Origin of the sequence: Bacillus sp. R86525, assembly GCF_042466195.1 — a bacterium.
In the GTDB taxonomy this organism is placed as follows: domain Bacteria; phylum Bacillota; class Bacilli; order Bacillales; family Bacillaceae_G; genus Bacillus_A; species Bacillus_A nitratireducens.
On record NZ_JAXHPX010000007.1, the window covers coordinates 112,672 to 170,342 of the forward strand.

Genomic DNA, 57,671 nt, shown 5'->3' on the forward strand with positions numbered 1-57,671 from the left:
GAATTCTTTGTTGCCGAAAATGTAAAGGGTATGATGACTTTAGGAAAAGGTGAAGTCTTAAAACAGATAGTTGAGGATTTTTCTTCAGCTGGATATGATGTTACACCATACTTAGTAAATTCAAGAGACTTTGGTGTCCCACAATTGCGAGAACGTGTATTTTTAGTTGGTGTTCATAAGGAAAAAGTTATTAATAAGACAAAGTTTAGGTATCCTACTCCGCGAGCAAGTCATGGGGAAAATTTAATTCCATATGTAACACTTGAGGATGCAATTGGTGATTTGAGAACTAACCCAGGACCATATTTTACAGGTTCCTATTCAACTATATATTTATCACGTAATAGAAAGAAAACATGGCAGGATCAAAGCTTTACAATACAAGCATCAGGAAGACAGGCTCCTTTACATCCTGGTGGAGAACCTATGCGAAAGTTAGGTAAGGATGCTTGGGAATTAGTTGGCGGAGAAGAACAAAATCGAAGGTTATCTGTTAAAGAAATAGCGAGGATTCAGACATTTCCAGACTGGTTCAAGTTTAGTGATGGAGGAAGCTCAAAGGTATCGGAGAATAATCGTTTAGATAAAATTTATAAACAGATTGGAAATGCAGTTCCCGTACTACTTGCTAAAGCGATAGCACAGCCTATTGCAAACTACGCTTATGAACAACTACAAAAGCAAGAAAAGGGAGAGCGAGCGTTCGTTCAAACCTCAATGTTTTAGATGTAATAAAGAAGAATTAAAGTATATATTATAATTATGGATGGTTTTTATTTAGCCCTAATCTCTAAAGGAGGTTAGGGCTTTTTCTATTTACAAGGAGGAGATAATAATGGATTTAGAATTAGAAGGATTTTGTAGCTTTATGAAATACATATTTAGTCTAGATATTGATGAAGAACAGGTAGGAGAAGAAACTATGCTTTTATATAAGGAAGATCTGGATGAGAATCTTGTATCAGAAATATTACTGGCAGTTACTCCTGATTTAGTATTAGTTCACACATATGTTTATAATACAGAAGAAAATGAGTGGATGATTTGTATGGTATCAGATGCCAATGCAAATTATCCACTATTTTTAATTTGCTTAAAAGATGGAGAAAAAGTTTATGAAAAGCTATTAAAAAAATAGAAAGATAAAAGTTCACATTTTTGTCACAATTAGTTTTTCAGACGTTTGTAATTATGGACTAAGTACAAACGTCTTTTTATTGGAGTTTTCCTATTTTTATATAGTATTTTTTTGATTGCCTTTATAGTTGAATATAGCGTTTAATAAAGTTTGTAAATAGCTCTTATTTGCAGATTCGAATCTAAACTAAACATGCTGCAGCATTAAATAAACCGAAAGTGAGTGAATTTAATGCAAAACAATAATTTTAATCAATTAACATCTCTAAAGATAGAGTACGCTTTTCAAATTGACAGATATGAAGTCATTACTGCACGTACATCCCAACGGTTTTTAAAATTGGTTTTTAAGGTTTGGAATGAAAATGAAGACTTTGAAATTGATCAATTATATATGCTTTATGATGACAATAGTATCCATTCTTCATTTTATGATTTTACTAATCAATTTCGTCAGTTTGGAGAAGTCAAAGATGAAATTTTGGTACAAGATTTAATTGGTGAAAGAGGAACTTGTTATTTTAAAAACAATTTTTCAAATGGAAAGGTGTATCAAAAAATCGTATTAACATCTTGGGAGGGCAACATAAATGAATGAATTTATACAAGAATTTGAACTGAAAAAAATACATATACTTAATTGTCATGGTAGTCTCAAATCTTTAACGGAAAACATTAATGACTTGTCTTCCATTAGCCAACTTGCAGCTGCTGCAAGTCAAGTAAAGAATATATCTCTAAAAAAGTTATTGGAACTTTTGATATCTAAAAAAGTGGTTGATGAATTAGACTTCTCATTAATTCAAACCATTAATTCAGATCATGTGAAATTTTTAACATCTGAACTGCATCATGCGGTTCAGGTATCAAAAGCAATTCAAACAGGTTTTATTTATGAAGAAAAAAAGAGAAAGTATCGATTTAATTCTAATTTATTTGCAGATTATTTTCTTACAAGAGTAAAAATGGTTTGTGATGAGAATGGTTTACTTTATGCTTATAGCAAACAGGGGGTATTTAAGTTATTGACAGATACGGAGATGGGGAGGCTTGTTCGAATATTAATGAACGAAGGATTAGAGCATAGTTGGCGAAGTAGTCATGAAAAAGAAGCCATTCAAGCTATTAAACGGGAATGTTTTTCAAAATCACAATTGGATTGCATGCGTGAATACGTTAATTTGCAAAATGGTATGTATTCATTAAAGGCTGGTTCGTTAGAAAAACATCATCCTGACTTCTTATCTACTATTCAAATACCAATTAAATATGATGGCGAGGCAGATTGTCCTACATTTAAGAAATTCATTAAGGATATTACTTGTAATGATAAGGAATTGAAAAATGTACTACAAGAGTTAATGGGTTACTTATTGAGCCCAGAAATTAGATGTGAAAAAGCATTTTATTTTTTTGGTAGGGGTGCAAATGGAAAAAGTGTTTTGGCACGTATCATAGCTATATTAGTTGGTGAACAGAATGTAAGTAGTATTCCACTTTCTCATTTTAGTTCGGATTTTGGTCTAGAGAGTATCATAGGTAAAACCGTTAACATTGCACCTGAGAATGAAATGCGAGGTTCACAATTAAATACGGAAGCATTTAAGGCTATTGTTAGTGGAGATGGGATGAATATTAATTTAAAATACAGACCTTCAATTACTAATTATAAGTCAAAATGTAGACTTTTGTTTTTGGGTAATGAACTACCGGATACAACTGATTTAACAAATGGCTATTTTCGTAGGATGTGTATTATTCCTTTTAAACGTACATTTAGTGAGTCAGAACAAAACCGAGATTTACTGATGGAATTAACTGAAGAATTACCTGGCATTTTTAATTGGGCTATTGAAGGGCTCAAAAGATTAAGAGAAAACAACTATGTATTTAGCCGATCATCAGTAATCGAAGAAGAGTTGAGAAAATACCGCTTGTCGCAGAATCCAGTTCTTAATTTTTTTGAATCTATCGTTGTATATGATACATCTTCCAAATTAAAACGTAGTGAATTATACAATCATTTCAAACTTTGGTGTGAACAAAATGGGATTGATCGTATTCGCACACGCCAAAGGTTTTATAAGGACTTAATGAATGTGATAGATAGTAAGGAATTATCTGATTGTGGAAAAACGAATTCAAGGTCATGAATACTTTGAAGGAATTAAATTACAATCATTTTAATTAATTTAGTGGTCAAATTAGCTCTGAGTTGAAAAGTTTTAAAATTTATGTTATTCACTTTTTTGGAAAAGTTTTTCATCTTTTCTTTTTTGACCACTAAATGTAATAAAAGGAATTATAGATATATATTATAAAAGTGAGGCTTTGATAATGGAAAAAGAAAATATAAATGAAGTACTTGCTATTTTAACTTCAATGCTAATTGACTATTTAAATCAAGAAGGAGGAACTGATGCATAATGATAGAGAGTATGACGACTAAAACTGTAGCAATTTATGCAAGGGTGTCTACTATAGAACAAGCCGAAGAAGGTTACAGCGTTGATGAACAAATACGTGTCCTCAATAAATTCTGTGAGCGTGAAGGCTATTTGGTTTATGATGAATATGTGGATAGAGGAATTAGTGGGAAAAATATTTCAGGACGTCCCGCAATCCAACGATTATTGCTTGATGCAGAACAAAAGAAATTTGAAGTAGTGCTTGTTTGGAAAATGAATCGCTTAGCACGTAAAAGTTTGGATTTAATGAACATTGTTGAAAAGCTAGATAGTAAAAACATCGCTTTTCGCTCCTATACAGAAAGGTATGAAACAGAAACGTCCACTGGAAAGTTACAATTTCAACTGATGGCTGCTATTGCTGAATATGAACGTAACAATATTGCAGAAAATGTAAAGATGGGGATGATAGCTAGGGCAAAGGAAGGACGTTGGAATGGTGGACAAGTGCTGGGATATGATGTTGTAGAGATATCAAGTGATAATAGGAAACGCAAAGATACACATCTTGTTATCAATGAAAGAGAGGCAAATACTGTTCAGTTGATTTTTCAAATGTACAGTTCTGGACACGGTTATAAATCGATTGCTAACTATATCAATAAAAAAGGGTACCGAACAAAAAAAGGCAAAACTTTTTCATTGAATGCAATTAAAATAATTGTTACGAATCCAGTTTATGCTGGTTATATTCGATACAACGTTCGTAAAGATTGGAATGAGAAAAGACGAAATAATATCAATCCTAATCCAATCATTCAAAAAGGGGAACATGAACCAATCATTTCAGAAGAGGTGTGGCAGATAGCTCAAAATGTTTATCAAAGTCGTTCATGTAAACCAAATCGTATACATGATGGTGAATTCCCGCTAACAGGCATTATGAGATGTCCAGCTTGTGGTGCAGGAATGGTCATCAGCCGAACTACAAATACATTAAAAGATGGAACTAAACGTGTTCTTGAATACTATGTTTGTGGTGCATGGAAAAATAAGGGTACACTAGTGTGCCGTTCAAATGGTGTACGAACGGAGTACGCAGATGCGTTTACATTAGATAAACTTCAACGATTGATGCATAGTGATAAACTTATTAAAGAGCTTGTAAAAAGTGTGAACAGTCGAAATGGAAAAATATTTGCGCCGCTACAAAAGGAATTTGACATGTACGCTAAACAGATGAATGAGGCGGAACGAAAGCTTTTGAAAACGTTTGATGCCTATACAGATGAGTTGATTTCCAAAGCAATGTATGTAGAAAAGGCGAAGAGATTAGAAGGGCAAATACAAGAATTAAAAGAACTAATGGAACCTTTAAGAAAGCAAATGCAAGGAAATACAGTGAAAGTTGTTTCTTATGAAATGATTAAAGAAGTATTGTTAAATTTCTCAAAGGCTTTTCAAAATGCTTTAACTAGGGAACAACGAAAAAGGTTGTTACATTTACTCATTCATAAAATCACAATCAATGAAGATAGAAAAATTGAAAGTATCCAATTAAAACTTAATAATGAAGTATTAAAAGAACTAAAAATAGGGGTAGATGATTCATCAATTGATGAGTCATCTACCTCTTTTTCAGTTTTGATCGCTATTTAAAGGAGGTGATTCCATGGATCCAATCAAACTTTTTACAGCCGGTCTAACACTAGCGGTAACAGTTTGCTTACAGATTAAAAAGAATCTTTAGGAAGGGTGGGGAAGGTTGATGCGTTGGTTTTTATGTGGGTTTGGAGCTGGAGTGGTTATTGTTTATTTGTTTATAAATAAGTAAGAAAAAAGCGTGTATTTAATTTTAAAATGTTACTATTGTAATCAGGAAGAACATGAACTAGAGGTGGAAAGATGAAAGAACTTCAGGAATTTACAAAAGGATATCAGCGAGAACTTAACTTTCATATCAAAGATAATTCATATGAACGGTGTAAAACATCACTATTAACAAATCATATGTTACTAACAACAGAGGTAGCAGAGGTAGCAGAATTATTACGAGAGTTATTTGTAACAACAGAAAAGAAAATGCTTGAAGGTTATTCTGAGGTAAAAGCCTTTCAATTGGCAAAGGAACAAATTACGGAGGATCTTGGAAAAGAAATTTCTGATTGTGTTGCTTACTTGTGTAAATTAGCTAACTTCTTTGGAAGGGATATGGAGACAGATTTTTATTCTAAAATGGAAGAAGTAAAACAAAGGATGAATAGGTAGTGGAGTATGAAAAGATTTTTAACTGAGGTTAAGAGTCTTTTTTATTATTATTTTAAATGAAGAAGTTATTCGAGATTTTAACATTTAGGGGGAAGAAAGTTCATCATTTCATAATGAACTTTCTTCCCTTTTTTCTATTGTCATTAACTTATAAAAAGGAGCGAATAGTATATGAGCATTATTGGACTATTTAGAAATTATATTGAGGAACATCATCCACATCTTGCTGAGAAGGAATGGATAGTAGATGTTAGAATGTTATTAGTAACAGAGATTCAAAATGGAGAAGGTAAGGCTATAATTCCTAACGAAATCAAAGGGGAACTAAAGTGCTGGATATTCTACTATAATGGTGGTTCACCTAATGTTGTGTATCTATTACAAGATAAACGGGGTTTGCAGGATATTGGGATGGGTCTACTAAAAGCAGGGAAATTGGTTAAGCCTATTTGCTTTGTTTAAGGCACTTATAGATGGATTTAGGATATAAATAGATACAATTAATAAATCGGAAAGGATGGAACTAGGGGACATCATATTCCCCTATTATAAAAATGTGGTAATATTGGAGGGGATAACTTTAAGTTAGCTAGCTCGTGAGCTACAAGCTAACTTGTACCCTAACCAAAAATCAAACTTCAATGAAATTATCTATACATATAGATAGGAGTCTCATCTGCAAGTAACAGTAAGAGCGCATGATTAGGGTCATTGTTTAAGGAATTTGGGTATGATGAATTGTAAATTAAAACATTAAGAGAACTTTATTATATAAGAAAAATTAACTGGAAAAAGGGGAGATTTATATGGCAACTAAGCATTATAATATTGCTAACTATCTGCAAGATACCAAATATGCATCCGAACATCTAATAGAACAGATAGTAAAAGCGGATAAAAATAGGGAAATAATAATCAAAACACTTGAGGATTGGGCTGAGGTTGAGGAAAAGGAATTGGAGTTTTTAGGAGTAGAGGCGGATTCGTCTGAATACTTCGAAGCTCGAGATGCCCATACAGCAGAACTTAAGAAATTTGATGCAAAGTATAAGACAGACCATATAAATGCCTCCGATATTACTTTGATAAAGAGCAAATACAATGATAGTTTGAAAGCTGCTAATGGGACGGTGGAAGCATTATCAGGGGCTGTATTACAAATTGCAAAGCAAGGCATTTCAATAGTTCACGGTTCAAAGAAATTTGATTGCGAAAAGGTGGGGTGTAAAGAGTTTGCATCGGCAACATTACTGGATGTTATATGGGAAGGTAGGAATCAATCCATGCATTTTGAGGAACGTAAATTTGATGAAGGAGTAGATCTTTGCTTTGGAAGTTTATCATCAGTAAAGCCGATCTTTGCTGATTATAAGAAAAACAAAAATATGGCACATGAAATAATAAAGCTACTTAAATGGGAAAATTACGAAAATTTTCGTAAAGATATGATTTCATTTAAAAGATAGAAAAAGAAATAATTGATTTTTAGAAAAAATGCTAGTTATTGAAGAGTTTGAATAACCTCATTTAGGTGCGTCACGGTGAACCGTATCATAAATAGTTGTATACTAGTACATTAAAACGGCTACAGATGTGGCCGTTTTCTATATTTCATAATATGTAATAGGAGAACTGTATGAAGCCAAAACAACTACTAAGTTTATATATAGAAAATTTTTTAGTCGATGAACTACAAAGATTGGGCTTCCGTTATGCAAAGAGTGTACCTAAATTTTCTCGTAAACAAGGCGATTTTGAATTAACCTTTAGCTTTTCGCTCAGTACATGGAACTCTGAAAATTATTGTGAGTTTTGGACTATGTGGGATGTTACGTCAAAAAAGTATTCTAAATGGTATAAAGAACAATGGGGAGATAAGCTAGTAAATAATTCAATAGTCGGAGATGCAGAGTGGAATATTCCAGGATGGACAAGGAATATCCAGCATTTTAAGCTGAAAAATTTGGAATGTGATAAAGTGGAATTTAGTGAATTCATGCATAATGTAATGAATATTGGGATTCCCTATTATTCGCAAATTGATGATTGGAATACTGCGGCAGATTATGCTACAAGAAGTTCGATTATTTTTTATGAAAAAGTATGTGATTTTTATATGATGTCAGGGAAAGAAGAGAAAGCAAAAGAAATCCTTGAGAGAGGTATTCGAGAGATTAAAGATAGAAAACATGATAGTAATATGCAACTTCCGGAAATTAGAAATAGATTGAAGAAGTATTTTATACAGTAAACGCTTATTTCCTAAAATAAGTATGTTTCTATTTCTAAAAAAATATGCTGTAATATGAAGAGGAAAAAAGTATAAGTAGTCAGAGAAGTGAGGAATTAAAGGTGAAGAAGTTTAAGAAGTTTTACTTGGAGATTACAAGTGTATGTAATCTTGCGTGCAGCTTTTGTCCGCCGACGGAAAGACAGAAGCAATTCATTTCTGTAGAGGATTTTGCTAAAAGATTAGACCAAATTAAACCTCACACAGACTACATTTATTTGCACGTGAAAGGTGAGCCATTGCTCCATCCGAAAATAGATCAATTGTTAGATTTAAGCCATGAAAAAGGGTTTAAAGTTAATATTACAACGAACGGAACGTTAATTAATAAGAGAAGGCATAGACTGTTAAATAAACCTGCGTTAAGACAAATGAATTTTTCACTGCACAGTTTTGATGGACACCCAGGCTCGCAAGATAAAGAGGGCTATGTAAGGAGTATACTTTCCTTCATTAGAGAGGCGACAAGTCAATCGGATTTAATTGTTTCACTACGTTTATGGAATTTAACTCAGGATAATAAAACAAATGCTGAAATCCAGAAAAATAGGGATTTATTATCCATCATTGAAAATGAGTTTGGTCTATCTTATCAAATCGAAGAGAAGCTTACACCAGGAAAAGGTATAAAAATTGCGGAGCGTGTCTTTATTAATCAAGACTATGAATTCCAGTGGCCGGCATTACATGAAGAAGAGGATGATGGAAAAGGATTCTGTCATGGTCTTCGAAATCAAGCTGGTATTTTAGCGAATGGAACGGTTATTCCTTGTTGTTTAGATGGTGAGGGGATTATTAACCTTGGGAATATTAATAATGACTCATTTTCTAACATTATAGAAGGTGAAAGAGCAACAAACATTGTCGATGGATTTTCGAAAAGAGTTGCAGTAGAAGAACTATGTAGAAAGTGTGGATACCGCAAAAGATTTGGAAAGTAAATATAGAATAAGCCCTCATAAAGCGAGGGCTTATTTTTATTCTTGATAAGAACGCTCTAATTCATCAATTAAGGAACCGACGTAAGAAACGGCTTTACGGATTGCATCTGGTTTTGACATGTCTACTCCAGCGTGTTTCATTAATTCGAGTGGTTTCATTGTACCGCCTGCACGGAGTACATCAAGCCAACGATCAACAGCAGGTTGTCCCTCTTCTTTAATCATTTGAGCTACAGTAGTAGATGCAGTTAAGCCCGCAGAATATGTGTAAGAATATAAGCCCATATAATAGTGAGGTTGACGCATCCATGTTAAACCAGCACCTTCATCAATTTCTACGGAATCTCCCCAGAATGTCGAAAGGACCTTTGTTTTTATTTCAGTTAAAGTTGTAGCTGTGAGTGCTTGTCCTTCTTCCGCTAGGGTATATACTCGTCTTTGATATTCTCCCTCAAGTAGATGGGTAACGAAGTTGTGGTAATATGTGCCGAGTAGTTGCAGAATAACCCATCTGCGCATTCTCTTATCGTCAGTAGTCGCTAGTAAATGCTGGGCTAATAGTAATTCATTCATCGTTGATGGTGCTTCAACAAAGTACATAGATGGACGTACATTCATAATGCGCTGATTTTTATTGGCTAAATAAAAATGACCAGCATGTCCAAATTCATGAGCTAATGTGAAGCATCCACGCATCGTATTTTGCCATGTAATTAAAATGTAAGGATGGGAACCATACGGGCTAGAGCAGAAAGCACCTGTTGATTTTCCGATATTATCTGCAAGGTCTACCCATCTTTCCTTAAAGCCTGTTTCAATAATCGTATTATATTCAGGTCCTAATACTTTTAAAGATTCTTGAATTAATTTACCAGCCTCATCGTATGTGATGGTTGGATTAAATTCAGGATCTAACGGTGCGTGTAAATCGCAGAAGAGCATTTGATTGAGACCTAATACTTTCTTTTTTAAATCTGCAAAACGGCGCATATGAGGCGCTAATTCGTTATAAATAATATCTAGTTGGTTGTTATACATTTCAAGTGGAACTTTTTGAGGTTCTAAAAGCATATGGGTAACAGACTCGTACTTACGTAAACGAGAAAGTGTCACTTGTTTTTTTACTTCAGTAGCATACGTTGTTGCAACTGTATTTTTATATCGTTTCAATGTGGAAATAAATGATGAATAGGCTTTTCTGCGTATATATGCGCTTGGAGAAAATTCATATTTACTTTCAAATAATGCAAACGATACAGGCAAATCATTTCCTTGTTCATCTTGTATAGAAGGGAAATCCATATCGGCTAATTTAGTCATGCCATAAATTTTGTAGGGAGAACTATGAACTTCGCCGAGTGCAGCAAGAGCTTCTTCTGTTTCAGGAGAGAGCGTGTGCTGCCTTTTTTGTAGTATTTCTAGTAGCGATTTACGGAAAGGCTCAAGTTTTGTTTCCTCAGTTAAATATTTTTCAATTGTTCCTTCTTCAAAAGAGAGAATTTCGTTATGAATAAAGGATAATGCGGTATGTACTTTCGTCCCTAAAGCGGAAATCTTGGAAGAGTTCGCTTGAATAACTGGATCTGTACGATCAGCGGATTCTTTTAAATTTGCATATGTGCCGAGTTTTGTTAATTTCATTAAAAGCTCTTCTTCTAAAAGTAGGCAATTTAATAAGGTAGCGGGGCCAGTGTGTAATTGTCCTTTAAATGCATCAAGTTTTTTTATGTCGTCTGTTAATACACGTAATGCATTTCCCCACTCTTTGTCAGATTCATATAAATCAGAAAGATCCCATGTCAATTCAGTAGAGATTTCTGCGCGAATAAGGCGTTGCTCAATTACGTTTTTCATTTGTTATATCCCCCTTATTATAAGTATCTAAAAATATGATACTAGAAAATTCAGTAAAATGAAAATATTTTACATTTTTATACATGAAAAAGAAGGACAAGCATAAAAATGCTTGTCCTTCTAGTTAGATTTAAAAATTAATATACTTTATCACCGTTGAAAATAGAGTTTTTCACGACTACATAATCTACAGTACGTATTGAGTCTAACTTTGTTCCACCAGCGTAAGAGATAGAAGATTGAAGATCTTGTTCCATTTCGATTAAAGTGTCTTCTAAAGAACCTTTATGCTCAACGAACATTTTCTTACCTTCAACGTTTTTCTTCTCGCCTTTTTGGAATTCAGAAGCTGAACCGAAGTACTCTTTATAAAGTTTGCCATCTTTTTCGATTGTTTCCCCTGGAGACTCTTCATGACCAGCGAATAGAGAACCGACCATAACCATAGTTGCTCCAAATCGAATTGATTTAGCTACATCACCATGCGTACGAATACCACCATCAGCGATAATTGGCTTACTTGCAGCTTTTGCACACCAACGAAGTGCAGCTAACTGCCAACCACCAGTTCCAAATCCTGTTTTAATTTTAGTAATACAAACTTTACCAGGCCCAATACCAACTTTTGTTGCATCAGCACCAGCGTTTTCTAATTCTCTTACCGCTTCTGGAGTTCCAACGTTTCCAGCGATAACGAAGCTTTCTGGTAAATGTTTTTTAATATGTTGAATCATGTTGATCACAGCATTAGAGTGACCATGTGCGATATCGATTGTAATGTATTCAGGTGAAAGTTGCTCAGCAGCTAATTGTTGTACGAATTCGTATTCGTCTTCTTTAACACCAACGCTGATTGAAGCAATTAATCCACGTGATTGCATATCTCTAATGAATGAGATTCGTTTCTCTGGTTGGAAACGATGCATGATATAGAAGTAATTATTTTCAGCTAAATAAGTTGCGATTCTTTCATCTATAATCGTTTGCATATTTGCAGGTACGACAGGTAATTTAAATTTATGTTTTCCTAAAGTGACAGTTGTATCACATTCAGATCGGCTGTTTACAATACATTTTGCAGGAATTAATTGAATGTCTTCATAGTCAAATACGTTTTCCATCATTTACACCCCTAAAATACGAATATTTTATTTTTATTGATTAAAAATGTTCGTCCATAGGATAATTTACATCATTTTTATTAAGAAGTCAAAGATTTTCTTAACATTTTTTTTGAAAGAAGCTAATATCTTTTAAAAATGATGTTAAAAACGAATTTAAATAGTTTTTATATGCATAACGTTCGTTTATAAAAAAGTAAGGAAAGTTTCGATAATTGCATAAAATTGTATGTGTGCTTCTTATTTTGGGTGAGGGGGCTGGGGAAATACTATGAAAAAGTTAATACTAATAATAGGAATAACTTTGTTGGTTGTTGCTGGATGCAGCAATAATGATGCATTTGATAAGGCGAAGAAGCAAGGAGATTTAGCACTGGAAAATAAAGAATACGAGAGAGCAGTCGCATCTTTTGAATTAGCATTAAAAGAAAATAAGGATGACCGAGAAGTAAGGCTGAAGATGAATCAAACGAATAAAATGATTGAAGTATTGCAGGAAAGTAATATAGACCGGGCAATTTCGTTATTAAGAGAAATTGAAAATGATTCTGCTAGTTCAGTTATATTAGCCAAACAAGCAAAAGAAAAACGAGAAGCTTTATCTAATCAAAAAGATGAGGAAGAAAAATATAAGCAAATGCTTGCTAAAGTAGAAGAGTTGAAAAACCAACAGAAGTTTGTGGATGTAAAAGAGCAACTGAACGTAATTATTAGGGAAACGAAAGGGAAAGAACAGTTTAAAATATATTATCAAAATGCGAATGAACAAATTACACAGATTGTGCCGAGGGAAGTAGAGGTAGATAAAACAAAAGATGAGAACAGCAAGGAAGAAAAAGTAATAGAAGAGAAGCCGAAGAAAGAAAGTGTTATTACCGGTCAGAAGGCAGAATATATTACTAAACTAAATAGTATTGAGGAGAATTTGAAAAAGCTCGATTACTTATATGAGAACGGAATTACAACTGAAATGAAAGAAGGGGAAGTTAAAAGATACGATGCATGGGATCAGGCTTTAAATGAGATTTATGGCGTTTTGAAAAAGCAACTTTCTACAAGTGAAATGAACACTTTGAGAGAGAAACAGCGTGAATGGATTACGTATCGAGACCGCAAGGCGGAAGAAGCTTGGAATGAATCTGGGCAGGGAACATTATCAGGGGTAGCAACCATTTCATCGAAGGCAACTAGTACGAGGGAAAGATGTTATCAGTTAGTTGAACAGTATATGAAATGATAGAGGTTTATTTTTATAATGAAATAATATTTTTATAAAATTTCTGAAATAGAAAACCCTTTTGTTTAGTCAGGCGAATCACGAATGATTCGCCTTTTTATGTGAGCTTTCAAGTATAATGAATAAGGTGATAATAACGTATATGATGATTCAGTGATAGGAAAAGCGAAAAAAGAAAATAATATATCATAAAAAGAGGTTAATATATGAGTAAAAAAAATTTTGCTGATTATGCATTAAGTAAAGAAATTGTAAGAGCACTTACTGGTTTAGGCTATGAACATCCAACGGAAGTGCAAGGAGAGGTTATTCCAGTTGCCTTGCAAAAGAAAGACCTTGTCGTGAAATCACAGACTGGAAGTGGAAAAACGGCTTCATTCGGTATACCGCTTTGTGAAATGGTGGAGTGGGAAGAGAATAAGCCACAAGCTTTAGTTTTAACACCGACGAGAGAGCTTGCGGTGCAAGTGAAAGAAGATATTACGAATATAGGCCGATTCAAAAGAATTAAGGCTGCTGCAGTTTATGGTAAATCTCCATTCGCGCGTCAAAAATTAGAGTTAAAGCAAAAGACACATATTGTAGTTGGGACCCCTGGCCGTGTGTTAGATCATATTGAAAAAGGTACCCTTTCTTTAGAGTGTTTGAAGTATTTAGTTATTGACGAAGCAGATGAAATGTTGAATATGGGCTTTATTGATCAAGTAGAGGCAATTATTGACGAGTTACCTACAAAACGAATGACAATGTTATTTTCAGCAACACTTCCAGAAGATGTTGAAAAATTATCTCGTAAGTATATGGATTCGCCAGCGCATATTGAAATTAAGGCTGCTGGGATTACAACAGATAAAATTGAACATACACTTTTTGAGACTAGAGAAGAGGAGAAGCTTTCACTTCTTAAAGATGTAACAACGATTGAGAATCCAGATAGTTGTATTATTTTTTGCCGTACACAAGAAAATGTAGATCACGTATTTAAACAATTAGATCGCGTTAACTATCCTTGTGACAAAATACATGGTGGTATGGTACAAGAAGATCGTTTTGAAGTTATGGACGATTTTAGAAAAGGAAAGTTCCGTTATTTAGTAGCGACAGACGTAGCAGCTAGAGGAATTGATATTGATAATATTACACATGTTATTAACTATGATATTCCATTAGAAAAAGAAAGTTATGTACATCGTACGGGAAGAACGGGACGAGCTGGTAATAAAGGAAAAGCTATTACATTCATAACACCGTATGAAAATAGATTTTTAGAAGAGATTGAGGAGTACATCGGCTTTGAAATTCCAAAAGCGCTTGCACCTTCAAAGGAAGAAGTTATGAAAGGGAAAGCAGTATTTGAGGAAAAGATACATGCTAAACCAATTATAAAGAAAGATAAAAATGCGGACCTAAACAAAGGAATTATGAAATTGTACTTTAATGGCGGGAAGAAAAAGAAAATCAGGGCGGTAGATTTCGTCGGTACAATTGCTAAAATTAAAGGTGTTACAGCAGAAGATATAGGCATTATTACAATACAAGACAATGTTTCTTACGTTGAAATATTAAATGGAAAAGGACCACTTGTTTTAAAAATCATGAAAAACACAACGATTAAAGGGAAACAATTAAAGGTTCATGAAGCGATTAAATAAACAAAAAAACTATCCACTTTAATAGGTGGATAGTTTTTTGTTTTGCTCGAAAGAAGTGGGTATATAAATAAAGTAACAAGTATAAGGATGGCGGAGTATTTTAGGGAGACTGGATAGCTATATTTGCTTCAATGATGAACAGTTGACCTTGCACGTGAAATTTAAAGATGGAAGAGGTTGTCCGAAAAACTTTTTCACATGACTTATCATAAGTTCATTTTGAAATGTTAATAAGGGAACTAGGAGTTTGAAGAAAATCTAAAAAGGAAAAGGGATAAACAGGAAAATGAAGAAAGTTTATATATATTAGTCCGAATTTTCGAACAAAAAATGTAATGGAGGAAGAAAGATGATTCAATTTCCAAAAGCAGATGCTGAGCAATTTTTTAGATCGTATCGTATTAGTAAGTTTACAGTGAGTGGAGATGAAAAAAGATTAATTTTTAGTACAAACTTAAATGGTCATGCTAATTTATGGGCGATGGATTTACCAAACTTATCTCCCTATCCGTTAACATATTGTAATCAATCAAGCAATTTTATTAAAGTCGATCCTTTAAATCGGTTTATTTTAGCTGGATTTGATAATGATGGTGATGAAAATTATCATATTTATGCATTAAAACCAGAGGGTGGAGAATTGCTTGAATTAATTCCAGCAGGAGAGAAAGAAAAGGATTATTATGTACATTTAACAGAGGATGGAGAACGATTATATTATGTTACAAGTAAAGATAATCCAAGATTCTTTAATTCTCGTTGTTATAATTTGCGTACAAAAGAAGATATTCTCCTCTGTACGGGCGTAGAGACACCTACATATTTGAGTGCAGTGAGTCCAAATGAATCAAGCTTTATTGTCTTAAAGTCGTATGGAAATACATATAATGTAGGATATGTGAAAAAGGGGGAGGAACTTATTTGTATGGTACCTTCCAGCGAAAAAGAACATATTATAACTTCTATTTGCTATATCGATGAAAATACGGTGATTTTTGTTACAAATTATGAAGAAGAGTTTTCTTATGTGGCTTCTTTTGATTTGGATAAACAGGAATTCAAACCAATATGTAAAATAGAGAATGAGGAAGTATCCACTATAAAATGGCATGCAGAAACGAAAACTAGTTACATCGTTACATCGAAAGGTGTTGAAGATAGGTTATACAAATTTGTATGGGATACAAAGGAATTAATTCTATTAGATACTCCAGTAGATACGATAAAACAAATCGATATTTCCAAATCTAAAAAATTATATTTATTAGGTGAAAGTGCAACGAAAACAGCAAATATTTATTGTAAGGAAAATGAAAGTACAGAGTGGGAGATGTTGACAAAAAATTATGTTATTGGTCTATCTGAATCTTCTTTTGTTGAACCAGATATTATAACATATTCTTCATTTGATGGATTAAAGATAGAGGCATTATTATTTCGAGCAAATGAAGAGGTACAAAACGGATATACAATATTTTGGCCCCATGGTGGTCCACAATGGGCTGAGGTAAAGGACTTTACTGCATTGTTTCAATATTTATTAAGACAAGGATATAATATTTTCGCACCAAACTTTAGAGGAAGTACGAGATATGGTTCAACATTTACAAAAATGATCGAGGGTGATTGGGGAGAGGCTCCACGCTTAGATTGTGTGGCAGGAATAGAGTGGTTGTTTGAACAAGGTATTTCAACTGCAGATAAATTATTTGTTATGGGTGGAAGTTATGGTGGGTATATGACTCTATTACTTTATGGGCGCCATTCAGAATGTTTTCGGGCAGCTATTGATCTTTTTGGACCTAGTAGTTTATTTAGCTTTATTGATTCTATGCCAGAAGAATGGAAGCCAATTGCTGTTAGTTTTATTGGTGATGTTGAGAAAGATAAGGATAAGCTTATGAAAGGTTCACCAATCACATATTTGAATCAAATGAAAAAGCCACTTCTTATCGTTCAGGGGGCAAATGACCCTCGAGTTGTAAAGACAGAATCGGATCAAATTTTTCGAGCATTGCAAGAAAAAGAAGTCGATGTAGAATACATTGTACTTGAAGATGAAGGGCATGGATTTTCAAAGAAAGAAAATGAGATATATGTATATCGTCGTATAACAGAATTTTTAGCAAAGCATAAGTGAAATAAATGGCACCCTTAAGGGTGCCATTTATTTGTTTAAGATTCCTTTAAATCATCAACTAATTTTTCCGCTAAACGTCTATACATATTACTCATAGTCACGAAGGATGTTAGTAATAAAAGCTTTTCTAGCGTTGGATCTTCTAAGGAAGAAACCTCGTTTACATCCGTAACACGTTTATTTACGTCTTGTTTAAAGCTTTCCACGTTGGTTTCAGTAAGAGAAAGATAATCTTTATATAGAGTGTTTAATTCGAATGTATCATCGTTTATTAACGGTGCATTTATATTTTCTAAGGAGTTTTTTATATCATTAATGGAAAGGGCTCCTTTTAATTGATAAATTAAGCTGATTAAAATCATATGCTCTTTTGAGTACTTTTTATTTTTGATAGGGATGAATAATTTCCCTTTTGCGTAATTGTTAATCATTGTTTTTGTTAATACTTTTTCATCATCAGTTCTCGTTGTATCCGCATAAGTATTCTCAAATAGTTGAACGACTTGGTCTACATATAAGTCGACATTTGGGATATCCTCAAGTTTAATATTTTTTTCTAAATGTAATGATTCAAGTAATTTATTTATATTTTCCACGTAGAACCCCTCACTTTTATAACTTAGTGGAACTTAATGTTTAGTATATCTTTAAATATGGTATTACGAAACAAATGAAATGTAAATGTTGACCCGTACGAATAATGTGTATATAATTACATGTAGTTATGAAAACTACATGTAATTATATGAGGGGTGTTTATATGAATGCTTATGTAAGAGAACCGGTTAATGCATTTACTCACTTAGGAGGAGCTGTATTATCATTTATTGCATTATTAGCTATGATTGTGAAAGTTTCTGTTAAGATGCCATCTTTTGCTGCAATTACAGCTGTTATTTTATTTGGTATCGGGATGATGGTCCTTTATATGGCGTCAGCAGTGTACCATAGTGTCGTAGCCAGTGAACGTGTTATTTATTTCTTTAGGAAGCTAGATCATTCTATGATTTTTATATTAATTGCAGGTACATATGCACCCTTTTGCTTAATTACATTAAATTCGGCAAATGGTTTACTATTATTTTGTTTAGTTTATGCAACGGCAATTTGTGGTATTGTTTTTAAAATGTTTTGGTTTAATTGTCCAAGATGGTTATCGACAGCAATTTATCTTCTGATGGGTTGGTTAATTGTTCTATTCTTTGCACCGCTAGCTGATAATTTAAGTACAGGAGGTATTATTTTCTTAGTACTTGGAGGTATTTTTTATACAATTGGTGGTTTTATTTACGGTGCGAAGCCAAAATGGTTGGAGTTTAAATATATGGGACACCATGAAATTTTTCATGTTTTTGTATTGTTAGGTAGTCTTGCGCATTTTCTAAGTGTATATTGTTACGTAATTTGATAAAAAAACGCCACGCGATGCTGTTATGTGGCGTTTTTTTATTACCTGATTGGAATCTTGTATTGTACAAAATAAGTATGGGATAAAATGTAAGTTTCTGTGTTCGCATAATAAACATGGGATAAGAAATATGTGATATACTTTGAGAAGTTTATAATGAATGAAATATGGAGGACTATAATTATGGCAATACTTGTAACAGGTGGAGCAGGATATATTGGTAGTCATACATGCGTAGAATTACTAAAAAACGGTTACGAAATTATAGTAGTAGATAATCTTTCGAACAGCTCGGTAGAGTCTATAAATCGGGTGAAAGAGATAACAGGAAAACAGTTTAAGTTTTATAAAGAAGATATTTTAAATCGCGAAGCACTTGATATGATTTTTGAAGAAAATACAATTGAAGCTGTTATTCACTTTGCAGGCTTTAAGGCCGTAGGAGAATCAGTAGCAATTCCGTTAACGTATTATCATAACAACATTACAAGCACATTAGTGCTATGTGAAGTGATGCAGAAGCATGATGTGAAGAAGATGATCTTCAGTTCGTCTGCAACAGTGTATGGCATCCCAGAAACATCACCAATTACGGAGGAGTTTCCATTAAGTGCAACAAATCCATATGGTCAAACAAAATTAATGATTGAGCAAATTATGCGTGATGTAGCATTTGCGGATGCAGGGTGGAGTATTGCATTACTTCGTTACTTCAACCCATTTGGCGCGCATGAAAGTGGGCGTATTGGAGAAGATCCAAATGGAATTCCAAATAACTTAATGCCATATGTAACACAAGTAGCGGTAGGGAAGTTAAAGGAATTAAGTGTATTTGGAAATGATTATCCAACAAAAGACGGCACGGGTGTCCGTGATTATATTCATGTTGTAGACTTAGCAAATGGCCATGTAAAGGCGCTTGAAAAGGTACTTGGCACTACTGGGATAGATGCATACAACCTTGGTACAGGTACTGGTTATAGTGTATTAGAAATGGTTGAAGCATTTGAAAAAGTTTCAGGCAAGGAAGTTCCTTATAAAATTACGGAACGTCGTCCTGGTGATGTTGCAGTATGTTTTGCAGATGCATCAAAAGCGAAGCGTGAATTAGGATGGGAAGCACTACGCGGATTAGAAGAGATGTGTGCAGACTCTTGGAGATGGCAATCAAATAACAAAAATGGTTATCTAGAAGTTTAATAAATAAATAAAAATGACCTTTTTGCGGGAGCAAAAGGTCATTTTTTTATTTATTTATTTCCATTAAGTTTATTAGCAAATTTAGTAAAGAAAGTTCGTCGTTTTATAGGAGCATTTGACTGACAAAATGTATAGTAATCAATATCTTTAATATAAGTAAAGAGTCTAGAAATAGCATATAAGAATGTAATAGAAGATCCGAGTGCAAAGCTAATACCGTAACCATTGAATCCAAATGGTAGTAGAAGAAGACTTAATAACAGGTTTGCAAAAAAGAACAGAGCCGATGTTCGAAATGCCCCTTTACGATCTTCAAAATATAAGAGTAGTAACGTAATAACAAGGACCATACCGTTTGCATAAGCGCCAATTATAGTCAGCTGCAAAATAGAGTATTCAAGTGTTACATTCCCAGATTGTGAACTAAACATCCATATTATAAAAATAATAAGTAAAGAAAAAATACCTTGATTACGAAGTATTCGTTCCATTTCTTGTTTTAGGACAAAGTTCATTGATTCTTTTAATTGTAAAATTGTATTTAATGTTGCCCCATTGTTAACTGAACCGAAGAACTTCTTATACCGTTCATAAAATCTTGTTTCAATGGATACTACGAAGAAAATATAAGTTGGGATAATGCTTAAATAAGCCCAGAAAACAGAGGTATCATATATTTGATGATAAATGAATGTGTTTTCAATATTTCCTCGCCCTTCTCCGAACCAAATAACAATGTTACATACCCAAATGCCAATATTATAAAGTAGGCTCGACCAAAATAGTTCTGGATATTTATCTAAATAAGTAAGAAAGGTAAATTGTTCAGTAGCATCACTATTTGGAAACATTCGTACAATAACTATACTTAACCACACTAATGTAATGAAAGTCCCGATTGTAAAAGAAATTAAAAGTAATAGGGCAAATCCATGTTCTATTCCGAGTGTTGGATGCCAGTAAGCTATAAGTGCAATTCCAGATAAGGAGAAAATGGAACCAATTAAAAATGCAAGAGCGATGGACTGATAATCTTTAGCTGCTGTTAAATAAATGGATTGAATCCAAATGATATTTAAAGCTAAAAATAAAAATAGCATTACGATTTTATAATACAAGGCTAATGGTGTAAAAATTGCAAACAAAAGCCATAAGATAATAGCTAAGAAAAGTGTGATTTTCGTCATTCCTAAAAAGGAAGAAAATACTTTATCAGCTTTTTGCTCGTATAAAAGGTCAGCCACATATCTAGTTACGATGAGCTGCAGGGCACCATATATGATTTGAGAAAAAATAAAGCAGTATGAAATTGAAATTGTGAAAAGGCGCTGTTCCTCAATTGAAATAGAATGGAACAAACTTAAAATGTATCGAATAGCTGTTACTGCTAAAATGACGACTAACCACGGACCAGCTGTAACAAATAATGAAAATCCGTATGCTTTTATTCTTGAAGAATAGTAGTCTTCTTGGAATAATTTTTGTAAACGAAATCCTATTCCTGCCATGTTTTTTTACCTCTTTCTAAGTAAAGCTTACGATAACTATCAACGACACCTAATAATTGATAATGCGCTTCAATACGATTGCGCCCATTATCCCCAAATTGTTGAATGGATTCAGGGTGACGATAATACCACTCTAAATGAATGGCAACTTGCTCAGGAGATACAGGTGGTACAACAAATCCACATTGCCCGTAAGGATCTTCGTCTTGCCCGTAAATTAACTCCCTACAAGAACCTACATCTGTAACAACCCATGGTAATCCTGCCGCCATTCCTTCTAACATAGCTAATGGTTGTCCTTCGGATATACTTGTTAATACGAGAATATCTGTTTGTTTTAAGTAATCTTTAATATTTACTTTACCGGTCATTATTACATGCTCTTCTAATCCTAATTGTTGAATTAAATCACGACATTCCTGAGCATATTCTGCTTCTTCCGTATCGGGACCTAGTAAGTAAAATATAAATGGAATATTTTTTTCGGATAATAATTTAGCTGCATAAATCATTGTTTTTACATCTTTAATTGGCACAACTCGTATAATAGCGGAAATGATGAGTTTATCCGAATTATACTTTGGTTTACGTAATCCTTTATAGTCAGATAAAGTAACGCCATTTGGAACGATTTTTAGTTTATGAGCCGGGGCACCTAATTCTTTTTGATATGCACTATTTCGGCCGAACAACGTAATTACATCAGCTGCTTGTTCATATGCTTGATGAGACAAGTGATGAAAGAAAGAAACCCATCTTTTTTTGTATTCAATTGGTATCCAAGTAGATTGTAGTATTTCTTCTTCACGCTCCCGAGAATAAATACCGTGTTCAGTTAGAATAAATGGTATATCAGAATTGGCGCTAATTGCAGCACCAAGCAGTCCACCATAACCTGTCGATACAGAATGAATAAGATCTAATTCAGGAAAATCAATTTGTAAAATTTGAATGATTGGTGTGAACATAGATCTCCACATCCAAAAATAATTTAAGAAGGAGCCACTACTTTCTTCATATAAATAGCTTTCTTTAACAATTTTATAAAACTCACGGCTTTCGAAGAAGGAATGGAGTGTTCCTAGCTTTTGTTTATTCCCTAATATTTGTAATGCTGTTGTATCGTTGGCTTGAAATGTAAACCATTTTTGAAGTGTCTGTACTTCTTGTTTAGTTAAATTAGTTTTTATATGTTTTAATTCATTTTCTGATTGCAAAGGAATCATAATGATATCTTTTACGTTGCTTGGAATTTCATATTGATATTCATCTTCTGTTTTTACTTGAGGAACTATCGCAAAAATCGTAAATTCATGTTCTTTAAACTGTTGGATAATCATTTGAACCCAGCTTGCTACCCCTCCACTTACAAAGGGGTAGCTGCCTTCAACGACCAAACCTATTCTCATCTGTTATTCTCCTTTAATTGGGATCGTAGCGCTGGCTTTCGTTAACGTAACGCTATAAATTTGGGAATCAAGCTTTTTAACTGTGCCGTAAGAGAAGGAGCCAGTTTGTATCTTCTTACCTTCTTCTACACGTATAATTGTTGAAGTATGGTTTGGTAACCCTTTATATGCAATGTGAACAGCATCATCTTCATAAGAAACATCTAGGTCACCAGTTTGATAAATTTTCATAGAAGCAGTTGCTTCACTTTGGGTCATACTTTTTATATAAGGGTATCGTTCTCGTATTTCTTTAATTGTCGTTTTATAAGCTTTAAATAATTCTTCCCATGTTAAGTTACCCGAGCGTTTTTCATCAAGGATATCATCTGGATGGACGAAATGTGAGATAACTCCTAAATTTGCGGTAACATCGGTTAAGATAAATTGCTCTTCATCTGTAATAGCATAGCCACTCGTAATACGCGGGAAGTGATAAATGTTTTTGTTTTGTTCATCTGGTCCAAATTCTTGAATTAAACTGCCGTTACTTGTACTTCCCACATATAGAGAAGCAACTGTTTCCATAGTTGGAACCGCTTCGTTTAATGCACTTAATCCAGTTGTATTTATAATATTGGATGGTGGTACATAGGTTTTTAGTTTTTCGTTTGGAAAGAAGTTATACACGAGTTTTTGTAGAGCATCTAAAGAGCTCTCCATATCCTCTTTTGAATTCCACGGAATATATTCAAGTGCTTTATCTACTGGGTCTGGTGGTAATAATAAAGGTTGATGGTTATAGCCATGAATACCGATTTCTCCACCGTGGCTTAATAATTCTCTCCCAAATAATAAATAGGTATTTCTATTTTTACCTGTGAAGTCTTCAAAAGGTGGTGTTACTTTATTTTGGTATGTCCCAATTGCAACACCCGTATATTTAATATCAAGCTCTTCAGAGATATCCTTCATATTTTTCCACCAATGTTTTTTATAAAATTCTTCAACAGAAATTTTTTCTGTTGTTAAGTTTTTTAGTTCTCCACTTGGAATTGGAGATGGGAAGTCATCGATATACATAATCTCCGCTCCAAGTTGTGCTGTAGCGAAAGTCGGGAAAATAGTACCCAGTGATTGAACGAACATACCTCTACCTAATTTATCGTTCAATGCTGTTGTATTCCAATATAAGACTTTCCCTTCACCGTAGTCATTGGTCCAAAGGATGGGAGTATCTTCTGCTGTAATCCAAGTATTAGTTGTATTCTCATCTAGCGTAATATTCATTGAGCTATGAGTAAACAATGGAGAAGAACTTGAGAGATCTGGATAACCAGGGAATAAAACCTCTTCAAAGGTTAATCCTTTCGCATCTTTGAAACCCTCTTTTTTTGTAATACCAAATAATGCGTTCCAGGAAGGATCTGAATCAAGTCGGTTTGCGATAATAATCCTTCCGCCCATTTTTACAAAGTTTTGAATATCAGCTTGTGGAAGTTGCTCCATTATTTCACCTGTAATAATAATCCCTGTATAGGGAGAGGGAGTAAGTCCCCTAATTTCATTAGCTGTAATATCTTTATAGTGTAGGTGTGCGTAATCCATTGCCTTCTTCGTATTAAATTCGACTTGTTGCCCTAATGTATTATCCGTTTTTAAAACGTATAATTGCATTTTTTGTCCATTTTGAGCTACATCTTTCGCTTTGAGTGTTTTAATAGTATCGGTTTCTTTAGTTTTAGGAACAGAAAATTTTTGATAAAAATTTTCTGTTCGATATATAAGGATGGATATAATTAAGAGAAATAAAATGATACTAATAATCCCGATATATATATTAATCCCCTTTTTCAATGTGTGCGCCTCCAAACTGCCTTACAAATAATTGATATTTACGCGGTAGTATATGAACTCTTTTTGCAGCTGCTAGATTATGGATTAAGTTATAGAGCTCGTCCCATAACTTTTGCTCATAATATAGTTCAAGTAACCCAACGTAACCGTAATATGATTCCGGATAGAGATGAATAAGATTTAAAAATTGTTCTTCAGACTTTGCATATTGTTTTGTGTGTAGAAACAGATTTCCAAGGTGGAAAGGGTAAAGAGGTTCGTTAGGGAATAGTCCTACACTTTGTGTAATAAAATTCATAAATTCAGCGATTATTTTTTCTTTTTGCTGATTAGAAAGAAGACCACTGTCTATATATCTTAAATAGTTAGAAACCAATTCTGTTGCAATTTCATTTTGTGGATTTTGTAGAAATTGCTTATTTAAGTATTCGATCTGTTTTTCGTACCGTTCATTTAGTAAATTAATAGTAGTTGCTGCGTAATGCACAGTTTCAGGATCTTTATGGTGAATGGCTTCTTTCAATAAGCCTCCTTCATTGGGAATAGAGGAGGAGCTTAACTGTACAATGAGTTGCTTATGTAATTCAGGCTTATCTAGTTCTAATCCAGAAGAAAATGAAATTAAGTCCATATCTTGTTTCGCTGATTCCAAAATATCTTCGTAATTATCAACTTGAAAGGAAACATACTCAGAGTATTGCTGTAACCACTCGGTCTTAGAGCGTCTTATATTAAGTAATAACATGATTGCTGATACAATAAGTCCGATAAGCGGGAAAAGAAGAGATAGAATCAAGCAAAATTCAATAATTCCTTTTTTATCTTTAGTAATCAAACTTTTCGTAAATCGAAATAAAAGAAAAACCAAAATAGCATAGATAAAATAAAGAAGGAGTAAAATCATTAGGCTACCACTCCTTTAGAAGAAAGAGCGTTTTGTATACGAGTTTGAACTTGTAATAAAAACTTTTCTTCAGTGCCAGGTAATAAAATCATGATTTTCTGCTCGGTCGTATCATAACCGAATATATCAATATCACGTAAATGATCTTTTAAAATAGAATTTATTATTTCTAAGGAATCTTGAGGAGCATTGAACTCAAAATAGGAATATGGATAAGATAATGTTTCGTAACGCTTCTTTTCTATTTTTAGTAAATGTTCAAATTCATCTTCATAATAAATGCTTGTTTTAGGGAATGTGCGATCCTCTTGACTTGATAGCCAAAGATTAGAAGCGTTTTGTAAACGATCACCCATCCAGCGTAAATACCATGTGAAAAGTTCGAATTGCTCGGAAGTTACTTTTGAAAACTCGATTTCGTCTAATATAATGACGTATTGTACATCATCTTGGAATAGGACGGGACCAACTAAAAGTGGAGCGTCTTGAAAATCCTCATCTGTACGGAAAAAAGGTCGATTATGCGCTAGCGCATTTTTAATGACTATTGAAGCGTTTTTAACAAAAATAGATTGAGATAATGTATTTTTACCAGTTTCAGCTCTTAATTTAATACGAAGCGATTGTTTATTGTTATCAACGTGATAGATACCAATTTTTTTTGCTCCAAAATACATTTTTAATACATTCATTCCTTCATCGAGTACAATTTCAGGATGTGTATGATTTAAGGCTTTAAACATATGATACATTTTAGATAAGTGGTTATTTGATTCAAGTACACGAGAACGTAGTGTAATACGTGTTTCATCCAATTGTTTCACAACATATTTTAATTCTTTATTTTCAGCTTTCAACTCATTATTTATCATATGTACATCTTCATAACGTTCTTTTTGTGCAGTGCTCATCAGTCCGCAACATAAACTAATAACAAGTAAGAAAATCCAACTTACCCAGTGATCTAATGAATAAAAATACAGTAATACATCATTTTCTTTATATATACCGCTTATAAAAATATAAATCATTGCTTCCAGAAAGGCAAAAAGGGCAATAGATATGCCATATCGGCTAGAAATAATTAATGTAATAAATAAGAGCAAGAAGTATTCATACGTTGGTGTAAGAACATCAGTTAGTATTGATAGAAAAAATAGAGCAATAAAGAGAATCGTAGGTTCAATCATCTTTTGGAATAAATTAGATTGTCTATAGTGCATAAAAAAAATCCCTTCTTTCGTTTGCAATTTTAATTTTGAGGAATAGTACACTGAAATAAAATACATAATTTTAAAGAATTATTTTGAGATATATAATATATGAAGCCCAAATCATTTTATCAACAGAGATGTAGTAAATTCAAGTGAAATAAATTCTAATTTCTGTTAATCTATTGTATTTATTGGAATTTTTATAAAATATCGAGTTTGAAAAAATGTTAAATGTTATGGTATTACTATATTTGTATTAATATTTAAAACGATAGAAAATTACAGTTGTATAGGGGGTAATATTATTATGGAGTGGAAACGTTCTATATGCTTTTTAGCTATATTTTCTTTTATTTTTTCCTCAAGTACATCCGCACAAGCAAATGTTGTGGAACCAGTTTTAAAAAATGTACGAAGTTATAAAATTTATTATGGTGAAGCAAATGAGCAAGTAGTTGAGAGACTTTCAAAGTACGACATGGTTATTATAGAGCCATATGCATTTACGAAGGAACAAGTTCAGCAATTAAAAAAATCAGGAACGGTAGTTCTTGGGTATGTTAGTGTTTTAGAATTAGAATCGTGGCATAAATCGCAAGTAGTTGAATCAGACTATTATTATAGAGATGGTAAGAAAATGAAGATTGAGCAGTGGGATACATATATTATGAATTTAGCTGATGAACACTACCGTGGGATTGTTGTGAATAAGGTGAAACAGCAAGTTATTGGAAAAGGAATAGATGGGGTGTTTTTAGATACAGCTGGTGATATTGATGACTATTTTTATGATCAGCCGTCTACACAAGGGAAATTTAGAGAAGCATATGTAAATTTATTAAAAGAAATTAAAAGTGTTGATTCCAACCTGCTTCTTATACAGAATTGGGGATTTGACACAATCAAAAATACATCCTTGAATTTTATACATGGTGTATTGTGGGAAGACTTCAATAAACAAGTTATTGCGAAAGATGAATGGAGTCAAAATTGGATGCGCTATTTTAAACAACAAAGTAATAAAATTGTAACGTTTACCGTTACTCCAAATAACGTATCTAAAAAATATAGTTCTATAAATGGATTTATTCCCACAATTAATCCGAATGATATTTATGATAAATAGCAATTATTAGGAATGGGAAACTATCATGATTGACTATGACAGCTTAGGTCAGTAATACGATTATCTTATAGAGATGAATGTATTACTGACCAGCCCCTATTACATAATAATGGACTTAATGAATTCGAACGAGCTGTTTATGGTACACTGTGTTACCTTCTTGGCTTGAATATGGTGGTAAGCTTCGTCCAAAGCAATTTGCAATAATGTTGGGGTAATCGTTATATGAAATTCGAATTTCATATAGATCTACAGTGTCATCTAAATCGGCGTAAAAAACGGCAAGGTTATTACTGTCGAGAGAGTAGGGAAAGCTTGCTTCTACATTTTCTCCGACTAGTACGGGAAGCTTTATTGGAGTAGAATAAGTAGACCAATCCCATACTTCTATAGTTATGTGATGGGGATAGTATTTATCCAAGTTCACAATGTTAACTACAGCAGAAATAGTATTAGATTCTTTCGTTAAAACGCCAGTTGAACGAACTACATATCGAGGAATTCCATGATGAAACATATACATCTTACCTTTCTAAAGAAATTAATATGAATTTAAAATATTCTATGTAAAGGATTAGTAGAATGAACTAGTATAAATGAATCATTCTATTAATTTTCATGGAAATAAAAGAGAATAATTTAAAAATCATCCCAGGTCTTGTCTTGTTGTTAGAGTGCGTTTATAATCAAGTAATCCTATTAACTTTTTGATAGGATTATTTCTTTTTGAAAGCGTTTTTAATTCGCGGTATTAGGGGAATGCTGTTACTTTCAAATACTGAAAAATTGAATGAGATTAAACAAGAAATTAAAGGTAGTTTCATTTCACTTTTTAAGGTAGGAAGTCTGACTTTCAACATGAAAAACTATGTATGTAGTTTTAAGTAAGAAGAAAGATAATAAAAAATATGATTTTTATATGGTGGGGAGGTTACAGTGTGAAAACATAAGATTTTCACACGAATATATATGGGTTATGTAGGATTATTACTTTCAGGTGCAGCTTTATTTTTAAATAGTCTTGTTATATTAGGCAAAGTAGAGATGAAAAGCGCAGGTATCTTTAATTTATTTGTAGGGGCATTACAAATTATTATACCGTTTTATTTAATTATGATTTCTGATCAAAGTAATTGGACGGTATATTCATATGCAGCTACTTTTTTATTTGGTTTAACTTATTTATATGTAGGCGTCACTTTTATTAAAGGAATGGATAGTAGTGGGCTAGGCTGGTTCTGTATGTGGGTAGCAATCATTGCTTTATTCTATATGGTCGTTTCATTTGTTCAATTCCACGATATTGTTAATGCGTTAACATGGTTTATGTGGGCATTACTTTGGTATTTATTCTTTGTGTTAAATGCGCAAAAAAAGAATATCAATCAATATCTTGGCAGAATTGCCTTTGTACAATCATGGGTAACATTGACGTTGCCTGCACTCTTTTATTTCATGGGAGTATGGGGAGAAGGCTTCGTATATGAACTATGGGTTTATGTATCAGTAATTTCTATTTTATATTGCTGCTATTGTATTTTTAAATATCGAGTACGTTAATATATTTTCTGTAGAAAAGCATGGAATCGTTAAACTAATTCCATGCTTTTTATATATTAGCATTTATAATATAGAGGTAGTATTTTACAATTTATCAAAATGGGGATGATGAAGTTGAAAAAAGTATTGGTACTAGGGGGAACAAGATTTTTTGGTAAACATTTAGTAGAAGCTCTTTTGCAAGATGGACACGATGTAACGATCGCGACGAGAGGAATTACGGAAGATTCTTTTGGAAGTGTAGTAAAAAGACTTATTGTAGATAGAGAAGACGAAAAACAACTAGCAGAGCGTCTAGAAGATAAAAGTTATGATATCGTATACGATAATTTATGCTATAGCTCGAATGCAGTGAAGATAATATGTGAAGTGTTACAAGGAAAAACGAAGAAATATATTATGACATCTTCAATGGCTGTTTACGAGCCAGCGATAGGCTTGTTAGAAGAGAACTTTAATCCGTACGAGTATGCTATTACGTATGGAGATAGAAATGACTTCAATTATAGTGAAGGCAAGCGGTTAGCCGAAGCGGTTTTATTTCAACAAGCAACATTCCCAGTTGTTGCAGTGCGTTTTCCAGTTGTTATTGGAGAAAACGATTATACGAAAAGGTTACAATTTTACGTTGAACATATTGTGAGGCAAGAACCTTTCGCCGTGAATCATCTAGATGGAGAGTTGTCATTTATACATGAAAAAGAAGCAGGGCAAGTTTTAGCTTGGTGCGGGATGAAGGACATAGAAGGGCCAATTAATGCTTGTAGCAACGGGATAGTTTCTACTCGAGAAGTTATTCATTTCATAGAAGAAAATACGGGAATAAAAGCATTCGTTCAAGAAGTAGGAGATAATGTAGCGCCTTATAATGAAGTGATTAATTGTACATTACATAATGGAAAAGCTAATGAATTAGGATTTCCGTTCCGAGAATTGAAAATAGAAATAGAAAAAGTATTACGTTATTACATACATGCAATGAAATAATCATAAATCCCCCGGTGGCAATCCGGGGGATTCTGGAGGATTTCGACAATACTAATTTTACATTACCAAACTTACCTTATACGCACGACTAATGCTTTTGTGATTGAATTGCTTGTAAATACTTTTCATTTACCCGGTCCCAGTTCACTGTATGCCACCAATTGGTAACAAATTCTGGACGCCGATTTTGATACTTCAAATAATAGGCATGTTCCCATACATCGATGACGAGTAATGGAATCTTTCCTTCTTGCAAAGGTGTATCTTGATTTGGTGTACTCATAACAGTAAGTTCTTCACCATCAAGGACAAGCCATCCGTATCCACTCCCAAAACGGCTAATTGCTGCTTTGGACAGTTGATCTTTTAAGTTGTCAAAGGTATTGAAATAATAATCAATTACTTTTGCAACGTCTCCATTCGGCTCACCACCACCTCGTGGGCTCATTACTTCCCAAAAAAGACTATGACAATAATGCCCACCACCGTTATTTCTGATAGCTGTAACAATTTCCTTTGGTAAAGTTTCTAAATTACATAGTAACTCTTCTAAAGATTTATTATGTAATTCCGTATAGTTTTCTAAAGCGGCATTCAAATTATTTACGTATGTCGCATGGTGTTTTCCATGATGAATAGAAAGCGTGTTGCTATCGATATATGGTTCTAGTTCATCATAGTCATATGAAAGTTTTGGCAATTGAAATGAAGGCATAACATTCCCTCCTTTCCCTCTAAAAGTTGGTTTAGGTAAAAATAGTTTACCTGAGTCAAAATTACACCTATTTTTCATACAAGTCAATAGTAATCTCTTTAATTTTCTGAAAAATATTACAATAAAAGTAACACTTCGACTTTCGTTTGTGACTCTTATTCTTTTTGCTTATACTGTAAAGTAGTAACGTTTTGTTGAAATAGAAGGAGATCGTTTATGAGTAAAACGAAACAATTAATAGAGGAAGCGAGTCATTTTATTACGATTTGCTATAAAGAGCTTAATAAAGAACAATTCATAGAAGAGCGTATGAGGGAAATTCAAATTGAAATAGGGAGTACGGGAACGTATGAGCATACATTTGAAGAACTTGTTCACGGATCGCGAATGGCATGGCGCAATAGTAATCGATGTATCGGAAGACTATTTTGGAGTAAGATGCACATATTAGATGCACGTGAAGTAAATGATGAGGAAGGTGTATATAATGCATTAATTCATCATATTAAATATGCAACGAACGATGGGAAAGTTAAACCGACAATTACAATTTTTAAGCAATATCAAGGTGAAGAAAATAATATACGAATTTATAATCACCAATTGATTCGATATGCAGGATATAAAACAGAAATGGGAGTGATTGGTGACTCTCATTCCACTGCGTTTACGGATTTTTGTCAGGAACTTGGCTGGCAAGGAGAAGGTACGAATTTCGATGTATTGCCACTAGTGTTTTCTATAAACGGGAAGGCGCCTATATATAAAGAAATTCCGAGGGAAGAAGTAAAAGAAGTGCCAATTGAACACCCAGAATACCCTATTTCATCACTTGGAGCAAAATGGTATGGGGTTCCAATGATTTCAGATATGCGCTTAGAAATTGGCGGTATTTCCTATACAGCTGCCCCGTTCAATGGATGGTATATGGGAACGGAGATTGGGGCGCGTAACCTAGCGGATCATGATCGTTATAATTTACTGCCGGCAGTTGCGGAGATGATGGAGTTAGATACATCGAGAAACGGTACGTTATGGAAAGACAAGGCACTAATTGAGTTGAATATTGCTGTATTACATTCCTTTAAAAAACAAGGAGTTAGTATTGTAGATCACCATACAGCTGCACAACAATTCCAACAATTTGAGAAGCAAGAAGCAGCTTGTGGACGGGTTGTAACAGGGAATTGGGTGTGGCTCATTCCACCGTTGTCGCCAGCTACCACTCATATTTATCATAAACCGTATCCGAATGAAATTTTGAAGCCGAATTTCTTTCATAAATGATATTTAGTATAGTTTTTTTCTGCAAAATATAATTTTTTTTAATTACTGTTATGTAGCAAATGGAAGCCTTTACTCTCGGTTATTTTTGGAAGGGGCTTTTTGAACCAAGGAGTTCCTTATGTTATAATCAAATTTCTGTTTCGAAGACCTTATAGAAATATAAGGTCTTTTGTTTTGCTTTTTTATGTAATAGGAATAGAAATTTTCTTTTAAATAAGGGATTTAGCATATTTTTAGGGACAACATAGGTGTGTAGAAAATCGATTAATTATTATGCTTATATAATCATTATGTTTTGGGTGTAAACGATAAAACATAATAAAGTTGTTTTTTTAGATTGCTGAGGAAGGAGGAAGTGTAAATGAGAATGAAGAGTCGAAAAACGGATTGGCCTGTATTTCTTATTAGTGGTGGCTCACTTTTATTATTTGTAATAGCAGTTATTTTAAATAAAAGTTACGTAGAGGGAGTCATTAATAGCAGTTTTGCAGCTTCAATTAAATACTTTGGTGCCTTTTGGCAGGTTTTATTAATTGGTACATTTGTTGTTGCAATGTGTATGGCGTTTTCGAAATATGGGAGAGTTAAACTTGGAGGGCTAGAAAAACCTGAGATTAGTACGACAAAATGGCTCGCTATTATTATGTCTACATTACTTGCCGGAGGTGGCGTTTTTTGGGCAGCCGCAGAGCCGATGTATCATTTGATGACGGTGCCACCAATACATGAAGGTATAACTGCTGGAACGAAAGAAGCGGTAATGCCTGCTTTAGCACAAAGTTATATGCACTGGGGTTTCCTGGCTTGGACGATTTTAGGTACAATTAGTGCGGTAGTTATGATGTACGGGCATTATCATAAAGGTATGCCGTTAAAACCTCGAACGCTTTTATATCCTATTTTTGGAGAGAAATTGCGAAAGAGTTGGCTTGGAACAATGATCGATGTATTTGCCATTATTGCGGTAGCTGCAGGGACAATTGGTCCAATCGGATTTTTAGGACTACAAGCAAGTTATGGGTTACAAGCATTGTTTAACATTCCTGATGTGTTTACTACTCAATTAGCCATTATTGTTTGTGTAGTAGCTGTTTCTACTATATCTGCGGTAACGGGAATTGATAAAGGGATTCAAATTATAAGTAATTTAAATGTTAGGTTAGCAGTTTTATTAATGGTATTCGTATTACTGTTTGGACCAGGTGGATTTATCATTGATTCATTTGTTTCTTCGTTTGGATTTTATATAAATGAATTTATTCCAATGGGCACATATCGTGGTGATACAGGTTGGTTAGGGTCGTGGACAATCTTTTTCTGGGGATGGTTTATTGGATACGGACCGATGATGGCAATTTTAGTGAGCCGAATTTCAAGAGGAAGAACAATCCGAGAAATCATCGTTGCAATTGGAATTATCGCACCTATTATTACAACGTTTTGGTTTACTATACTGGGCGGATCTGGTGTGTTTTATGAGTTAATGAAGCCAGGATCTATTTCGGTGGCATTAAGTGAGTCGGGTATGCCAGCGGCTATGATTGCAATTACACAACAATTACCACTTTCTAATATTATCGGACCGGCATTTCTTTTATTAACAATTTTATTTGTAGTTACAACAGGAGATTCAATGGCCTATTCCATTTCAATGGCAGTGACCGGAGATGGAGATCCAAGAATTAGCTTACGAGTTTTTTGGTCGCTTATTATGGGCGCAGTTGCAGCAATTCTTTTATATATGGGTGAGGGAAGTATTAATGCACTACAATCCTTCATTGTAGTGACGGCTGTTCCAGTATCCATTCTGTTATTCCCAATGCTATGGCTAGCGCCTAAAGTTGCAGGGGAACTAGCCTTAAAACAAGGTATTGTAAAAGAAGAAGAGAAAACCTCCTTCTTGTTCCAAAAAGCTAGTAAATCAAAATAAATAATTGTATTTATATAAAAAGAGGAAGCATTTCATTTGAGATGCTTCCTCTTTACTATTTATTTAACTACTTTTCTCGAAGGGGATAGTACCCTGTACAGTTTCAATCTATTCTAATACTTTATCTTTCGTCTCTGGGACACATAATAGCATTGTAACTAAACCAATTGGATAAATAATGAAGATGAGAGATAGTGCTCCCATTAAATTACCACCTGCAGCAAGTAAGCCGATAATAACGGGTCCAAATCCAGCTAACCCACGTCCTGTACCAAAAATAAAGTTCTCTGCTGTCGATCGAGCTTCAGCAGGATAGTTTTCAGCTAAAATTGCTCCGAATCCCCCCATCATGCCATTGGCAAAGAATCCAAGCAATGCACTTCCCCATAACAATGATGTTGAGTCTGTGAATAAGAAGAAGTAAATGAGACAGTATATAGTACCACCGACATAATAGATTGTAAAAGTTTTACGGCGACCAATTTTATCGGCTAGAATACCAAAAGTTGCAATTCCAATTAGCATGCCGATCGTAGAGATGAACATCCAACCGCTCGCTTTTGCTAATGTGTAGTTATATTTATTCGCTAAAATAGTTGGCATCCATGTGAAAATTCCATAATACCCGAAGTTCTGGATGAATGACATAATAATAAGACCGATGGTTGTTATCGTTACTTTTTTATTGGCAAATAACTTTCGAAGCGGGAACTTTTTCATTTGCTTTAGTTGTTCAGCCTCAGTAGTTGTTAAATTACCTTCAGCCTCTTTTTGTAACAGTTCTTTTTTGTATTGTTGTTTTTGTTCCCATATTTTCGGTTCACTTAAACTTTTGCGGACGTAAACAGCTAATAAAGCGGGAATGAGTCCAAATAAGAAAACAGCTCTCCATCCAAAATGCGGGACGATAAATGCTGGAAGGAGTGAAGCGACTAGTACGCCAAATTGCCATCCAAGTGCAACAACGGATGTCGCCTTAGCTCGCATTTCTTTAGACCATGTTTCAGTCACGATGGCCATCCCAATACCGAATTCACCACCAACTCCCATTCCAACTAAAAAGCGAAGAATTAATAATTGCCAATAATCTGTTGCGAAATAAATGAGTGCGGTTGCGAGTGAAAATAGTAAGATTGTGAAGGCCATTGTACGGATACGTCCAAATAAATCAGCGATAAATCCAAATAAATAAGACCCGATTAGCATTCCTATTGTGGTGGCTAATGTTAAGTTTCCACCTTCAACAGGGCTTAAATGAAATTCTTTTAAAATGTAGACGAGTACGAAAGATAAGAGCAACATATCTAAACCTTCCGCCGCATATCCTAGCGCAGAACCAAATAATGTTTTATATCTTTTCTCCTTCGTCTCCTCTGTTGTTGATTGTACATCAGTAGTGACGTTCATCATTACTCCTCCTTATTTTCTCCTACAGTCGCTATGGAAGAATAACAAAAGGCCTTCTCACCTGATATGATGAGAAGGCCAAAAAAGCATACGTATTCCTAAAAAAGGCCATACGTATAGTATATTCCGACTTCCTTCTCAACCTCACGGGGTTGGGTTAAAGGACTGTATTATATTACTTTATTTTTAGCACTCTTCTATTAGATTGTCAAATAAAGAGGGAATTATTATATGTAAAATATTTCAAAAGATATTTCATTCTTCTTGACGCCCACTTCATTATCTTCCCATAATAAAACTAACGAATATAAAAAAGGAATGAATTAAAGATGCTAAATTTAGTACTTATGATGATTGAACGCGTCGGTCTTATTGTTATTTTAGGATTTTTACTCTCTCATATTAAAACATTCCGACGCCTTCTTCACAGACAAGATGGATATGTAGATAAGTTTAAGCTTATTTGTATTTTTTCAGTGTTTACAATTGTAAGCAATTACACTGGGATTGAAATAGCAGGGAATACAATTATGAATGAAAATTGGTTACAAGGTGTTTCTTCATCGAGTACAATCGCGAATACACGTATTATGGGTGTTGGAATTAGTGGATTGCTTGGTGGGCCTATCGTCGGAATTGGAGTAGGTTCTATTGCGGGTATTCATCGTTATATGCTTGGCGGTACGACGGCAGTAAGTTGTGCAATTTCATCAATTTTGGCTGGGATTATAACAGGTTATATTGGATACATCTTCAAAAAATATAATCGTACAATTACACCTAAATTTTCAGCGGTTTTAAGTGTTTTTATCGTTTCTTTAGAAATGGTCATGATTCTATTAATTGTAGAGGATGGAATTAGTATCGTGAAAACAATTGCGATACCGATGATCCTTGTGAATAGTTTCGGGAGTTTTATTTTACTTTCTATGATACAAGCTATTTTACGTCAGGAAGAGAATGCAAAAGCTCTGCAAACACATAAAGTATTACGAATTGCCGATAAGACATTACCATATTTCCGCCAAGGGTTAACAGAAGAATCTTGTAAACATGTGGCACAAATTATTCACCGCTTTACGGGAACGGATGCGGTATCCTTAACAGATACAGAGGAAATTTTAGCTCACGTTGGATTAGCATCAGATCATCATATTCCGTCACACAGTTTAATAACAGGTTTATCAAAATCCGTATTAAAAACAGGGAAAATAATGAAAGCGAAGTCGCGTGAGATGATTAATTGTCAACATGAAGGGTGCCCATTACAAGCGGCAGTTGTTATTCCATTAACTTCACATGGGAATACGATAGGAACATTAAAGCTTTATTTTAAAAACTCTAATCAATTAAGTCGTGTTGAAGAAGAGCTAGCGGAAGGGTTGGCGAAAATCTTCTCCACACAGCTTGAGTTAGGTGAAGCTGAGTTACAAAGTAAGTTATTGCAAGATGCTGAGATAAAAGCGCTGCAAGCACAAATCAATCCGCATTTTTTATTTAATGCAATTAATACAGTATCAGCTCTATGCCGAACGGATGTAGAGAAAGCGAGAAAATTATTATTGCAGCTTAGCGTTTATTTTCGCTGTAATTTGCAAGGGGCGCGCCAATTACTTATTCCATTAGAACAAGAGTTGAATCATGTACATGCATATTTATCGTTAGAACAAGCGAGATTTCCGAACAAGTATGAAGTGAAGATGTACATTGAAGAAGCACTAAAGGTAACTTTAGTTCCACCATTTGTGCTTCAGCTATTGGTTGAAAATGCACTACGCCATGCTTTTCCGAAAAAGCAGCCAGTGTGCCAGGTTGAGGTACATGTGTTTGAAAAGGAGGGGATGGTTCATTTTGAAGTGAAGGATAATGGACAAGGGATTGAGAGTGAGCGTCTAGAGCAATTAGGAAAAATGGTAGTTCCATCAAAGAAAGGGACTGGAACAGCTTTATACAATATTAATGAGCGACTTATCGGGTTATTTGGGAAAGAGACAATGCTTCAAATTGAAAGTGAATTAGAGCAAGGGACAAAGATCCTCTTTGTGATTCCGAAAAAAGTAGAGGAGGAAAAACGGAGTGTTAAAAGTATTAGTAGTTGATGATGAAATGTTAGCACGGGATGAATTGAAATATTTATTAGAGCAAACAAAAGAAGTAGAGATAATTGGTGAGGCGGATTGTGTAGAGGATGCATTAGAAGAATTAATGAAAAACAAACCAGATATTGTTTTTCTAGATATTCAATTATCTGATGATAATGGATTTGAAATCGCAAATATATTAAAGAAAATGAAAAACCCACCTTCAATTGTGTTTGCTACTGCCTATGATCAATATGCATTGCAAGCATTTGAAGTAGATGCGTTAGACTACATTTTAAAGCCATTTGATGAAGAACGTATCGTACAGACATTAAAGAAATATAAAAAACAAAAGCAAATGAAGTTAGAAACAAAGCAAGATGTAAAGAGTGTAGATGTAACGGCCGAGATGCATAAATTAGCATTACCAATTGAGGAATCAATTGTACTTGTTAACATTGAAGATATTATTTATGTAGGGCTTGTAGATGGGAAAGTAACTGTAAAAACAATGAAAGAAACATATGTAACACATGATACGCTTGTCATTTTGGAAAAGAAATTACCACAAACAATTTTTATGCGTGTTCATCGTAGTTTCGTTGCTAATATTAATCATATTTCTGAGATACAGCCGTGGTTTAATTCGACTTATAACTTAATTATGAAAGAGGGATCCAAAGTCCCGGTTAGCCGTACATATGCAAAAGAACTTAAAAAGCTGCTTCGTATTTAAGAAGCAGCTTTTTGTATTTCGTCTGCCTATTTTTGTAACTAATTTTGTATATTTGACGTTCTGTTATGTAAACGCTTACAGTTTTATTTTTATCTTATACAATAAAGGTACCAAATCGAAAGAGGTGGCCAAAATGAGTACGAAAAAAGTATATAGTTTCTTATCACAAGCATTCATATTTTCAGCTATTATGTTAGTTTCTAATATTATTGCAACGCATTTACCAATTCCGATGCCTTCATCGGTGATCGGATTAGTTATTTTATTTAGCCTATTATGTTTAAAAGTTATTAAATTGGAACAAGTTGAATCACTCGGAACGGCTTTAACAGGTATTATCGGATTCCTTTTCGTTCCATCAGGTATTTCGGTTATTAATTCTCTCGGTGTAATGGGACAATATTTTGTACAAATTTTAACTGTAATTGTTGTCGCAACAATTATTTTACTCGCTGTAACAGGATTATTTGCACAATTTATTTTAGGAAAAGACGATAAAGAAATAGAAGGTACGAAAGAATTGAAAGTAGTAAATAAAGGACGCAAGCACGGAAAGGTTGCGTAACCAATTTAGTATATATTGTTAGGAGGGAATGAACATGGCAAGCACAATGACTCCATATTTCGGAATCGTCGTTTCATTAATCGCATACGGAATCGGAACATTATTATTTAAGCATTCAAAAGGATTCTTCTTATTCACACCATTATTCGTAGCGATGGTATTAGGGATTGTCTTTCTAAAAGTAGGTAACTTTACTTTTGAAGAATATAATACTGGCGGAAAAATGATTAGCTTCTTCTTAGAACCAGCAACAATCGCTTTTGCAATTCCATTATATAAACAAGTTGATAAGTTAAAAAAATATTGGTGGCAAATTTTATCGGCTATCGTAGTTGGATCTATTTGTTCAGTAGTTGTTGTGTTCATTGTCGCAAAAGCAATTGGTCTAGATACAGCTGTAATGAACTCAATGTTACCGCAGGCAGCAACAACAGCAATTGCATTACCAATCTCTGAAAGTATCGGTGGTATTCCAGCAATTACATCATTTGCAGTTATCTTTAATGCTGTTATCGTATACGCATTAGGAGCTTTATTCTTAAAAATATTTAGAGTTAAACATCCGATTGCTAAAGGTTTAGCGCTTGGAACAGCAGGACATGCGTTAGGGGTTGCAGTAGGTATTGAAATGGGTGAAGTAGAAGCAGCTATGGCCAGTATCGCTGTGACAGTGGTTGGTGTCGTAACAGTGGTGGTTATTCCAATGTTTATGCCGTTTATTGGATGATAAAACTTACTAAAAAAAATATAAAAGCAAGTTATTTGTAGGACGGATTTCTACTGATAGCTTGCTTTTTATGTTACAGTAGTGGTAAGACCTATTGAAGGATAAAAGTTTCCTTAAATCTTCATTAATACTACGTATAATGCGTTCTGAAATAGGTCATTGTATTGTAAAATAAGAAGTAACATAATATATAGCACAATTAACGGGTGGTTAGGGTTGAATATAAATTGCTCGCAATGGCTTTAATATTAAAGGATAATTATAAGTAGAAAATAGAGAGAGATCTACTTGTTAACGTTTTACTTTATAGGACAGGAGAGAGTACTCGTCGATTATGCAAATAAAAAACCTGTTTCAAAGCAAAGGATTTCAGAGGTTAATCGTATTAGTATTACTTGCTCTCATATTGTATGGGATGCAAAGTATGTTAAATTTAATTTTAATTACGTTTATGTTGACGTATTTAATGGATCGATTCCAAAAGTTTATTTCTCGTAAATTAGATCATTTCATGCCAATTAATCGAAAAATTATTATAGCGCTTTTATATGTAATGTTAGTGGCGGGAATTGCCATTACGCTATTTAAATATTTACCGGTATTAACAATACAAATTTCACAATTGATTTATCAATTTAATGTATTTTTAAGAAATCCACCTGATAGTGAATTAATTAAGTATGCAGTTAATGCTGTTAATCATATGGAGCTTTCTAAATATGTGGGGCAAGGCGTAGACATTTTGTATAAATCTATTACGAATGTTGGGAAATTTGGCCTTCAAGTTTTACTTTCTGTAATTTTAAGTTTATTTTTCTTACTTGAAAAAGCACGTATCGTTGCTTTTACTTCGAAATTTAAAGAAAGCCGACTTGCAATTTTCTATAACGAAATAGAGTATTTCGGAAAGAAATTTGCACGTTCATTTGGAAAAGTAATCGAAGCACAATTTTTAATTGCAATTGTTAACTGTGTTTTATCTGTTATTGCATTATGGATATTAGGATTCCCGCAATTACTAGGTTTAGCGTTAATGATTTTCTTGCTTGGTTTAATTCCAGTGGCGGGTGTTATTATCTCGTTATTCCCACTCTGTATGATTGCTTACAATATTGGCGGTATTATGTATGTCGTTTATATTGTAGTTATCGTAACAGTAATTCATGCACTTGAGAGCTATGTATTAAATCCGAAGTTTATGTCTCAAAAAACAAACTTACCAATCTTCTACACATTTATGATATTAATTTTCTCTGAGCATTTCTTAGGTGTGTGGGGACTTATTATCGGTATTCCAATCTTCATTTTCTTATTAGATGTCTTAGATGTGACAAGTGATGAAATGGAGAAGGACGTTGGAAAAAAATAAAGTGAAGTAAAGAAAAAGCATCGATGTTCGATGCTTTTTCTTTTATAACATGACGTTCCTTATGCCATACTGTAAGGAGAAGATAGAATAGGGGTGAAATAATGGCTGTAAATGAAAAGATAGAATTGGCTACGTTTGCCGGAGGGTGTTTCTGGTGTATGGTTTCGCCATTTGAAGAGATGGAAGGGATTATACAGGTCGTTTCGGGTTATACAGGTGGTCATAAAGAGAATCCAACGTATAAAGAAGTGTGCGCGGAAACAACGGGACATTATGAAGCAGTACAGATTACATTTGATGCAAATAAAATGCCGTATGAGGAATTGTTAAATATATATTGGAAACAAATTGATCCGACCGATATTGGAGGCCAATTCCACGACCGCGGGCAGTCTTATGAAACAGTGATTTTTTATCACGATGAAGAACAACATAAAAAAGCAGAAGCTTCAAAAGAAGAGCTCGAGAAGAGTGGGCGTTTTTCGAAGCCGATTGCTACAAAAATATTACCAGCTAGTACGTTTTATCCTGCTGAAGAATATCACCAAGGATATCATAAGAAAAACACATTCCGTTATGAGTTATACCGTAAGGGTTCAGGGCGAGATGCCTTTATTAAGCAACATTGGCCAAAGGATCGTGCTCATTTACAAGAAAAATTAAACGAGATGCAGTTTTATGTAACACAGGAAAATGGAACTGAACCACCTTTTCAAAATGAATATTGGAATCATAAAGAAGAAGGACTTTATGTAGATATTGTTTCAGGTGAGCCGTTGTTCACCTCTATGGATAAATTCGATAGTGGATGCGGGTGGCCAAGTTTTACGAAACCAGTTATGTCAGCTAGTGTGAAAGAAAAAATGGATGTTAGTCATAATATGACGCGTACGGAAGTGAGAAGTAAAGAAGGAGATTCACATCTTGGGCATGTATTTCCAGACGGTCCAGGACCAAATGGTCTTCGTTACTGTATTAATTCAGCGGCGCTACGCTTTATTCAAAAAGAAGAGTTAGAAAAAGAAGGATATGGTGATTTCCTAATCCTTTTCGGAAATAAAAAATAACCTCGCAAGTAGCAAGGTTATTTTTTTTATTTTACTTTTTTCTTTTGAAATTTGCTTAGTGCTTCGTAAACGATTGGAACAATAAGAAGTGTTAATAACGTTGAACTTGTTAATCCACCAATTACAGTTACACCAAGTCCTTTAGAAATTAAGCCGCTGCCTTCAAATCCTAATGCAAGTGGGATAAGAGCCCCGATTGTTGCAATTGCAGTCATTAAGATAGGGCGCAGGCGTGTTGTACCAGCTTCTAATAATGCTTCACGTGTTGATAGGCCGTCATTTTCTTTATGAATAACGCGGTCAATAAGCACAATTGCGTTCGTTACAACGATACCAATTAGCATAAGAGCCCCAATCATCGCAGATACACTTAACGTTTCGCCAGAGATTAATAAGGCAACGAGTGCACCAATGATTGTGAATGGTAGCGAGAATAAAATTGCGAATGGTGCAAGGGCACCGCCAAATGTAACGACAAGAACGAAGTATACAATGGCAATCGCAGCTAGCATCGCTAAGCCAAGTTGTTTGAATGATTCTTGAATATCTTTTGTAACACCGCCCATAGAAACATCTACACCAGAAGGAAGATCCATTTTATCTACTTCTTTTTGAACAGCGGCAGATGCTTTTGAAACGTCATCAGATGTTAATTTTGCACTAACTTCCGCATAAACGCGGCCATCTCGGTGCGTTACTGTATTAGAAGTTTCACCTTCTTTTACAGTCATAACATCTTTAACAGCAACTTCATTACCGAGTGGTGTTGTAATTTTGCGATTCGTTAAATCATCAATTGTTTCATAACTTTGTTTTTCAGCTTCTACATATACATTTACATCTTTACCGTCTTTTTTAATTGTTGTAAGAACAGGGCGATCATGTTGATTAGAAAGTCCCATTCCGATTTGGGCAGCCGTTAGGCCCATTTTACTTAGCTTTTCTTGATCTGCTACTAAAGTGTACTCTGCATATGTTTTCGCAATGCTAGAGTCTACGTCTTTTAAGTCTTTATTTTTCTTCATGATATTTTGAATGTCTTTAACGACAGGTTTAATTTCTTCAGAGCTATCTCCGTAAACGTATAGTTTAATTTCATTGCTACCGCCACTTGCTCCGAAATCTTGGCTTTTCCATTCGCCTTTTCCAGACATCTTTTGTAAATCTTTAACGACTTGTTCTTTCTCTTTTTCAAAGTTTTTCGTATCGTTATCATATTGAACGAAGAACATTGCTTGATTTGTTTGACCAGGGCTCATTGGGTTTTCGCCGCCTAATGAGAATTGAATCGTTTTGACGTCTTTATTATCTTGGAAATGCTTTTCAGCCTTCGTTGCAATTTTTTCGACGTCTTCTAACGTTTGACCTGGTTCAGGTTTGTACGTTGCAATAATCATTTTCTCTTCTTCAGATGGTAAGAAGCTGACACCGATAATTGGTACAAGTGCAAGGCTACCTACTAATAGAAGAACAGCGATACTTGATGTAATAATTTTATGGTTTAACGCCCATTCAAGTATACGTTTATAACCGTTTGCTAATTTACTTGGTTTTTCTTCATGATGTACCTCTTTTTCTCTCATGCTCTCTTTCTTAAATAAGGAGTGAGCTAGCATTGGTACGATTGTAACAGCTACCAGTAACGATGCTAATAAAGCAAAGACGATAGTTAAGGCGAATGGTAAGAACATTTCACCAATCATACCTTTTACAAGTCCAAGCGGTAAGAATACAGCAATTGTTACAATGGTAGAAGACATGATCGGGATAAACATTTCTTTCGTAGCTTCACGAATTAAATCTTTCCCGCGTAGTTTTTCTTCTGATAACGACATACGTCGGTAAATATTTTCAATAACAACAATTGAGTCATCAACAACGCGTCCGATAGCGACTGTCATTGCTCCAAGCGTCATAATGTTCAGCGTAATATCCATTTGTTTTATAACTAAAACAGCAATTAATAAAGAAAGTGGTATAGAAACGACAGAGATTAACGTTGTTCGGATATTTCGTAGGAACAACATAATAATAACAATCGCAAAGATAGCCCCGAAAATTGCTTTGCTAAGCATTGTCTCAACTGATTTCTCAATCGGTGCACCTTGATCGAATGTTGAGATGATCTCTAAGTCTTTATATTTTTTCTCAAGGTCTTTTACTTTATCTTTAACTGCATTTACAACATCAACTGTGTTTGCATCAGCAGCCTTCACAATTTGAATTCCGATTGCTTCTTTTCCATTTGTTCGAGAAATAGATTCTGCTTTTCCAACTTCTTTAATATCGGCAATTTCTTCTAATGCAACCGTTGGTATGCCGTTCATAGCAGCTGGATTCATTGGTGGTGTTTGTGTTCCAGCGCCAGCATTTTGATTACCTTGACCATTCGGTGATGAAGGGATAGCTGGAATTTTTAATTCTTTTAATGCTTTAATTGTTGTAATGTTACCATCTACAACCACTGATTTTTCCGTATCTTTAAATGTATATAAACCAAGAGGTAAAGATACGTCCGAACCTTTAATTATATTTTTTACAGTATCTTCACTTAAACCCAATTCTTTCATCTTGTCTTTTTTGAAGACGAGCTGTACTTCGTCTACTTGTTGACCTGCGATTTGAACAGATGCGACACCATCAAGTCCTTTTAATCCAGGAACAACATTTTTTTCTACATTTTCTGTTAAGGCAGCTAAAGATTCATTTTTACTCGCTACGCTTAATGAAATAACAGGAAAGGCATTAAAGTTTACTCGTGAGACTTTCGGGTCTTTCACACCTTCTGGCAGTTTCACGTTTGCGAGGGCTTCTTTAATTTCCGTTTCGGCTTTTTCCATATTTTTATCAAAATCATATTCTACTTGAATAGAAGATGCGTTTTGAAAAGATGATGAACTAACAACGTTCACACCGCTTAAATTTTGCAGTTGCTCTTCCATCGGTTTTGAAATTTTGTCAGCTACTTCTTCTGGCGTAGCACCAGGATAAACCGTCGTTACTGTTACAATAGGCGTTGTAATATCAGGAATTGTTTCTAATTTCATATTCATCCCAGAATAAATGCCTGCAATGGTAACAATAATCGTTAGTAGCCAAACCGCGAACTTATTTTTTAACGAGAAATTGATAAGTTTGTTCATGTTTGCGCTCCCTTTTTATTGTATTGACCAACTGGTCAGTCTAATACATAATATAACTGACTGATTGGTCAGTCGTCAATGAAAAGAGATGGTATAATAAAATCAAACTGTAAGTAGTCGGTTACCTATTCTTTCTGATCATTGGCTTTTGCCAACCAGGTTTTACAGATGGAAAGGCTTCTATATAAATCATTTACTCCATTAAATTTGAGATGAGAAGTTTTATTTTCAGTTAATGTGGAATAAAATCAAGTTTGAATTTACATAAGATGCGAGATTAAATTTAGGAGAGAAAATATGAAAGAAAAAGAGCGTTTAATTATAGAGATGGCTATGAAGTTATTTGCGGCTAAGGGTGTAAGTGCAACATCAGTACAAGAAATTGTAACCGCATGTGGTATATCAAAAGGAGCTTTTTATTTATATTTCAAGTCAAAAGATGAGCTATTATTGGCCACACTTCGATATTATTATGACAAAATCCAAAAGAAAATGCTGGATTTTGAAAAAGAATCTTTATTACCACGTGAAAAATTTGAAAAACAATTATATTGTCAGTTTACTGATGTGCAAAAACATAAAGAATTTATTATTATGCATGCAAGAGAAAATGCAATTCCGTTTAATAAAGAAGTAGAAGAGTTCATGATGAGAATGAAGTTAGAGTCCCATGCATTTTATCGGAATAGCCTACTGTCTATTTATGGAGAAAAGGTTCTTCCATACTTGTTAGATTTAGTAATTATGGTGGAAGGGATATGCCGTGGATATTTAGAATTGATTATTTTAAATGCACCGGAAATTGATTTATCCTATGTTTCGACCTTTATTTTACAGAGGATAGATAATTTAGTAGAGGGGCTTCTAGAATCTTCTGAAGAGCCTGTTCTGCATGAAGAAAGGCTTGGAGAATTTCTTTGTAAATCAGAGCTCATTAAGGAACAGGTGAAGGAACATTTTCTAAGTGAAATTATTGTATTTAAACGAACATTAGCCGATCAATTAGAAAATGATGAGTTACTTGTGACTTTAGATGTTTTAGAAGCAGAAATGAGATTGCAAAATCCAAGGATTCCAGTCATTCAGGGGATGTTATCTAATCTAGGGGTATATCCAAATTTAAAGGAATTCCGCTTGCGAATTATGGGGTATTACAATATAAAAAGGTAACAATGATGTTTTTCATTGTTACCTTTTTTATTATACGTTCACTGTTTCTTTTTTCTGTGCAGTTTCATCTTCTGCAACATTAATTGTCTCTTTTACGATATAAATTGGGCGGTTTTTACTTTCGTCATAAATACGAGCAATATATTGACCGACGATTCCGAGACCAAGTAATTGAATGCCACTAAAGAATGTAATAGCGACCATAATGGATGCCCAACCTGTTTGAGTATCATTTCCGATAATTTTCACTGTGATTGTGTATAATAAGACAGCAATGGAAATGAGAACTGATAATAAACCTAAAGACATGACGATTCGTAACGGTTTTGTAGAAAATGCAATAATGCCATCTGATGCAAATTTAATCATTTTCTTTAATGGATATTTTGTTTCACCAGCAAAGCGCTCATCACGTTCATATTCAACATACGTTTGGCGGAAGCCAACCCAAGACATCATACCGCGGATAAAGCGATTTCGCTCAGTCATTTGATTGAAAACATCAGCTACTTTACGATCGATGATTCGGAAATCACCAGTATCTTTTGGGATATCGATATCAGACATGTAGTTTAAGAATTTATAGAAATATTTAGCTGTTAAAAGTTTAAACCAAGTTTCACCTTTACGTTGTTTACGCTTTGCATAAACAACTTCATATCCTTCTTCCCATTTTGCAATAAGTTCAGGAATAACTTCAGGTGGATCTTGTAAGTCTGCATCTATAATTACAATAGCGTCACCTTTTGCGGCAGCAATACCAGCTGTAACGGCTATTTGGTGTCCAAAGTTACGTGCAAAATTAACGATTTTTGTACGGTAATCATTTGCTGCAATCTCAGATAAGATTTCCATTGTACGGTCTGTGCTACCGTCGTTTACAAAGACAAACTCATAATTAATATTATTTTGAAGCATAACGGACTTTAAACGATTATAACATTCCTGCGCTACTTCTTCCTCGAAGTACATAGGAACTACAACCGAAATTAATTTTTCCATGCTAATCCCCCTATAGTTTGAATAATTTTGTTTATAGGCTTGTTTCAGTCTGACTAAAAGTCCATATTTTATTGAGGGAAAAGTTTATAATCATACCAATACTGATTGCGAAAATTTGTGCAATAAATTCATTGATTGAAAATTTATCTACTAGTATAAACAAACTCAATGTATTAAAAGCAAGTACGATTAAATTCACGGTTAAAAATTTGGTAAATATTAGTAAACTTTTTCCGCTAGATTGAAATACCCAATTTTTATTCCAATAATAGCTATTAGCAACACCGATTAAATAGGATAGTATATTAGCAACTAGGTAATTCATCCCTAGTTTTACTAAAATAAAATAGCTAATGATTGTAATGAGTGTATTAAAGATTCCTACTAAACTAAACTTTAAGAGTTTCTCCATAATAATATCCTCATCTTCATAATAAAATATAAGTAAATTAAGAAATATAGAAGAGTTATTCATACATAACAAGTAAAAATTATACCATATTTCCAACTTTCATGTGAATTTAATTATAAAAAATTGCCCTCAAACTTTACATTGTGCGCAAAATTGAGGGCAACTATAAATTCATTGAAGGAGATCTTTTTATTTTTATGAGACCTTCTTTTTCGATATTAGACTATAACATATATATATTCCGTAGCTTTGAATTATTGTAAAGCTAGGAATGATGAAGTATCGATACCTTGTTTGGACTTCGATTAAGAAATGAATAGCTACGTAACCGATTATTAATAATAAAAATAGCGTGTAATGTGTTTTGTCTTGTTTAGTCATGATGAGATAAAGGAGTGATAATGTACAAAATAGCATAGCTGCAGTATACATGTACTTTTCATATTTTGTAAGGTCATCTTTTAACGACACCATATCATTATCTGTCTTTTCTAGTGTTACTAGGCTCCATAATGGAGCGGAGTCATAATCTGCCCACATGAGTACAAATTTATCGCCAAATAAAGATAAAACCTTCTGTGGATCAGATAGTCGCTCTTGAATTAGCTTTTTTTGAGCAGCCGTTCGTTCTTCGCCAAGTTCAATTGACATAATATATTCTGCATCTTCACCAGAATAGCCACCTTTTGTCTCATGATTAAATCCTAGTGTGAATTTCCAAAGCGGATCACGGTTAGATAGAGGGTATTGTGTAATTCCGGAATATATAAATGAATAACTTACAACTTGATGTATAAGATAAAATACAATGAAAATACCACCAAGTTTTTTTATAGAAATGAAAATTTCTTGTCTTGATTTTCCTAATATACCTTGTAAAAAGATATAAATAGTTACTGCAATTAAAATTATAGCACCAAGTGGACGCATGATGTCTCCTAAGGATAGGGAAACCCCAATAAAAATCCACATATACTTATGGCTTAGACCTTTTGTAATTAATAAATAAAATCCTAGATAAAATAGGAACACGGCAAGGTGTTGATTTGTTAGTACTGAGCTCAATACAATACTTGGGATATATACTGCATATAGTAATCCGGCTATTCGTCCAGACCACTCATTAAATATTTGAGAAGTTATTTTGTAAATTAGTAATGTTGTACCTGTACAATACAGTATATTTAAAAATTTTAGGAGAAACGTCCCTTCACCAAATAACTTAATAATAAAAGCTTGGTACATTGTAAATCCAAGTTGGTAAACCCATGAAGTATAATATGTACTTTGTGTAAAGCTGAAATCTCCTTTAGCAGCTTGGACAGCACTATTGTACATCATTGCAAAGTCTGTTTCTACAGGAGTTTGAATATTGAGAACCCAGATTAATCGAATAGAAAAAGCTAAAAAGATTAGTGAAATAGAAAAAACTACTTTCGACATATATTTATTAGAAATATAGCCGAAAAGTAAAAATATAGCACCTATTAGAATAACAACTGGTATTAGAACAAGGAGGCGAGTATCATCGTGTTCCTTAATCACTACTATTGAATGCCATGTGATAGCGCCAGAAATAATTAAACATAATATTAATAAAAATTTCACGAAAAATGTATTAAGTTTTAGAGGAAATGTACTTTGCATTATATTTAAAAACTCCTTATCAAATTTTATAACTATTTCAAATCAAATTCCCTTTACACACTAAGTTACAGTGTAAAGGGAGGATTTTAGTTTTTAGATAATTAAGAGTTTTACTGTGCCCACTCTTCCACATTCCAAACTTTTGTAATCCAGCCTTCATAAAATTCTGGTTCGTGACATACAAGAAGGATTGTCCCTTTATATGCTTTCAGAGCTTTTTGAAGTTCTTCCTTTGCTGTAACATCAAGATGGTTTGTTGGCTCATCAAATAGGATCCAGTTACTTTCTTCACCCATTAACTTACATAAACGAACTTTTGCTTGTTCGCCACCACTTAATTGATTTAGCGGGCGAGAGATATGCTCATTTTTTAATCCGCATTTCGCTAACATTGCACGAATTTGATGTTGGTCCATGCTAGGGAATGTGTTCCAAACATCATCAATTGGTGTTATATTATCCGCTTTTACTTCTTGCTCAAAGTATGCAGGCTCTAAGAAGTCACCAAGACTCGTTTTACCGCTTAAAGGTTTAATTTTTCCTAAAATTGTTTTTAGTAATGTTGATTTACCGACACCATTACATCCAACGATAGCAATTTTTTCACCGCGTTCAATTGTCATTGTTAGTTTTGGTAATAATGGATGTGTATATCCGATTTCTACATCTTCACCTTCAAAGACGAAACGGCTACTTGCACGACACTCTTTAAATGAGAATTCTGGCTTAATTGCTGTTTCAGGACGATCAATACGCTCCATGCGATCAAGTTGTTTTTGACGACTTTTTGCACGACCTGTCGTTGAATAACGAGCTTTGTTCTTTGCAATAAAGTCTTCCTGCTTTTTAATAAACTCTTTCTGTTTTTCATAAGCATTTATATGTTGATTTTTATTAATTTCGGCTAACTCTAGGAATTTTTCGTATGTCGCTGTATAGCGCGTCATTTTTGTAAATTCTAGATGGAAAATAACATCAACGCATTTGTTCATAAATTCCGTATCATGAGAAATTAATAAGAATGCATGTGGATATTCTTTTAAATAATTAGTTAACCAATGAATATGTTCAACGTCTAAATAGTTAGTAGGCTCATCGAGTAATAACACTTCTGGTTGCTCAAGTAATAGCTTTGCAAGTAATACTTTTGTACGTTGTCCACCACTTAGTGCTGAAACATCACGGTCTAAACCGATTGCATCAATTCCAAGACCTCTTGCTGCCTCTTCGATTTTCATATCTAGTAAATAGAAACCACCTGCTTCGAGAGCATCTTGGATTTCTGCCATCTGCTCAAGAAGGTCCTCTAATTCTTCCGGTGTTGCCGTTCCCATTTTTTCTGCAACTTCATTTAAAGCTTTTTCTTTTTCAAATAAAGGTAAAAACGCGTCAGCTAATACATCACGAATTGTGCGACCAGGTGTTAAAATTGTATGCTGGTCTAAGTAACTGTAATTTGTACCAGGTGTCCATTCTACACGGCCTTCATCATGGATAAGTTGACCAGTAATAATATTCATAAATGTTGATTTACCAACACCGTTTGCACCGACTAATCCAACATGTTCTCCTGCTAGTAAACGCATGGATACATCTTTAAATAATGTGCGATCGCCAAATGTGTGTCCTAATTTTTCGACTGTTAATAAGCTCATAGTGTCCCCCGTCCATTTCAAAATAGTGTCTTGAATCATGATACTAAATTCTTGAGTATAATGCTATCCTTTCAAAATGTATATTTTTGCAAGATTAACATTGCATTGTTTCTGGGAAAATATAGAGTGTAATTGAAAGATGTTTAATTACATTGTGGGATATGAAAAAGGTCGTCGAGAAGAGCTGGTGTTATGAAGGAACAAAAGAAACGATTTTATATGTAGAGGGTAATAAATAAAAAGCCAAGTTCTTTTTCATAAAGATGAAAAAGAACTTGGCTTTTATGCTATTTTCTTACCTAGCTTTTTATTTACAAATCCTAAAATCAACCCGCGTATTTGTGGATCAATTGCAAGGCCAATAATACCGTACAATATACCAGTAAGTGTTAGGGCTACCAGTGGTGGTAAGTTAATTAATACTGTGCGGTATAGGGCGTAACTGATTATAAATGCTAGTGTATTAAATACAATCCCTTTGAATAGTAATGTAAATCCTTTACGAACGAATAAAGTAAATCCGATTAATAAAGTAACCTCAGTAATGATAGCAGCCCCCGCAGCTCCCATCATTCCAAATTGGCTACCTAATACGATGTAACTTACGATAGCGACAGCTAATCCAATTCCCATCGTTGTCGCACGCTTCCACTGTTGACCAATAGTTGTTAAATTATCAGCAAGTGGATAGTTGATAGATTGTAAAATAACCATAAAGGCTAAAATTGCAAGAGCATCACCGGCTGGCGCATATTGTTCACCTAATAAAGTAACAATCCAAAAGCTTGGATCAGCGATAAATGGAATGGAAATTCCCATTCCTAAGAAAGACATAAGTTTTAATTCGAACTGAGATAGTTTTCTATGTTCATCAATATTCTTTTCATTTCCAAAAGCAAATAATTTTGGGTAAAAAGCTGCTGCAATTACACCAGGTATTTGATAAAGGACAGCAGGTATTTTAGAAGCAGCTCCAAAGAATCCAACTTGCTCATACGTTGAAACTTTTTCTAATATAATGGGCCCTAACTGTGGTAAGAGCATAATGATAATGCCATTGATTGTGAAAATGAGCAATTGATCTAAAATACCTTTATCCCAGCCCTTATGAACTGTTGTATGGCGAATTACCATTATAAAGGCGATGAGTCCTGTTATGAGACTGGATATCCCGTACATGGCAGCAACCATCATAAGTGACCATTTAAAGGACATTCCTAGTAGAAGAGCAGCTGCGGCTGTTACACCTTGTATTACAGAAATAATCGCTGTAAATTGCATGCGTTCTGTTACTTGGAAGTAAGCCATCCCAACACCTTGTAAAGTGGCTCCAAACATTGTCGGCAGTACAACCCAATATACCATCGCACGTAAGTAAGCATCAGGATAGAAGAACTGAGCGAAAATAGCGAAGAGCACAGAAATTACGATAGCTAATACTAAACGAATACGTAAATAACTACTAATTAGTACGCTAATGTTAGCGTTGCTTCTCGTTCCTTCACGCATAAATGTATGTGTCAAACCTGCATCTGTAAAATAACAAATAACAGCAGAAACTGCTAAAGCAGTTGTAAACATCCCATACTCCTTTGGTGAAACATATCTTGCAAAGAAAATGGTCGCAATAGCAAGTACAAATCGAACAGTAATATTTCCTACAAATAGGTAGGAGGCGTTTTTAAGGATTTTATTTGTTTTCATGGAACAAGACCTTTCTATTTTTCAGGACGCACTTCGTCCTATTTGTAAATTTGATTTGTTTACGGAAAGTATGTTTAAAAGCGTATTCTTTATTTAAGAAAACATAAACTTTATTCGTACAAACCAAAGCATTGCGTATAGTTTTTTGCTTCGTTTTCCATTTTTTGAATAAATTTTGCGACAATATTTATTTATATCGCCCCTGATTAATTGAACTTGTGATTTATCTAACTTAGAGCTTCCTTTAATGTATATACAAGCATTGTTAATGACTGTATATGGGAATAGATAAGTTTCAAGGATTTCAATAAGTTCTGTAGAATCATTCACGATCAAGTTTTTTGATTTATTATGAACCCAATCCTTCATGCGATTAAATACTTCTAATTCTTTTGCTGTTTTTAATTCATAATCTTTATACTTTGAAGAAAGATTTCCTTCGGATAAGATTCGATAATATGTTAAATATTCATCTACATAGCATACATTTGTAACGCTCATTAATTTAAATAGAAATTCTAAATCTTCTCCCCAGCTACACCCTGGTGTGAAACGAATGTTATGATCCATCACGATAGATCTTTTGAAAATCCAAGTGCTCGTCTGAGCAACAACTTGATGCGTTAAGAAAGCCTTTGTCATATCACCTTTAATAAAGCTTGTTGTGTGCTCAACTTTTTCTCCAGTCTCTTCGTAAAAGTTCATATAGCCACAATAACAAGCGTTCATGTTGTTTGTATGCATACTATCGATTTGTTTTTCTATTTTTGTTGGATGCCATAAATCATCACTATCAAGAAAAGCAACATATTCTCCGCTAGCATTTTCAATTCCTGTATTACGAGCAACTGAAACGCCTTGATTTTCTTGTGGGACGTATTTTATTTGTCCGGGGTACTTTTGTACAAGGTTTTTTACGATGGAAGGTGATTGATCTTTGCTTCCATCATCTACAATTACAATTTCAATGTTTTTATATGTTTGATCTAGTATTGATTGCATCGTTTCTTCAATATATTTTTCCGTATTATACAGAGGTATGACAACGGAAACGAGTTGTTTTTGTTCCATCATAGAGTTTTTATCTCCTCAAATTTTTTATGTTTTGTACCATATATACAAGTCTTTTGAAAGGAAGAAGACTACAAGAACATCTGTATAAGTTTAACGCATATAAACTTTGTAAATCAACTTTCTATTGTGGTACCTCGTATAATTAGAAAGAAATAATTTGAAATGATAAAAGCTCCTGAATTTTTCAAGCAAAATTCAGGAGCTTTAGTATATTAGTATTTAGTTAGGAAGTTATTCCTTATCTGTTATCTTTAATTTTTGTTTTAATAATGCATAATCTTGCGTTAATGTTACAAGTTGATGGTGTAATTTGGAGATTTTTCTCGTCAGGTCAAAAATTAAGATAAAACAGAATAGTAGTCCGAATAAGAATAAAATGGACGGAGGATATTCTACGTTTAATAGTTTTCCAATCCAATTTATAATTTTATCCGTAGAACTTAAAATAGCCATTGTAATACAAACGAAAATCCATAAAATAGCATATTTTGTTTCTAAAGTCCCACGACGAATGGAATTAATAATTGAGAAGAATAGTAATAAAATAAAGATGAATGAAAAGGTAATTATATGCATTCATTATCAACCTTTCACGATTTTTTGCATCAATATAGCAAGGCTTACCTTAACCATGTAATATGCAGATTTAAGGGGAGTGATGGAAGATTGTCCACCTTGTCGCTCTTGCATATTTACAGATATTTCATTAATGCGGAGTTTTTTCTTTTTTAAATGAATAAGGACCTCTGGTTCTGGATAATCTTTTGGATAATTGTGTGCAAAAATCTTAATTACTTCTCGATTGATAGCACGATACCCAGAAGTTGGATCCATAAATGTTTGTTTTGTTAGTACTTTCAATAGAGCGGTAAAATAAAAAATACCGATTCTTCGGGAAATACTACCTTTATATGCTGTTTTTTCTGTAAAACGTGAACCCAGCACCATATCGCATTGATCCTCGGCAATAGGCTGTATAATTTTGTATAAATCATCAGGGTTATGTTGCCCATCGGCATCGAACTGAATCGCAATATCATATCCGTTCTCATAAGCGTATTTATATCCAGTTTGTACAGCTGAACCGATACCTAGATTATATGGTAGATTAACAAGATGAACAGGGAAATCTTTTACGATTTGAGCTGTTTTATCTTTTGATCCATCATTAATAACGCAAATGCTTAATGCTGTAAAATGCTGTTTTAGTTCTAATAATCTTGTTAATGTATCTGCAATTGCTTCTTCCTCGTTATACGCTGGAATAATAATAAGCGTCTTTGGTATTGAAATTGGTACCTCAATAGACATTACCGCACCATCCCTTATATACTTAATCATATTATGGTTATTTTTAAACGAACATTATTTAATATACCATTAATAGTATAACAAAATAAAGGAAAAGCTGATGGGCGATTTTAGGGAACAGGCATCGAATAAAAATGCTAAGGCGTAACACTTTACTATAATAAAAAATACATGCAAGGAAGAAAAAACCTGTGCATGTATAAGATAAAATCCTAATGTTACATATTCCAAGGCTTACTTAAAGTTAACACTTCAGCCATTTCTTTACTTTTCAAACGTCCTTTTTTTCTATTTTCTGCACGCTCTGAACCAGTTGTATGTAGCCAATGTTCTTCCTCTGTTTCAGGAATTACTTGTGGTACAGATGAAGGTTTTCCGTCTTTTAATGCGACAAATGTAATGAAACACGTTGCGGCCATTCTACGCTCGCCTGCTAGTAGATCCTCTGCAATTACTTTTACGAAAACTTCCATTGAAGACTTTCCTGTATAACATACGAATGCTTCATAACAAACAGAATCTGCTTGGTGAATTGGAGTTAAAAAATCAACGGAATCGATAGATGCTGTTACGCAATGTTTGCGGCTATGTCTCGCAGCTGCAATTGAAGCGATACTATCAATTTCTGCTAATAATTTTCCCCCGAAAAGTGTTTGGTGATTATTTAAATCATTAGGAAAAACACGTGTTGTTTTAATTGCTTTTGATTCTCGCATGAATTTCTTTTCCATATATTCATCCCCTATTTTCTGTTTTCAATCAGAGTGACATGTGTAAGTGGAGTACTCATATTAGATATTTAATGAAGTAAAGTGTTCCAAGAGGATTATCCCGCGAATAGCAGGCTAATAGTCAGTGGAAGATGAACAAAACCCCTACGGATTAAAGTTCCACTTTATTGAAATTTCTGTATTTGTATTCATGTAACTGAAAGAAAATTTATCGTATATAAAATGTAGTGTAAAAGAGGATTCGCTTACATTGCAAGTGAAAAAGTAATGACTATGTATTTGTCATAGAAATTCCCTATTAACCTTGTGCCTATTCATGATAGAATCGTTTTGTTATAAATGGAAGTAGAGGTGCAATGGACATATGAATCATATACAAACAAATTTTTCGTCTTTCTTCAGTAAAATAACGATTGGTACGATGCTCACATTTTTTGTTTATAGTTGTTGGTCAGCTTTTGAAACAAGTAAGCCATTTTTTGGGGGAAGTACAACAAGTATAACAATCGTATTAGTGATTTTTGTTATTCTTATTTTGTTAGTGGCATCGATTTTGCAGTATCGTTTTACAGATAAACAATTTCTTATCTTTCTTATAAGCATATCTATAGTTGTAAGATTTATCACAGTTCTATGTGTAGATGGTCCAATAATAGGTGATATGAAAGCTATGTATGAGTCTGCGAAGCAGATTGCAATTGGCAATAATATAGAGAATGTAGCGCAGTTACCTTTTATTATTTATGAATCGATCATCATCCGTATATTTGGTGATACGGTATTCGCTTTACAACTATTTAATATTCTATTTTGTACAGGAACTGCATTTTTCATTTATCGCATTGCGTCAATGGTCTTTGGAGAAGAGTGTGGTCGTATTGCGTCCGTGTTTTATGCTTTATATATTCCAAATATATTTATGAGTTCTGTATTAACGGCGGAATCACTCGCAATATTTTTATTTTATTGTGCTTGTTATATACTTTTATATAAAGGATTGGATCATCCTTATATGTGGGTAATTCCAGCTGTTTTATTTGCATTTAGCAATATGATTTTTCCGATGGGGTTATTTTTACCTATTTTTATAGCTGCATATGTGCTGTTAATTGAAGTGTTTCAATCAGCAACGAAGCAGAAATTACTATTAAAAATGATAGGGATACTTATTCTATTTTATAGTACTCATTTTGGTGTGAGCTATGGTATCAAGATGATGGGAATGTCACAGTATACGATTTCTAATCAGACGTATGTCCAATCTGTTTTAATTGGAAAAAGTCAAAATGAAGAAAAAGAATCCAAAAATCAAAGTGTAAAAGAGCATATTGATCAAGAGTTAAAGGAAATGGAATTAGAGAGATTTAAACTGTTAAAACCAGTTATTAACCAGCTTTCAGACGAGGGAATAAATTCTATTATTTTTAAATGTGAAAAGCTTATATATATAGTGGTGACATTATTTATGGCCATAGCTTTATTACATTTTCTAATTAAGAAACAGCAAAATGAAGGATATATGTTGTTTGTATTATTAATTACCGGATACGTGTCGTTAAGGCTCTTCCGAGTAGATATGGCATATTATAATATTATTATGCCAGCTTTGTTTATTTTACAAAGCTTTGGTGTTTATATGAGTTATTTTTATTGCCAAAAAATATTTTTTAGAAAATAAAAGAATCCATTTTGGATTCTTTTTTTGTAGATGGATGATAAGGATGAATGCAAAGCGGAG

Annotated in this window: 49 protein-coding genes (1 of these 49 running past the window's edge); 28 read left to right on the forward strand and 21 right to left on the reverse strand. The window is 33.9% G+C overall.

Annotated elements, in window-relative coordinates:
* The 10 genes from SJY24_RS03020 to SJY24_RS03065 form a co-directional block, all read left to right on the forward strand.
* Positions 1–726, forward strand: partial view of a DNA cytosine methyltransferase gene (locus SJY24_RS03020; protein ID WP_377863690.1) — the 3' portion only. It extends 657 nt beyond the left edge of the window; 726 of the gene's 1,383 nt are visible here — the last part of the coding sequence; its start codon lies beyond the left edge, outside the window; the stop codon is at positions 724–726.
* A 109-nt stretch (positions 727–835) separates the two neighbouring features.
* On the forward strand, positions 836–1,138 hold the full coding sequence (locus SJY24_RS03025) for a hypothetical protein (protein ID WP_377863691.1): 303 nt from the start codon (positions 836–838) through the stop codon (positions 1,136–1,138).
* Positions 1,139–1,369: 231 nt separating this feature from the next.
* Positions 1,370–1,735: a hypothetical protein gene (locus tag SJY24_RS03030; RefSeq protein WP_377863692.1), complete on the forward strand. Its 366-nt coding sequence runs from the start codon at positions 1,370–1,372 to the stop codon at positions 1,733–1,735.
* Positions 1,728–3,290, forward strand: coding sequence for a DNA primase family protein (locus SJY24_RS03035; RefSeq protein WP_377863693.1), 1,563 nt, complete (start codon positions 1,728–1,730; stop codon positions 3,288–3,290). The genes SJY24_RS03030 and SJY24_RS03035 overlap by 8 nt, the downstream gene beginning before the upstream one ends.
* A 273-nt stretch (positions 3,291–3,563) precedes the next feature.
* The gene (locus tag SJY24_RS03040) at positions 3,564–5,204 is read left to right on the forward strand and encodes a recombinase family protein (RefSeq protein WP_377863694.1); all 1,641 of its coding nucleotides are present in this window, start codon (positions 3,564–3,566) and stop codon (positions 5,202–5,204) included.
* Between the two features lie 246 nt (positions 5,205–5,450).
* On the forward strand, positions 5,451–5,813 hold the full coding sequence (locus tag SJY24_RS03045) for a nucleoside triphosphate pyrophosphohydrolase family protein (RefSeq protein ID WP_377863695.1): 363 nt from the start codon (positions 5,451–5,453) through the stop codon (positions 5,811–5,813).
* Between the two features lie 171 nt (positions 5,814–5,984).
* A complete protein-coding gene (locus tag SJY24_RS03050; RefSeq protein ID WP_377863696.1) occupies positions 5,985–6,275 on the forward strand; it encodes a hypothetical protein in 291 nt (96 codons plus the stop codon).
* 344 nt (positions 6,276–6,619) lie between these two features.
* Positions 6,620–7,279 carry a hypothetical protein gene (locus SJY24_RS03055; protein WP_377863697.1) on the forward strand — a complete coding sequence of 220 codons (660 nt, stop codon included), beginning with the start codon at positions 6,620–6,622 and terminating at the stop codon, positions 7,277–7,279.
* A 170-nt stretch (positions 7,280–7,449) separates the two neighbouring features.
* On the forward strand, positions 7,450–8,064 hold the full coding sequence (locus SJY24_RS03060) for a hypothetical protein (RefSeq protein ID WP_088008260.1): 615 nt from the start codon (positions 7,450–7,452) through the stop codon (positions 8,062–8,064).
* A gap of 101 nt (positions 8,065–8,165) precedes the next feature.
* Entirely contained in the window at positions 8,166–9,044 is an 879-nt protein-coding gene (locus SJY24_RS03065; protein ID WP_000713629.1) for a radical SAM/SPASM domain-containing protein, read from the forward strand.
* 36 nt (positions 9,045–9,080) lie between these two features.
* Here SJY24_RS03065 and pepF read toward each other — a convergent pair whose 3' ends face one another.
* Together pepF and guaC are read right to left on the reverse strand one after the other, a co-directional pair.
* Positions 9,081–10,898: an oligoendopeptidase F gene (gene pepF, locus SJY24_RS03070; protein WP_377863698.1), complete on the reverse strand. Its 1,818-nt coding sequence runs from the start codon at positions 10,896–10,898 to the stop codon at positions 9,081–9,083.
* Between the two features lie 137 nt (positions 10,899–11,035).
* On the reverse strand, positions 11,036–12,019 hold the full coding sequence (gene guaC / locus SJY24_RS03075) for a GMP reductase (RefSeq protein ID WP_000432440.1): 984 nt from the start codon (positions 12,017–12,019) through the stop codon (positions 11,036–11,038).
* Positions 12,020–12,290: 271 nt separating this feature from the next.
* Here guaC and SJY24_RS03080 point away from each other — a divergent pair, with 271 nt between their 5' ends.
* From SJY24_RS03080 to SJY24_RS03090, 3 genes are all read left to right on the forward strand, one after another.
* Positions 12,291–13,256 carry a lysozyme inhibitor LprI family protein gene (locus tag SJY24_RS03080; RefSeq protein WP_377863699.1) on the forward strand — a complete coding sequence of 322 codons (966 nt, stop codon included), beginning with the start codon at positions 12,291–12,293 and terminating at the stop codon, positions 13,254–13,256.
* A 206-nt stretch (positions 13,257–13,462) separates the two neighbouring features.
* Entirely contained in the window at positions 13,463–14,908 is a 1,446-nt protein-coding gene (locus SJY24_RS03085; RefSeq protein ID WP_377863700.1) for a DEAD/DEAH box helicase, read from the forward strand.
* A gap of 349 nt (positions 14,909–15,257) precedes the next feature.
* The gene (locus SJY24_RS03090; protein WP_377863701.1) at positions 15,258–17,048 is read left to right on the forward strand and encodes a S9 family peptidase; all 1,791 of its coding nucleotides are present in this window, start codon (positions 15,258–15,260) and stop codon (positions 17,046–17,048) included.
* Between the two features lie 35 nt (positions 17,049–17,083).
* Here SJY24_RS03090 and SJY24_RS03095 read toward each other — a convergent pair whose 3' ends face one another.
* The gene (locus SJY24_RS03095; protein ID WP_377863702.1) at positions 17,084–17,644 is read right to left on the reverse strand and encodes a DUF1836 domain-containing protein; all 561 of its coding nucleotides are present in this window, start codon (positions 17,642–17,644) and stop codon (positions 17,084–17,086) included.
* Between the two features lie 164 nt (positions 17,645–17,808).
* On the opposite strand from SJY24_RS03095, the gene trhA reads away from it, so the two are divergent.
* Entirely contained in the window at positions 17,809–18,456 is a 648-nt protein-coding gene (trhA, locus tag SJY24_RS03100) for a PAQR family membrane homeostasis protein TrhA (RefSeq protein WP_098765224.1), read from the forward strand.
* A 183-nt stretch (positions 18,457–18,639) separates the two neighbouring features.
* Complete coding sequence (gene galE, locus SJY24_RS03105; RefSeq protein ID WP_377863703.1) at positions 18,640–19,656, forward strand: UDP-glucose 4-epimerase GalE; 1,017 nt, start codon at positions 18,640–18,642, stop codon at positions 19,654–19,656.
* A 50-nt stretch (positions 19,657–19,706) separates the two neighbouring features.
* On the opposite strand, the gene pelG is transcribed toward galE, so the two are convergent.
* Genes pelG through SJY24_RS03130 form a run of 5 tightly spaced genes read right to left on the reverse strand, consistent with a single transcriptional unit; the run spans position 19,707 to position 26,536 of the window.
* Positions 19,707–21,164: an exopolysaccharide Pel transporter PelG gene (gene pelG / locus SJY24_RS03110; RefSeq protein WP_377863704.1), complete on the reverse strand. Its 1,458-nt coding sequence runs from the start codon at positions 21,162–21,164 to the stop codon at positions 19,707–19,709.
* Positions 21,152–22,573 carry a GT4 family glycosyltransferase PelF gene (gene pelF, locus SJY24_RS03115; protein ID WP_377863705.1) on the reverse strand — a complete coding sequence of 474 codons (1,422 nt, stop codon included), beginning with the start codon at positions 22,571–22,573 and terminating at the stop codon, positions 21,152–21,154. The genes pelG and pelF overlap by 13 nt, the downstream gene beginning before the upstream one ends.
* A gap of 3 nt (positions 22,574–22,576) precedes the next feature.
* A complete protein-coding gene (locus SJY24_RS03120; RefSeq protein WP_377863706.1) occupies positions 22,577–24,409 on the reverse strand; it encodes a DUF2194 domain-containing protein in 1,833 nt (610 codons plus the stop codon).
* Positions 24,393–25,313, reverse strand: coding sequence for a tetratricopeptide repeat protein (locus SJY24_RS03125; protein WP_377863707.1), 921 nt, complete (start codon positions 25,311–25,313; stop codon positions 24,393–24,395). Before SJY24_RS03125 ends, SJY24_RS03120 begins: the two co-directional genes overlap by 17 nt.
* The gene (locus tag SJY24_RS03130; protein WP_377863708.1) at positions 25,313–26,536 is read right to left on the reverse strand and encodes a GAF domain-containing protein; all 1,224 of its coding nucleotides are present in this window, start codon (positions 26,534–26,536) and stop codon (positions 25,313–25,315) included. Before SJY24_RS03130 ends, SJY24_RS03125 begins: the two co-directional genes overlap by 1 nt.
* 298 nt (positions 26,537–26,834) lie before the next feature.
* On the opposite strand from SJY24_RS03130, the gene SJY24_RS03135 reads away from it, so the two are divergent.
* Complete coding sequence (locus tag SJY24_RS03135) at positions 26,835–27,653, forward strand: endo alpha-1,4 polygalactosaminidase (protein ID WP_377863709.1); 819 nt, start codon at positions 26,835–26,837, stop codon at positions 27,651–27,653.
* A gap of 115 nt (positions 27,654–27,768) precedes the next feature.
* On the opposite strand, the gene SJY24_RS03140 is transcribed toward SJY24_RS03135, so the two are convergent.
* On the reverse strand, positions 27,769–28,170 hold the full coding sequence (locus tag SJY24_RS03140; protein ID WP_377863711.1) for a hypothetical protein: 402 nt from the start codon (positions 28,168–28,170) through the stop codon (positions 27,769–27,771).
* A gap of 452 nt (positions 28,171–28,622) precedes the next feature.
* On the opposite strand from SJY24_RS03140, the gene SJY24_RS03145 reads away from it, so the two are divergent.
* Together SJY24_RS03145 and SJY24_RS03150 are read left to right on the forward strand one after the other, a co-directional pair.
* On the forward strand, positions 28,623–29,213 hold the full coding sequence (locus tag SJY24_RS03145; RefSeq protein ID WP_377863712.1) for an AmiS/UreI family transporter: 591 nt from the start codon (positions 28,623–28,625) through the stop codon (positions 29,211–29,213).
* Positions 29,214–29,318: 105 nt separating this feature from the next.
* Positions 29,319–30,200, forward strand: coding sequence for an NAD-dependent epimerase/dehydratase family protein (locus SJY24_RS03150; RefSeq protein ID WP_377863713.1), 882 nt, complete (start codon positions 29,319–29,321; stop codon positions 30,198–30,200).
* Between the two features lie 88 nt (positions 30,201–30,288).
* On the opposite strand, the gene sodA is transcribed toward SJY24_RS03150, so the two are convergent.
* A complete protein-coding gene (gene sodA, locus SJY24_RS03155; protein ID WP_377863714.1) occupies positions 30,289–30,915 on the reverse strand; it encodes a superoxide dismutase [Mn] in 627 nt (208 codons plus the stop codon).
* Between the two features lie 216 nt (positions 30,916–31,131).
* Here sodA and SJY24_RS03160 point away from each other — a divergent pair, with 216 nt between their 5' ends.
* Both SJY24_RS03160 and SJY24_RS03165 read left to right on the forward strand, forming a co-directional pair.
* A complete protein-coding gene (locus tag SJY24_RS03160; RefSeq protein WP_377863715.1) occupies positions 31,132–32,202 on the forward strand; it encodes a nitric oxide synthase oxygenase in 1,071 nt (356 codons plus the stop codon).
* A 361-nt stretch (positions 32,203–32,563) separates the two neighbouring features.
* Positions 32,564–34,132 (forward strand): BCCT family transporter, encoded by a 1,569-nt coding sequence (locus tag SJY24_RS03165; RefSeq protein WP_377863716.1) that lies wholly within the window; start codon positions 32,564–32,566, stop codon positions 34,130–34,132.
* A gap of 108 nt (positions 34,133–34,240) precedes the next feature.
* Here the strand turns inward: SJY24_RS03165 and SJY24_RS03170 are convergent, their stop codons facing one another.
* Positions 34,241–35,539, reverse strand: coding sequence for an MFS transporter (locus SJY24_RS03170; protein ID WP_377863717.1), 1,299 nt, complete (start codon positions 35,537–35,539; stop codon positions 34,241–34,243).
* 329 nt (positions 35,540–35,868) lie between these two features.
* Between SJY24_RS03170 and lytS the strand changes: the two genes are divergently transcribed.
* The 6 genes from lytS (at position 35,869) to msrB (ending at position 42,084) form a co-directional block, all read left to right on the forward strand.
* Complete coding sequence (gene lytS, locus SJY24_RS03175) at positions 35,869–37,638, forward strand: two-component system sensor histidine kinase LytS (protein ID WP_377863718.1); 1,770 nt, start codon at positions 35,869–35,871, stop codon at positions 37,636–37,638.
* Entirely contained in the window at positions 37,616–38,356 is a 741-nt protein-coding gene (locus tag SJY24_RS03180) for a LytR/AlgR family response regulator transcription factor (RefSeq protein ID WP_377863719.1), read from the forward strand. The genes lytS and SJY24_RS03180 overlap by 23 nt, the downstream gene beginning before the upstream one ends.
* A gap of 133 nt (positions 38,357–38,489) precedes the next feature.
* Entirely contained in the window at positions 38,490–38,921 is a 432-nt protein-coding gene (gene lrgA / locus SJY24_RS03185) for an antiholin-like murein hydrolase modulator LrgA (protein ID WP_377863720.1), read from the forward strand.
* 34 nt (positions 38,922–38,955) lie between these two features.
* The gene (gene lrgB, locus SJY24_RS03190; protein ID WP_002166379.1) at positions 38,956–39,648 is read left to right on the forward strand and encodes an antiholin-like protein LrgB; all 693 of its coding nucleotides are present in this window, start codon (positions 38,956–38,958) and stop codon (positions 39,646–39,648) included.
* A 334-nt stretch (positions 39,649–39,982) separates the two neighbouring features.
* On the forward strand, positions 39,983–41,017 hold the full coding sequence (locus tag SJY24_RS03195; RefSeq protein WP_002016425.1) for an AI-2E family transporter: 1,035 nt from the start codon (positions 39,983–39,985) through the stop codon (positions 41,015–41,017).
* A 101-nt stretch (positions 41,018–41,118) separates the two neighbouring features.
* The gene (gene msrB, locus SJY24_RS03200) at positions 41,119–42,084 is read left to right on the forward strand and encodes a peptide-methionine (R)-S-oxide reductase MsrB (RefSeq protein ID WP_377863721.1); all 966 of its coding nucleotides are present in this window, start codon (positions 41,119–41,121) and stop codon (positions 42,082–42,084) included.
* Positions 42,085–42,110: 26 nt separating this feature from the next.
* Here msrB and SJY24_RS03205 read toward each other — a convergent pair whose 3' ends face one another.
* Complete coding sequence (locus SJY24_RS03205; RefSeq protein WP_377863722.1) at positions 42,111–45,227, reverse strand: efflux RND transporter permease subunit; 3,117 nt, start codon at positions 45,225–45,227, stop codon at positions 42,111–42,113.
* Positions 45,228–45,524: 297 nt separating this feature from the next.
* On the opposite strand from SJY24_RS03205, the gene SJY24_RS03210 reads away from it, so the two are divergent.
* Positions 45,525–46,397 (forward strand): TetR/AcrR family transcriptional regulator, encoded by an 873-nt coding sequence (locus tag SJY24_RS03210; RefSeq protein ID WP_377863723.1) that lies wholly within the window; start codon positions 45,525–45,527, stop codon positions 46,395–46,397.
* A 30-nt stretch (positions 46,398–46,427) separates the two neighbouring features.
* On the opposite strand, the gene SJY24_RS03215 is transcribed toward SJY24_RS03210, so the two are convergent.
* The 9 genes from SJY24_RS03215 to SJY24_RS03255 all read right to left on the reverse strand — a co-directional run bounded on the left by SJY24_RS03215 (position 46,428) and on the right by SJY24_RS03255 (position 55,933).
* Positions 46,428–47,399 (reverse strand): glycosyltransferase family 2 protein, encoded by a 972-nt coding sequence (locus SJY24_RS03215; protein WP_377863724.1) that lies wholly within the window; start codon positions 47,397–47,399, stop codon positions 46,428–46,430.
* A gap of 31 nt (positions 47,400–47,430) precedes the next feature.
* Positions 47,431–47,811, reverse strand: coding sequence for a GtrA family protein (locus SJY24_RS03220; RefSeq protein ID WP_377863725.1), 381 nt, complete (start codon positions 47,809–47,811; stop codon positions 47,431–47,433).
* Between the two features lie 195 nt (positions 47,812–48,006).
* The gene (locus tag SJY24_RS03225) at positions 48,007–49,458 is read right to left on the reverse strand and encodes an ArnT family glycosyltransferase (protein ID WP_377863726.1); all 1,452 of its coding nucleotides are present in this window, start codon (positions 49,456–49,458) and stop codon (positions 48,007–48,009) included.
* A gap of 110 nt (positions 49,459–49,568) precedes the next feature.
* Positions 49,569–51,113: an ABC-F family ATP-binding cassette domain-containing protein gene (locus SJY24_RS03230; protein ID WP_377863727.1), complete on the reverse strand. Its 1,545-nt coding sequence runs from the start codon at positions 51,111–51,113 to the stop codon at positions 49,569–49,571.
* A 282-nt stretch (positions 51,114–51,395) separates the two neighbouring features.
* Positions 51,396–52,817: an oligosaccharide flippase family protein gene (locus SJY24_RS03235; protein WP_377863728.1), complete on the reverse strand. Its 1,422-nt coding sequence runs from the start codon at positions 52,815–52,817 to the stop codon at positions 51,396–51,398.
* A gap of 93 nt (positions 52,818–52,910) precedes the next feature.
* On the reverse strand, positions 52,911–53,891 hold the full coding sequence (locus SJY24_RS03240; RefSeq protein ID WP_377863729.1) for a glycosyltransferase family 2 protein: 981 nt from the start codon (positions 53,889–53,891) through the stop codon (positions 52,911–52,913).
* Positions 53,892–54,122: 231 nt separating this feature from the next.
* Entirely contained in the window at positions 54,123–54,467 is a 345-nt protein-coding gene (locus SJY24_RS03245; RefSeq protein WP_002143937.1) for a DUF2304 domain-containing protein, read from the reverse strand.
* A gap of 6 nt (positions 54,468–54,473) precedes the next feature.
* The gene (locus SJY24_RS03250) at positions 54,474–55,202 is read right to left on the reverse strand and encodes a glycosyltransferase family 2 protein (protein ID WP_000021472.1); all 729 of its coding nucleotides are present in this window, start codon (positions 55,200–55,202) and stop codon (positions 54,474–54,476) included.
* A gap of 218 nt (positions 55,203–55,420) precedes the next feature.
* Positions 55,421–55,933, reverse strand: coding sequence for an acyl-CoA thioesterase (locus SJY24_RS03255; protein WP_000412118.1), 513 nt, complete (start codon positions 55,931–55,933; stop codon positions 55,421–55,423).
* A 364-nt stretch (positions 55,934–56,297) separates the two neighbouring features.
* Here SJY24_RS03255 and SJY24_RS03260 point away from each other — a divergent pair, with 364 nt between their 5' ends.
* Positions 56,298–57,611, forward strand: a complete 1,314-nt coding sequence (locus SJY24_RS03260; protein WP_377863730.1) for an ArnT family glycosyltransferase — start codon at positions 56,298–56,300, stop codon at positions 57,609–57,611.
* Positions 57,612–57,671: the final 60 nt, after the last annotated feature.

What these genes read in the sequence shown, in the direction of transcription:
- SJY24_RS03025 (WP_377863691.1), top strand. Translation starts at nt 836, where the DNA reads ATGGATTTAGAATTAGAAGGATTTTGTAGCTTTATGAAATACATATTT.
- SJY24_RS03030 (WP_377863692.1), top strand. Translation starts at nt 1,370, where the DNA reads ATGCAAAACAATAATTTTAATCAATTAACATCTCTAAAGATAGAGTAC.
- SJY24_RS03035 (WP_377863693.1), top strand. Translation starts at nt 1,728, where the DNA reads ATGAATGAATTTATACAAGAATTTGAACTGAAAAAAATACATATACTT.
- SJY24_RS03040 (WP_377863694.1), top strand. Translation starts at nt 3,564, where the DNA reads ATGATAGAGAGTATGACGACTAAAACTGTAGCAATTTATGCAAGGGTG.
- SJY24_RS03045 (WP_377863695.1), top strand. Translation starts at nt 5,451, where the DNA reads ATGAAAGAACTTCAGGAATTTACAAAAGGATATCAGCGAGAACTTAAC.
- SJY24_RS03050 (WP_377863696.1), top strand. Translation starts at nt 5,985, where the DNA reads ATGAGCATTATTGGACTATTTAGAAATTATATTGAGGAACATCATCCA.
- SJY24_RS03055 (WP_377863697.1), top strand. Translation starts at nt 6,620, where the DNA reads ATGGCAACTAAGCATTATAATATTGCTAACTATCTGCAAGATACCAAA.
- SJY24_RS03060 (WP_088008260.1), top strand. Translation starts at nt 7,450, where the DNA reads ATGAAGCCAAAACAACTACTAAGTTTATATATAGAAAATTTTTTAGTC.
- pepF (WP_377863698.1), bottom strand. Translation starts at nt 10,898, where the DNA reads ATGAAAAACGTAATTGAGCAACGCCTTATTCGCGCAGAAATCTCTACT.
- guaC (WP_000432440.1), bottom strand. Translation starts at nt 12,019, where the DNA reads ATGGAAAACGTATTTGACTATGAAGACATTCAATTAATTCCTGCAAAA.
- SJY24_RS03080 (WP_377863699.1), top strand. Translation starts at nt 12,291, where the DNA reads ATGAAAAAGTTAATACTAATAATAGGAATAACTTTGTTGGTTGTTGCT.
- SJY24_RS03085 (WP_377863700.1), top strand. Translation starts at nt 13,463, where the DNA reads ATGAGTAAAAAAAATTTTGCTGATTATGCATTAAGTAAAGAAATTGTA.
- SJY24_RS03090 (WP_377863701.1), top strand. Translation starts at nt 15,258, where the DNA reads ATGATTCAATTTCCAAAAGCAGATGCTGAGCAATTTTTTAGATCGTAT.
- trhA (WP_098765224.1), top strand. Translation starts at nt 17,809, where the DNA reads ATGAATGCTTATGTAAGAGAACCGGTTAATGCATTTACTCACTTAGGA.
- galE (WP_377863703.1), top strand. Translation starts at nt 18,640, where the DNA reads ATGGCAATACTTGTAACAGGTGGAGCAGGATATATTGGTAGTCATACA.
- pelG (WP_377863704.1), bottom strand. Translation starts at nt 21,164, where the DNA reads ATGGCAGGAATAGGATTTCGTTTACAAAAATTATTCCAAGAAGACTAC.
- pelF (WP_377863705.1), bottom strand. Translation starts at nt 22,573, where the DNA reads ATGAGAATAGGTTTGGTCGTTGAAGGCAGCTACCCCTTTGTAAGTGGA.
- SJY24_RS03125 (WP_377863707.1), bottom strand. Translation starts at nt 25,313, where the DNA reads ATGATTTTACTCCTTCTTTATTTTATCTATGCTATTTTGGTTTTTCTT.
- SJY24_RS03130 (WP_377863708.1), bottom strand. Translation starts at nt 26,536, where the DNA reads ATGCACTATAGACAATCTAATTTATTCCAAAAGATGATTGAACCTACG.
- SJY24_RS03135 (WP_377863709.1), top strand. Translation starts at nt 26,835, where the DNA reads ATGGAGTGGAAACGTTCTATATGCTTTTTAGCTATATTTTCTTTTATT.
- SJY24_RS03140 (WP_377863711.1), bottom strand. Translation starts at nt 28,170, where the DNA reads ATGTTTCATCATGGAATTCCTCGATATGTAGTTCGTTCAACTGGCGTT.
- SJY24_RS03145 (WP_377863712.1), top strand. Translation starts at nt 28,623, where the DNA reads ATGGGTTATGTAGGATTATTACTTTCAGGTGCAGCTTTATTTTTAAAT.
- SJY24_RS03150 (WP_377863713.1), top strand. Translation starts at nt 29,319, where the DNA reads ATGATGAAGTTGAAAAAAGTATTGGTACTAGGGGGAACAAGATTTTTT.
- sodA (WP_377863714.1), bottom strand. Translation starts at nt 30,915, where the DNA reads ATGCCTTCATTTCAATTGCCAAAACTTTCATATGACTATGATGAACTA.
- SJY24_RS03160 (WP_377863715.1), top strand. Translation starts at nt 31,132, where the DNA reads ATGAGTAAAACGAAACAATTAATAGAGGAAGCGAGTCATTTTATTACG.
- SJY24_RS03165 (WP_377863716.1), top strand. Translation starts at nt 32,564, where the DNA reads ATGAGAATGAAGAGTCGAAAAACGGATTGGCCTGTATTTCTTATTAGT.
- SJY24_RS03170 (WP_377863717.1), bottom strand. Translation starts at nt 35,539, where the DNA reads ATGAACGTCACTACTGATGTACAATCAACAACAGAGGAGACGAAGGAG.
- lytS (WP_377863718.1), top strand. Translation starts at nt 35,869, where the DNA reads ATGCTAAATTTAGTACTTATGATGATTGAACGCGTCGGTCTTATTGTT.
- lrgA (WP_377863720.1), top strand. Translation starts at nt 38,490, where the DNA reads ATGAGTACGAAAAAAGTATATAGTTTCTTATCACAAGCATTCATATTT.
- lrgB (WP_002166379.1), top strand. Translation starts at nt 38,956, where the DNA reads ATGGCAAGCACAATGACTCCATATTTCGGAATCGTCGTTTCATTAATC.
- SJY24_RS03195 (WP_002016425.1), top strand. Translation starts at nt 39,983, where the DNA reads ATGCAAATAAAAAACCTGTTTCAAAGCAAAGGATTTCAGAGGTTAATC.
- msrB (WP_377863721.1), top strand. Translation starts at nt 41,119, where the DNA reads ATGGCTGTAAATGAAAAGATAGAATTGGCTACGTTTGCCGGAGGGTGT.
- SJY24_RS03205 (WP_377863722.1), bottom strand. Translation starts at nt 45,227, where the DNA reads ATGAACAAACTTATCAATTTCTCGTTAAAAAATAAGTTCGCGGTTTGG.
- SJY24_RS03210 (WP_377863723.1), top strand. Translation starts at nt 45,525, where the DNA reads ATGAAAGAAAAAGAGCGTTTAATTATAGAGATGGCTATGAAGTTATTT.
- SJY24_RS03215 (WP_377863724.1), bottom strand. Translation starts at nt 47,399, where the DNA reads ATGGAAAAATTAATTTCGGTTGTAGTTCCTATGTACTTCGAGGAAGAA.
- SJY24_RS03220 (WP_377863725.1), bottom strand. Translation starts at nt 47,811, where the DNA reads ATGGAGAAACTCTTAAAGTTTAGTTTAGTAGGAATCTTTAATACACTC.
- SJY24_RS03225 (WP_377863726.1), bottom strand. Translation starts at nt 49,458, where the DNA reads ATGCAAAGTACATTTCCTCTAAAACTTAATACATTTTTCGTGAAATTT.
- SJY24_RS03230 (WP_377863727.1), bottom strand. Translation starts at nt 51,113, where the DNA reads ATGAGCTTATTAACAGTCGAAAAATTAGGACACACATTTGGCGATCGC.
- SJY24_RS03235 (WP_377863728.1), bottom strand. Translation starts at nt 52,817, where the DNA reads ATGAAAACAAATAAAATCCTTAAAAACGCCTCCTACCTATTTGTAGGA.
- SJY24_RS03240 (WP_377863729.1), bottom strand. Translation starts at nt 53,891, where the DNA reads ATGATGGAACAAAAACAACTCGTTTCCGTTGTCATACCTCTGTATAAT.
- SJY24_RS03245 (WP_002143937.1), bottom strand. Translation starts at nt 54,467, where the DNA reads ATGCATATAATTACCTTTTCATTCATCTTTATTTTATTACTATTCTTC.
- SJY24_RS03250 (WP_000021472.1), bottom strand. Translation starts at nt 55,202, where the DNA reads ATGTCTATTGAGGTACCAATTTCAATACCAAAGACGCTTATTATTATT.
- SJY24_RS03255 (WP_000412118.1), bottom strand. Translation starts at nt 55,933, where the DNA reads ATGGAAAAGAAATTCATGCGAGAATCAAAAGCAATTAAAACAACACGT.
- SJY24_RS03260 (WP_377863730.1), top strand. Translation starts at nt 56,298, where the DNA reads ATGAATCATATACAAACAAATTTTTCGTCTTTCTTCAGTAAAATAACG.